Below are 57671 nucleotides of genomic sequence, written 5' to 3' on the forward strand. Positions count from 1 at the left end.
CATGCCCTTGACGAGGGACCCGACACTTCCCCCAGGTGAGAGCCCCTCTTCTCGCGGCGGGAGTAGTGGGGCTGGTTTTTTTGTTGTGCGCGTCCGCCGGTCGCGGCCGCGCACACCAGGGGGCCCGGACCCGCCTGCCCGTCGGCGGACGGCCGGCCAGGACGGGCTGCGCCGGTTCGGCAGTCACGCCGCGACCGGCCGTGGAACGCGAAAGAACAGGACGCATGACGTGACTGCATTGTCTGTGAGCACCTCCTCCGCCGCCTCGCTGCGCGCGGACGCGCTGGTGGTCGGTGTCGCGAAGGGCCCCAAGGGCGTCGTGCTCGCCCCCGGCGCCGAGGCCGTGAACGAGGCGTTCGAGGGCAAGCTGACCGAGGTCCTCAACACCCTGGGCGCGTCCGGCGCCGAGGGCGAGGCCGTCAAGGTGCCCTCCCCCGCCGGCCTGAAGGCCCCGCTCGTGCTCGCGGTCGGTCTCGGCGAGGCCGCCGAGGACGGCTACCGGCTCGAGGCGCTGCGCCGCGCCGCCGGTGTCGCCGCCCGCACCCTGGCCGGTGTCAAGAAGGCCGCGCTGGCGCTGCCGGCCGAGTCCGCGGCCGACATCGAGGCGGTCGCGCTGGGCGGTCTGCTCGGCTCGTACGCCTTCGGCACGTACAAGGCCAACGGCAACGGCAAGGAGCCGGTCGGCGAGCTGGTCGTGCTGGCCGCCCGCAAGGGCAGCAAGGACGCCAAGGCCGCCGTGGAGCGCGCCGCCGCGATCGGCGAGGAGATGAACCGCGCCCGCGACCTGGTCAACACCGCGCCGAACGACCTGACCCCGAAGAGCTTCGCCGCGATCGCCCAGGCGGCCGGCAAGGAGCACGGCCTCAAGGTCGAGGTGCTGGACGAGAAGGCCCTGACCAAGGGCGGCTTCGGCGGCCTGCTGGGCGTCGGCGGCGGCTCGGAGAACCCGCCGCGGCTGGTGAAGGTGGCCTACACCCACCCCAAGGCGAAGGCCACGCTGGCCTTCATCGGCAAGGGCATCACCTACGACTCGGGCGGCATCTCGCTGAAGCCGGCCGGCCACAACGAGACCATGAAGTGCGACATGGCCGGCGCCGCCGCCGTGTTCGCCACCGTGGTGGCCGCCAAGCGCCTGGGCCTGGCCGTCAACATCACCGGCTGGCTGGCGCTGGCCGAGAACATGCCGTCCGGCTCCGCCGTCCGCCCCGGCGACGTGCTGCGCATCTACGGCGGCAAGACCGTCGAGGTGCTGAACACCGACGCCGAGGGCCGGCTGGTGCTGGCCGACGCGATCGTGCGGGCCGGCGAGGAGAACCCGGACGTCATCATCGACGTGGCGACCCTGACCGGCGCCATGGTGCTGGCCCTGGGCCACCGGACCTTCGGCGTGATGTCGGACAACGACGAGCTGCGCGACGAGCTCCACGCCCTCGCGGGCGAGGTCGGCGAGCAGTCCTGGCCGATGCCGCTGCCGGCCGAGCTGCGCAAGACCTTCACCGAGTCGACCATCGCCGACCTGGCCAACATGGGCGACCGGATGGGCGGCGGCCTGGTGGCCGGGCTGTTCCTGAAGGAGTTCGTGGCCGAGGGCATCGACTGGGCGCACCTGGACATCGCCGGTCCGGCGTTCCACGAGGGCGCGCCGTTCGGCTACACCCCGAAGGGCGGCACCGCGAGCGCGGTGCGCACCCTGCTGCGCTTCGCCGAGCGGACGGCGGCCAACGGCAAGGCCTGATCCGGTACTACGGGGCCCGGCGCGTGTGCGCCGGGCCCCGTCGGCATGGGCGCGCGGTTACCTGGGAGTAGGACCGGACGGCTGGGCGCACCTCTGTTCGCCACGGGCGAAACTTTGTTCCACAGTGCGGAAGCGGGCGGGGCGAGCGGCCCGGAAGACGCCCGTCCGGCGGCTGTCAATACCGCATTGAGCTGCGATGATGCCCTTCCGTCGGGGGTATTCCCGCCCCGGTGACCGCTCCACGGGCCACCCCTGGGGTGGACCCGGACATCAGCCACCGCGAACAAGTGCGAAGATGTATTTCCGGCACGACTGGGCGCCCCACAAAGGCTTCCGACCCACCGGACCGCGACCGGCCCGGCGACCCACCCCATTGCATGGAGGACGTGACGTGGCGAACGACGCCAGCACCGTTTTCGACGTAGTCATTCTCGGAGGCGGAAGCGGCGGTTACGCCGCGGCGCTCCGCGCCGCTCAGCTGGGTCTGAGCGTTGCCCTGGTCGAGAAGGGTGAGCTGGGCGGCACCTGCCTGCACCGCGGCTGCATCCCGACCAAGGCGCTGCTGCACGCGGCCGAGATCGCCGACGAGACGAAGGAGGCCGCCGAGTTCGGCGTGCTGGCCACCTTCCAGGGCATCGACATCAACGGCGTCCACAAGTACAAGGACGACGTCGTCGCCGGCCTGTACAAGGGTCTGCAGGGCCTGGTGGCGTCCCGCAAGGTCACCTTCGTCCAGGGCGAGGGCAAGCTCTCCTCGCAGACCTCGGTCGACGTGAACGGCCAGCGCATCGAAGGCCGCCACATCGTCCTCGCCACCGGTTCGGTGCCGCGCTCGATCCCGGGCCTGGAGATCGACGGCAACCGCGTGATCTCCTCCGACCACGCCCTGAAGCTCGACCGCATCCCGAAGTCGGCCGTCATCCTGGGCGGTGGCGTCATCGGCGTCGAGTTCGCCTCGGTCTGGAAGTCCTTCGGCGTCGACGTCACCATCGTCGAGGCGCTGCCGCACCTCGTCCCGCTGGAGGACGAGAACTCCTCCAAGCTGCTGGAGCGCGCGTTCCGCAAGCGCGGCATCAAGTTCGAGCTGAAGGCCCGCTTCTCCGGCGTCGAGTACACCGAGGCCGGTGTCCGCGTCTCCACCGAGAACGGCAAGCAGATCGACGCCGACCTCCTGCTCGTCGCCATCGGCCGCGGCCCGGTCTCGGCCGGCCTCGGCTACGAGGAGAACGGCGTCGCGATGGACCGCGGCTACGTCCTGGTCGACGAGTACATGCGCACCAACGTGCCCACCATCTCGGCCGTCGGCGACCTCGTCCCGACCCTGCAGCTCGCCCACGTCGGCTTCGCCGAGGGCATCCTCGTCGCCGAGCGCCTGGCCGGCCTCAAGCCGATGCCAATCGACTACGACGGCGTCCCGCGGGTGACCTACTCCAACCCCGAGGTCGCCTCGGTCGGCATCTCCGAGGCCAAGGCCGTGGAGCTGTACGGCAAGGAGAAGGTCGTCACCCTCAAGTACAACCTGGCCGGCAACGGCAAGAGCAAGATCCTGAAGACCGCCGGCGAGATCAAGCTCGTCCAGGTCAAGGACGGCGCCGTGGTCGGCGTCCACATGGTCGGCGCCCGCATGGGCGAGCAGGTCGGCGAAGCCCAGCTGATCTACAACTGGGAGGCCCTGCCGGCCGAGGTCGCGCAGCTGATCCACGCGCACCCGACCCAGTCCGAGGCCCTGGGCGAGGCGCACCTGGCGCTGGCCGGCAAGCCGCTGCACGCGCACGACTGATCGCGCCCACCACCCCCTGTTTCCAGTACTTCCCGTACGCAAGACTTGATAGGAGTCGCTGAAACCATGGCGGTCTCAGTAACACTGCCCGCGCTGGGCGAGAGCGTTTCCGAGGGCACCGTCACCCGCTGGCTGAAGGCCGAGGGTGAGCGTGTCGAGGTCGACGAGCCGCTGCTGGAGGTGTCGACCGACAAGGTCGACACCGAGATCCCGGCTCCGGTCTCCGGCATCCTGGCCTCGATCAAGGTCGCCGAGGACGAGACCGTCGAGGTCGGCGCCGAGCTGGCGATCATCCACGACGGCTCCGAGGCCGCCGCTGCCGCCCCGGCCCCCGCCGCCGAGGCCGCGCCGGCTCCGGCTGCCGCCCCGGCTGCCCCGGTCGCCGCTCCGGCTCCGGCCGCCGAGGCCCCGGCCGCTGCTCCGGCTCCGGCTGCCGCCCCGGCTGCTCCGGCCGCTCCGGCCGCTCCGGCGGGCGACGCCACGCCGGTGCTGCTGCCCGCGCTGGGTGAGTCCGTCACCGAGGGCACCGTCACCCGCTGGCTGAAGGCCGAGGGTGAGACGGTCGAGGTCGACGAGCCGCTGCTCGAGGTCTCCACCGACAAGGTCGACACCGAGATCCCGTCGCCGGTCGCCGGTGTCGTCGTCAAGATCCTGGTCGGCGAGGACGAGACCGCCGAGGTCGGCGCCCAGCTCGCGCTGATCGGTGCCCCGGGTGCCGCCGCTGCCGCTCCGGCCCCGGCTGCCGCTCCGGCTCCGGCCGCCGCCCCGGCTCCCGCTCCCGCTCCGGCCCCGGCCCCGGCTGCTCCGGCTCCGGCTCCGGCTGCTGCCCCGGCCCCGGCCCCGGCCGCCGCTGCTCCGGCTCCGGCCGCTGCCCCGGCTCCTGTTGCCGCTCCGGTCCAGGCTGCCCCGGCTGCTGCCCCGGCTGCCGACAACGGTGACGCCTACGTCACCCCGCTGGTACGCAAGCTCGCCGCCGAGCACGGTGTCGAGCTGTCCTCCGTCGCCGGCACCGGCGTCGGCGGCCGCATCCGCAAGCAGGACGTCATCGCCGCCGCCGAGGCCGCCAAGGCCGCTCCGGCTGCGACCCCGGCCGCCGCCGCGCCGGCCGCCGCGCCGAAGGCCGCCGCCGCGCCGTCCGCGCTGCGCGGCCAGACGGTCAAGATGACCCGCATGCGCAAGGTCATCGGCGACAACATGATGAAGGCCCTGCACGAGCAGGCCCAGCTGACCAGCGTGGTCGAGGTGGACGTCACCAAGATCATGTCGCTGCGTGCCAAGGCCAAGGACGGCTTCCTCGCCCGCGAGGGCGTCAAGCTCTCCCCGATGCCGTTCTTCGTCAAGGCCGCCGCCCAGGCGCTGAAGGCCCACGCGGTCATCAACGCCCGGATCAACGACGCTGAGGGCACCATCACCTACTTCGACACCGAAAACATCGGTATCGCGGTGGACTCCGAGAAGGGTCTGATGACCCCGGTCATCAAGGGTGCGGGCGACCTCAACATCGCCGGCATCTCGAAGAAGACCGCCGAGCTGGCCGCCAAGGTCCGCGACAGCAAGATCACCCCGGACGAGCTGTCCGGCGCCACCTTCACCATCAGCAACACCGGTTCGCGCGGTGCGCTGTTCGACACCGTGATCGTGCCGCCGAACCAGGCCGCCATCCTGGGCATCGGCGCCACCGTCAAGCGCCCGGTGGTCATCGAGGCCGACGGCGGCACCGCCATCGGCATCCGCGACATGACCTACCTGTCGCTCTCCTACGACCACCGCCTGGTGGACGGCGCGGACGCCGCCCGCTACCTGGTCGCGGTCAAGGAGATCCTGGAGGCCGGCGAGTTCGAGGTCGAGCTCGGCCTGTAAGGCCTCCCGGTCGTACGGGTCATACGGGTCGTACGGAACCCCCGGAACCCCGCGTCGTCTCCGGACGGCGCGGGGTTCCGCCGTTCCCGGCCCCTCGATCCGGGTCGTGGCATGCACGAAGGCCGCCGAACGGGGATGCTGGAGCCGTGATGGACGAGACCGACTTCTGGCAGATCATCGACGAGACCCGGGAGGCCGCCGAGGGCGATCCCGACGAGCAGGCGGACCGGCTGGTGGAACACCTCGTCGGGCTGACCCCGGACGATGTGATCGACTTCGCCCGGCTGTTCGAGGCCCGGTTCCAGCGCGCCTACCGCTACGACCTGTGGGGCGCGGCCTACCTGCTGCTGGACGGCGCCTCCGAGGACACCTTCGACTACTTCCGGTGCTGGTTGATCGGCCAGGGCCGGGAGGTCTTCGAGGGCGGCCTGGCCGAACCGGACGACCTGGCGGACCTGCTGCCCGAGTTCGACGAGGAGGAGGACGGCGAGGCCGAGGACCTCGGCTACGCGGCCGACGAGGCGTACGAGCAGCTGACCGGCCTGCCGCTGCCCGAGGTGGGCGGCCAGCAGGCCCGGCAACCGTCCGGGGCGCCGCTGGACTTCGACGACCCGGACGTGATGGCGAAACGCTTCCCCAAGCTCTGGGAGCGGTACGGGGATTGAGGGCGCCCGTACGGCCCGAGCGCTGAGCCTCGGGAGCCGAGGCCCGAGCGCCGAGGCCCGAGCGCTGAGGCTCGGGCTCGGTGGCTCGGGCGCAGCGGATCAGGTGCTGCTGCCCGAGCTGCTGTCCTGCTTGATGCCCTTGAGGATCTGGTCCAGCACCGACACGTCCGGTGCGGCCGGGTCGTCGTCCACGCCGCCCTCGAAAACGACGTAGCCGCCGCCCTTGGCCGGGACGGCGGCCAGCAGGACGTAGCCCTGGGTGCCATCCGAGGTGCGGACGTGCCAGCGGGTGGCGTAGCCGAGCACGCCGGCGACGGTGACATAGCCGGAGCCGGAGTCGGTGTGCGAGGTGATCCCGCTGAAGATCCCGCCGGCGTAGGCGGGCATGGCGGCGTCGGCGGCCGCCTTGGGCGAGGCGCCCTGAACGGCGTCCTTCTCGACCGAGAACTGGCCGCGGATGCAGGCGTTGCCGTCGGGGCAGGTGTAGCGGCCGCTGCCGAGGAAGACCGTGGAGTGCACGGGGTTGGGCGTGACGTCCCAGCCGTCGTACACCGGGACGGTGATCGCGTGCTGGGCGTCCGGGACGGTGCTCTTCACGACCGGGACGGGCTTGGGCGGCGCGACGGTGGGCGTGCTCTGGGTCGGGGAGGGGGTCGGCCCGGGGCTGTCGCTCTGGCTGACCGGGACGGTGGGACCGGGCGTCGGGCCGGCCTTCGGGTCGCCGCCCTGGCTGAGCACGATCCCCGCGATGATCCCGCCCACGGCCAGCACGCCGACCGCGATGCCGATGATCACACCGGGCTTGGCCTTCGCGGGGCTCGACGGCGGGTAGTCCGGGCCCGGGTAGCCGTAGCCCGCGCCCTGGTAGACGTCCTGCCCTGGGTGTCCGGGGTAGCCGTAACCAGGGGTGGGGGCGCCGTAGCCCGGCGTCGGGGCGCCGTAACCGGGGTACTGGCCGGCGTCCTGGCCCGGGTAGCCGTAACCGGGGGCCGGTGAGCCGCCCTGCGCCGGATACCCGTAGCCGGGCTGCTGGGCCGGGGGCTGCCAGGGCTGGGTGGGGGCGTCGGCGAGCTGTCCGGCGCCGCCCTGGAGCGGCCGGATCTCGCTGGTCCAGGCGCTGCCGTCCCACCAGCGTTCGTGACCGGGGCTGCCGTCCGCACCGGGGACCGGGTACCACCCGGGAGGCGTCGAGTTGCTCACGGGCGTACGGTACCCGGCGGGGTGCGGCTCCAGACAGGGCGGGTACGTCACGACTCCGCACCACCGGATCCGCTGACGGGGCGGCAGGTCCCGGGCCTCAGTCGGCCAGGCGGCGGGCCATCCAGACGTCGTCCACGTAGTGGCCGTCGATCAGGAACTCCTCGGCCAGCGAGCCCTCCACGACGAAGCCGCAGCTCTCGTACAGCCGGCGGGCCGGGGTGTTCCAGCCGAGCACCCGCAGGCTCATCTTGCGGGCGCCGCCGGCCCGGGCGGCCGCGCAGGCCGCCTCGACCAGGCGCCGGCCGATGCCCCGGCCACGCGCCGTGCCGTCGACGGCGAGGCCCTGGATCTGCCGGACGTGCCGGTTGGCGGCCAGCGGCGTCGGCGGCACCTGGCGGACGTAGCCGACGATCCGGCCGTCCAGCACCGCGAGCAGGTACTGCTCGGGGGTGTGCCGCTCGTCGAAGACGGTCGCCGTGGCGGACGGCTCGGGGGAGACGTCGGAGAGGGTGGACCAGGAGTCGCGGTCGAGGGCCGCGAGTTCGTGATCGTCCTCGGGTCGCGCCGGTCGGATGATCAGATCGTCGTGGGAGCCATGGGACATGCGCGTCATGCTAGTGAGGCGTGTGCGAAGGTGACGGGGGATTGAGGACTGCGAGGATGGGACCATGCGCATCGCTGTCACGGGCTCCACGGGATTGATCGGTTCAGCACTCGTCCGCTCCCTGCTGGCGGACGGCCATGAGGTGGTCCGGCTGGTCCGGCGCCGTTCCCGGACGGGCCCGCAGCCCGACGGCACCACGGCGATCGGCTGGAACCCGCTGCTCGGCCAGGTCGAGCGGGACGGGCTCGCCGGGGTCGAGGCGGTGGTCCACCTGGCCGGCGCCGGGGTCGGCGACCGCCGCTGGACCGAGGCGTACAAGCGGGAGATCCGGGAGAGCCGGGTGTACGGCACCGAGACGCTGGCCGTCGCGCTGGCGGAGCTCAAGGAGCCGCCGCGGGTGTTCGTCAGCTCCTCCGCGGTCGGCTGGTACGGGCAGACCGGCGACCGGGTGATCGACGAGGACTCCCCCGCCGGGGACGACTTCCTGGCCGAGGTGTGCCTGGAGTGGGAGGCGGCGGCGCGGCCGGCCGAGCGGGCCGGGATCCGGGTCGTGCACCCGCGCACCGGCATGGTGCTGTCCGCCGCCGGCGGGGCGGGCGCGCGGCTGTTCCCGCTGTTCAAGCTGGGCCTGGGTGGACGGCTCGGCAGCGGGCGGCAGTACTGGAGCTACATCTCGCTGGCCGACGAGGTGGCCGCGCTGCGGTTCCTGATCGACCGGGAGGACCTCTCCGGCGCCTTCAACCTCACCGCGCCGGAGCCGGCCACCAACGCCGAGCTGACCGCGGCGATCGGGCGCGCGGTGGGACGGCCGACCCCGTTCCCGGTGCCGGAGGCCGTCCTCAGGGTGGTGCTCGGTGAGCTGGCGGTCGAGGTCGTCGGCAGCCACCGGGTGGTGCCGCGGCGGCTGCTGGACGCGGGCTTCCACTTCGCGCACCCGGACCTGGACTCGGCGGTGCGGGCGGCGCTCTGACGCCGGGTTCGATTCCCGGTGCGGTTCCGGTGCGGCTTCCGTCCCTCCGGACGGCGCCCGGCACGCGGCTGCCGACCTCCGCCGGGCGTCTACCGTGCTGGCGCCCTCCGGTGTTCGCCCTGGCCAAGGGCATATGCCGGGCTGGCTCGGGCGGGGGTCGGACGGGGCTCCGGGAGGGGGCGCACGGGAGCACATGGCGGGCGCGTCGCACGCCCCCGGTGACCGTACGCGCCCGCCGACCCCGTCAGGCGCCCGCCACAGCGCACTGTCCGTGACCGCGCCCCCAACCGGTGCCGCACAACCCCGCCCGAGCCCCGCATCCGGTCCGTACTGCTTGTCTGATACTCACACTGACTGGGCATCACCTTCCACGGACCGTATCCCGGCACCCCGCTGCCTGCGTCGGCCGGAGCCCCGGGACCAGGGAGGGAGCACGCCAGTGCCCACGTACGACTTCACCCGCCGCGCGCGTCGGCCGTCCGACCCGGACGTCGTCGTGGTCGGCGCCGGACTCGCGGGTCTGGCCGCCGCCCGCGCACTCACCGACCGCGGCCTCGACGTCCAGATCCTGGAGACCACCGATCGGATCGGCGGCCGGATGGCCACCCGCGAGCTGGACGGATTCCGGCTCGACGACGGCAGCCACCTGCTGAACACCGCGTTCCCCGAGCTCCGCCGGGCGCTCGACCTCGACCGCCTGGACCTGCGCCCGCTGACACCCGGCGTGCTGGTGCACAGCGCCGGTCGCCGCTACCGCACCGGGGATCCGCAGCTCACCGCCGCCCGCCAGGCAGCCACCCGGGCGCCGCTCGGCAGTCCGCTGGACAAGGCCCGGCTCGGCAGCTGGCTCGGCCGGATCGCCACCACCCCCGCCGCCCGGCTGCAAGCCCGCCCGGAGACCACCGCGGCCCGCGCGCTGACCGGCCAGGGCCTCGCCCCGCGCACCGTGGACGGCTTCCTGCGCCCGCTGCTCAGCGCGCTGCTCAGCGACCCGGCGCTGGGCACCAGCAGCCGCATCGCCGACCTGGTGCTGCGCTCCTACGCCCGCGGACGGCTCTGTCTACCCGCCGACGGGATCGCGGCCGTGCCCGCCCAGCTGGCCGCCGCGCTGCCCGCCGGGACCGTGCGGACCGGCGTGCGGGTCACCTCGGTCAGCGCCGACGGCGTGGAGACCGTCGGCCACGGGCGGATCGGCGCCCAGGCCGTCGTCGTCGCCACCGACGCCCGCTCCGCCGCCGAACTGCTGCCCGGGCTGCGGCTGCCGGACTTCCACCCCGTCACCACCTTCTTCCACGCGGCCGACCGCGCCCCGCTGGGCGAGGCCGTCCTGCTGATCGACGCCGACCGGCCCAACGGGCACCCGCCGCTGGTCTCGCACTCGCTGGTGCTGAGCGAGCTGCACTCCTCCTTCGCCCCGGCCGGGCAGACGCTGATCGCCACCACCGTGCTCGGGCGGCGCTCCTTCGACGCGGGCGGCCCGGCCGGGCTGGAACCGGCCGTCCGGGCCCGGCTCGCCGAGCTGTACGGCGTCTCGCCGACCGGTTGGCAGTTCCTCAGCGTGCGGCACGTTCCGGACGCGCTGCCCGCGATGCCCCCACCGCACAACCCGCGTCGGCCGGTACGGCTGCTCGCCGGGCTGTACGTGGCCGGGGACCATCGGGACACCAGCACCGCTCAGGGGGCGCTGGTCTCCGGGCGCCGGGCGGCGGAGGCGGTGCTGCGCGATCTCGGGCTGCCGACGGGGGTGCCGGAGGCCGAGGCGGCGGCCTGAGGGCCGTGCTCCAGGGTCGCGCTCGGGGGCCGCACTCGGGGTCGCGATGGGGACGGACGTCTTCGACGGGGCGCGCGTCGACCATCTGCTCGACGCGCTCTCCCGGAACGGCCGCCTGGCCGTGTTGATGCGTCCGCCCGTGCGGGCGGTCCTGCCGCGCGGGCGGTCCGGCCCTGCCGGGGTCGTCGGCCGGATGCGGAGTGCCGGCCGTGGTGGCCACCCGTTGGCGGCCCGGCGGGCGCGCGGGGGCGCCCGGCGGCGCGGCCGGTGATGCGCGCGGTGACGCCGCCGGTGGCAGCAGCGGGTGTCCGGCGGCCGGGGCTGGACGGGCGGCCGGGTGCGCGTGGGCATGCGTGAACAGGTGCGGACAGGTGCGGGATCGAGGTGGCCGGACCCGTGACCCGCGCCGTGGGGCGGGCGGTCAGATCACCCCCGCCTGGCGGGCCGTCTCCTCGAAGGCGCGGGCCACCGGGCTGCCCCGGTACGGGGTGAGGCGGCGGTGGAAGTCCCGGACGTACTCCAGCGAGCGGGCCGAGCGCATCTCCCCCGCCGCCCGCAGCGCGTCGGTGGCCATCGTGCAGGCCTCGTCGAGGTCGCCCATGCCCAGCCGGGCGGTGGCCAGCACCAGCCGGCAGAAGATCCGGCTGCGCGCGTACGCGGGCGAGCGCAGCCGCAGCGACTTCTCCGCGTGCTGGGCGGAGGTGCGCCACTGCTGGAGGTCGCGGTAGCAGTGGGCGAACTCGTCGGAGAGCTGGGCCTCGTCGAAGTACCGCGCCCAGGACGGCAGTTCGTCGCCCGTGCGGGCTGCTGCGAGGGAGCGCTCGGCCCGTACCAGGGCGGTGGTGCAGGAGCGGACGTCGCCCAGCAGGCCGTGTCCGCGCGCTTCGGCGGCGTGCATCAGCGACTGGACCACCGGCGGGACGGCGGTGCCCACGCCCTGCTGGGCGACCCGGGCGAGCTGGACGGCCTCCCGCCCGTGGCCCAGGTGGACGGCCTGCTGGCTCATCGTCACCAGGACGAAGCCGCCGAGGGCGCGGTCCCCGGCGGCCTGGGAGAGGCGCAGCGCCTGGACGAAGTAGCGCTGGGCGAGGCCGTGCGCGGCGATGTCGAAGGACGTCCAGCCGGCCAGTCGGGTCAGGTCGGCGACCGCCCCGAACAGGGCCCGGCCGATCTGCTCGCCGTAACGGCCGCGCAGCATCGGCTCGGCCTCGCTCTCCAGATAGCGGACCAGTGCCTGGCGGGCGTGGCCACCGCCGTAGGCGTGGTCGAGCGCGCGGAAGAGGTCGCCGACGGCGCGGATGGCGGCGATGTCGCCGCGGCCGACGCGCAGGGCGGGGCGGGCCTCGCGGGTCGGGTCGGTGTACGGCGGCTCGACGGCGGCCGGTGGGCGCCGGCTCTGGGTGGGCACCCGGCCGATGGGGGCGGCGGTGCCGGTGGTTCCGGCGGTGCTGCGGGAGCCGGGGGCACCGGCGGCCTGGCCGCGCGCGGGGCTCGCGCTCGGCGCTCCGGGCGCGCCCGCGGGGCCCTGCGCCGCTGTGGTCGGGGCGCTGCCCGGCGGGCCGGTGGCGGCGTCCGGGCGGGCCAGCGTGGAGCCGTCGCGGGCGACGCGCTCGTCGGTGCGGCCGATCAGCCAGTCCCGGCTGGGGACGACCAGTCCGGCCGGGGTGAAGGCGATCCGGCGCAGTTCGGACTGGGGCCCGTTGTCCTTGCGCCACATGCTCGCCACGATGTCCACCGCCTCCTGCGGGGTCTCGGCGAACTCCAGTCCGGCGTAGACCGGGGCGCAGGCGTCCAGGCCGAGGTCCTGGGCGGTGAGACGGCGGCCGAGGCGGCGGGTGAAGACCTCGGCGATCAGCGCCGGGGTGGCGCCGCGGGGCTGCTGGCCGCGCAGCCACCGGGTGACCGAGGTCTTGTCGTAGCGCAGGTCGAGGCCGTGCTCCAGGCCGAGTTGGTCGACCCGGCGGGCCAGGCCGGCGTGCGAGAAGCCGGCCTCCTCGATCAGCGCGGCGAGTTGGCCGTTCTGCGGGGCCGGGCCGGAGTGGCCGGTGTGGCCGCCGCCGTGACCGCCCGTGGTGGTGGGGGCGGGGGTGGGGGCGGGGGCGGGAGCGGCTTCGGGCCGGGTCGGCGTGGCCTGCACGGGCAGTCGCAGTTCGTCCGCGGCCGGGGCGTCGGTGGTCAGCGTGTCGCCGGTCGGGGCGTTGGTCGCCAGGGCTTCGGGGGCGTCCGGAAGGGTCCGGCCGACCGGACCTCGGTGCTGGCCGAGCGGGTCGAGCGGTCCGTACGCCGGGCTGTCGGTTGCAGGCCGTTGGGGCATGTCAGTCAACACCTCTCGGACGTCGCACCGGGCTCTACCAGCGCTTCGGCTGCCTGGGGCGGCGCCCCCTGTCGGGAATCGGCGTGAATGTAGCGAGCATTCGGGCGCTATGGGTGGATCTGACCGAGCAATCCTCCGAACGGGTGAAGCAACCGCGCCCATTGTGGGGAAGCGAGGTCGGGGCGGGTTTGGCCTTCCGGGCCCGAACCGTCGATCGGTCGTCATGTCGGTTTCCGCCATGGGGAGTGCGGATGCTGTGGTGGTCCGCCACATGGGAGCGGCGCCGCCGGATTCCTAGCGTTCTCGGCCATGGACACCTCTACTGCTCGCCCGCTCGACGGCCGCACGGCCCTGGTGACCGGCGCCGCCTCGGGCATCGGCCGGGCCTGCGCCGAGGCCTTCGCCGCGGCCGGCGCCCGGGTCTACGTCGTCGACCTCGCGGCCGGCCCCGCCCGGGAGCTGGCGGATCGGATCGGCGGGCGTGCGATCGTCACGGACCTCGCCGATCCCGACGCCGTGGACGCCCTTCCGGACGACGCCGACATCGTGGTCAACAACGCCGGCCTGCAATACGTCGCGCCCGTGCACGAGTTCCCGGTCGAACGCTTCACCCTCATCCAACGCGTGATGGTCGAGGCTCCGTTCCGCATCCTGCGCCGCACCCTTCCCCACATGTACGAGCAGGAGTGGGGCCGGATCATCAACATCTCCTCCGTCCACGGGCTGCGCGCCAGCGCCTTCAAGTCCGCGTACGTCACCGCCAAGCACGCCCTGGAAGGCCTCAGCAAGACCGTCGCCCTCGAAGGCGCCCCCTACGGCGTCACCAGCAACTGCCTCAACCCGGGGTACGTCCGCACCCCCCTGGTCGAGAAGCAGATCGCCGCCCAAGCCCTGGCCCACGGCATCCCCGAGGACGAGGTCGTCGACCGCATCATGCTCGACCGCACCGCCGTCAAGCGCCTCATCGAACCCTCCGAGGTCGCCGACCTCGCCCTCCACCTCTGCACCCCGCCCGCCTCCTACATCACCGGCACCAGCCTTCCCATCGACGGCGGCTGGACGGCGCACTGAGTTCTCCGTTCCCGTACCGGCGCGGGACTTCGTCACGGAGCGCCGGCCCGGCCCCGTCCGGCAGTCATGGGGTGGTCGGCCACATCCGCCCCGGGGGCTGTGTGGGTCGGCCACATCGTCCCGGCGGCGCGGGATTCCTACCTTGTGGCGACACCGGGGCGACACCGTCCCCCTCTGGACCTGGAAGTGGTGACCCATGAAAGCCCCTGCGCGTGGTTCGGCGGCGAGCAGTTCACTCCCGAGAGTGGTGGCCGCCAGCCTCATCGGAACGACGATCGAGTGGTACGACTACTTCTTGTACGGGACGGCGGCGGCCCTGGTGTTCGGGAAGCTGTTCTTCCCGAACAGTGATCCGCTGACGGGGACGCTGCTGTCGTTCCTGACCTATGCGATCGGGTTCGCCGCGCGGCCGCTCGGGGCGTTGGTGTTCGGGCACTTCGGCGACCGGGTGGGGCGGAAGAAGCTGCTGGTGGTGAGCCTGTTGCTGATGGGCGGGTCGACCACCGCGATCGGGCTGCTGCCGACGTACGGGTCGGTCGGGGCGGCGGCACCGGTGCTGTTGACGGCGCTGCGGCTGGTGCAGGGCTTCGCGCTCGGCGGGGAGTGGGGCGGGGCGGTGCTGCTGGTGTCGGAGCACGGGGACCAGCGACGGCGGGGCTTCTGGGCGTCCTGGCCGCAGGGCGGGGCACCGGCCGGGAACCTGCTGGCGGCCGGGGTGCTCTCGCTGATGACGGCGGTGCAGTCGGACAGCGCGTTCCTGGCGTGGGGGTGGCGGGTGCCGTTCCTGCTGTCGGCGCTGCTGGTGGGCGTCGGGATGTGGATCCGGCTGGCGGTGGACGAGTCGCCGCTGTTCCGGCAGGCGTTGGCGAACAAGCCGAAGGCCGAACCGGCGCCGCTGGCTGGGGTGTTGAAGCACCACTGGCGGGAGGTGCTGGTGGCCATGGGCGCGCGGATGGCGGAGAACATCTCGTACTACGTCATGACGACCTTCGTGCTCGCGTACGCCGTGAGCCACGCGCACTTCGACCGGCAGAGCGCGCTGAACGCCGTACTGATCGCCTCGGCGATCCAGTTCGCGCTGATCCCGCTGTTCGGGGCGCTGTCGGACCGGGTCGGGCGCAAACCCGTGTACCTGGTGGGCGCGGCCGGGGTCGGGGTCTGGGCGTTCGTGTTCTTCGGAATGGTGGACACCCGGTCGTTCGGGTCGCTGGTGATCGCGGTGACCGTCGGGCTGGTGTTCCACAGCGCGATGTACGCGCCGCAGGCGGCGTTCTTCTCCGAGCTGTTCGCGACCCGGCTGCGGTACTCGGGCGCCTCGATCGGCGCCCAGTTCGCCTCGGTGGCGGCCGGGGCGCCCGCCCCGCTGATCGCCACCGCACTGCTCAAGGACTACGGCAGCGCCACCCCCATCTCCGTGTACGTGGCCGTCGCAGCCGCGATCACCGTGCTGGCGGTGCTGTGCGCGCGGGAGACCAGGGGGCAGGACCTCGCCCTGGTCGAGGAGCAGCCGACGGACGGCGCCGCGGCCGGAAAGCCCGCCGTGGCCCGGGGGTTGAGCCGATAGCATCGCGATTCCTCGCACCCGTCGGAACCGACGCCGATTGGCGGCCCGCACCATGAACCACCCCGACGAGAGCGCCGCACCCGCGCTGCGGCGGCTGCTCGACCTGCTCGCCTCCGGCGCCGCCACCGAGGACTTCGCCGAGGTGCTGGCCGACGCCCGCCGCCGCGGGGCGCCGTCGGCCGTCCTCGCCGAGATCGACGACGCCACCTGGCAGGCCCTGCGGGTGCACCGCACCCTCCGCCAACACCGGCGCCGGGAAGCCGAGTTGACCGCGCTGTTCGACACTGCCGGGGACCTGGCCGCCTCCCGGGAGCTGGACACGGTGCTCCAGGCGATCGTCCGCCGGGCCCGGATGCTGCTCGGCACCGACACCGCGTACCTGACCCTGCCGGACGAGGCCGCGGGCGACACCTACATGAGGGTCACCGACGGCTCGGTCTCCGTGCTGTTCCAGACCCTGCGGCTCAGCCTCGGCGACGGCCTGGGCGGGCTGGTCGCGCAGACCGCCCGCCCGTACGCCACCCCCGACTACCGCACCGACGAGCGCTTCCACCACACCGGCACGATCGACGCGGGCGTGCTGGACGAGGGCCTGGTGGCGATCATCGGCGTGCCGCTGCTGCTCGGCGGGCAGGTCATCGGCGTCCTGTTCGCCGCCGACCGCTCACCGCGCGCCTTCTCCCCCGACGAGGTCGCGCTGCTCTGCACCCTGGCCGCGCACGCCGCGATCGCCCTGGACACCGCCAAGTCGCTGGCCGACACCCGGGCCGCGATCGCCGAGCTGAACGCCGCCAACGAGCTGGTCCGGGCCCACTCCGCCGCCGTCCAGCGCGCCGAGCAGGCGCACGACCGGCTCACCGACCTCGTCCTGCGCGGCGCCGAGGTGCCGGACGTCGCCGCCGCCGTCGCCCACCTGCTGGGCGGGGAGATAGCCGTTCTGGACGCCGAGGGCGAACCGCTGGCCGGGAAGCCGGCGCCCGCCGCCGAGCTGGCCCGGGCGGTGGCCGCCTCCCGGGCCGAGGGCCGGTCGGTGCGGCACGGCGAGCTGTGGGTGTGCGCGGTACTGGCCGGGCAGGACGCGCTCGGCGCCCTGGTGCTGCGCGGCCGGCCCGACCTCGACGACGCCGACCGGCGGCTGTTCGAGCGGGCCGGCGTGGTCACGGCACTGCTCCTGCTGCTGCGCCGCTCGGTGGCGGAGGCCGAGAACCGGGTCCGCGGCGAACTGCTCACCGACCTGCTCACCGCCCCCGAGCGCGACCCGGCCGGGCTCACCGCGCGCGGTCGCCGGCTGGGGGTCGACCTCGCCCGACCGCACCTGGTGCTGGTCGCGGAACCGGCGGACGACGCCGGTGACGGGCCGGGACGGCTGGCACGGCTGGCGGCCGCCGCCCGGCGGTACCTGTTCGGTTCCCGGGGGCTCGGCGCCGAACACGGCGAGGCGGTGGTGCTGCTGGTGCCGCTCGAAGCGGGCACCGCCGACACTCCCGACGAGCCCGAGGAGACCGCCCGGCAGGCCGCCGAGCGGCTGGCCCGGTTGGCCGGCTTCCCCGTCACCGTCGGCGCCGGCCGCCCCGCCGCCGGTCCGCCGGCGCTGGCCGCCTCCTACGCCGAGGGCCTGCGCTGCGTACGCGCCCTGCGGGTGCTCGGCCGCGCCGGGGAGGGCGCCTCGGCCCGCGCGCTCGGTTTCCTGGGGGTGCTGCTCGGCGACGGCCATGACGTGGACGGCTTCGTCGGCCGGACGCTCGGCCCGCTGCTCGCGTACGACGCCCGGCGCGGCACCGAGCTGGTCCGCACCCTGCGCGCCTACTTCGACTGCGGCGGCAGCCTCACCCGGGCCAAGGACGAACTGCACGTCCACGTGAACACCGTGGTGCAGCGGCTGGACCGGGTCGAGGCCCTGCTCGGGCCGGACTGGAACCAGCCGGAACGCTCCCTGGAACTGCAGTTGGCGCTGCGGCTCCAGCTGCTCTCGGGCGGCTGACCGACCCGTCGGAGCGTGGGCGTACAGTGGCGAGGTTGGTCTCGAACGCCTGGCAAGGAGTGCGGTGGGCGCATGAGTGAGAACGTGCGGTTCGTGCGGATGGGCATAGGCGAGCGTGTCGTCCCCTATCAGGAGGCGTGGGAGGAGCAGCAGCGCCTGCACGCGCTGCGGGTCGCGGACGAGATCCCCGACACCGTGCTGCTGCTGGAGCACCCGCCCGTCTACACCATGGGCAAGCGCACCAACCCCGCCGACCTGCCGCTGGACGGCACCCCGGTGGTCGAGGTCAACCGGGGCGGGGAGATCACCTGGCACGGCCCCGGCCAGCTGGTCGGCTACCCGATCGTCAAGCTGCCCGACCCGATCGACGTGATCGCCTACGTCCGCCGGCTGGAGGAGGCGCTGATCCGCGCCGCCGCCGACTTCGCTGTCGAGACCGCGCGGGTCGAGGGCCGCAGCGGGGTCTGGGTGCTCGGCCGGACCATCCCGGACGCCGTGGTGGACCCGGCCGCGGTGGTGGACATCGGCAAGCTGACCCTGCGGATGGGCCTGCCGCTGGGCATCGACCCGCGCCTGGCCGGGCCGGAGTACGCGCCGTCCAACGCCGGTCAGCGCGGCGACGACCGCAAGCTCGCCGCGATCGGGGTGCGGGTCGCCCGCGGGGTGACCATGCACGGCTTCGCGCTCAACTGCGACCCCGACATGACGTACTTCGACAAGATCGTGCCCTGCGGCATCCGGGACGCGGGCGTCGCCTCGCTGGCCGGCGAGCTGGGGAGGGCGTTCCCGGTCGCCGAAGCGCTGCCGGCGGTCGAGCGGCACCTGAAGGACGTCCTCGCCGAGCTGCCGGAGCCGGCGCTCGCCCGCTGAAGGCCCCACACCCTTCGACTGCTGGGAATCTACCGGCCGGTAGCGGCGTTGCCCTGCGATTGCAGGGCGCCAGGCCCAGCGCAGCCCGTACAAGCACAGGCGTACCCTGGGGGTACCCCGTCTAGTTCTAGGAGTCGCACGTGTCCGCTGTCGCGCCCGACGGCAGGAAGCTCCTCCGCCTGGAGGTCCGCAACAGCGAGACCCCCATCGAGCGGAAGCCCGAGTGGATCAAGACCCGCGCGAAGATGGGCCCGGAGTACAACGCCCTCCAGTCGCTGGTGAAGAAGGAGGGGCTGCACACGGTCTGCCAGGAGGCCGGCTGCCCCAACATCTTCGAGTGCTGGGAGGACCGCGAGGCGACCTTCCTCATCGGCGGTGACCAGTGCACCCGCCGCTGCGACTTCTGCCAGATCGACACCGGCAAGCCCGCCGAGTTCGACCGCGACGAGCCGCGCCGGGTCGCCGAGTCCATCGTCACGATGGACCTCAACTACGCCACCATCACCGGCGTCGCCCGCGACGACCTGGAGGACGGCGGCGCGTGGCTGTACGCCGAGACCGTGCGCCAGGTGCACGCGATGACCGCCGAGCGCGCGGGCGGCCGCACCGGCGTCGAGCTGCTCATCCCCGACTTCAACGCCGTGCCCGAACAGCTCGCCGAGGTCTTCTCCTCCCGCCCCGAGGTGCTCGCGCACAACGTCGAGACGGTGCCGCGCATCTTCAAGCGGATCCGCCCCGCCTTCCGGTACGAGCGCTCGCTGGACGTCATCACCCAGGCCCGCGCGGCCGGGCTGGTGACCAAGTCCAACCTGATCCTGGGCATGGGCGAGACCCGCGAGGAGGTCAGCCAGGCGCTGGCCGACCTGGTCGGGGCCGGCTGCGAGCTGATCACCATCACCCAGTACCTGCGCCCCTCGCTGCGCCACCACCCGGTGGAGCGCTGGGTGAAGCCGCAGGAGTTCGTCGAGCTCCAGGAGGAGGCCGAGGAGCTGGGCTTCGCCGGAGTCATGTCCGGCCCGCTGGTGCGTTCGTCGTACCGGGCCGGCCGGCTGTACCGGCAGGCGCTGGAGCGGCGCGAGCAGGCCGCGGTCTGACGTCGCCGGCCGGTTTCGGCCACCGGCCACTCAACCCGGCCATTCACGTTGGGCCATTCGAAGGGCGGAGCTGCGGCTCCGCCCTTCCGGCTTCACCACGCTTTGACTGCCCGGTCACCGCCTGGTAACACGGGGTGGGGACGATGGGCGCCTGACGGGCGTTCGATTCTTCTCAGCCCACGTGAGGAGCTGTTCGGCATGCGGATGCGGATCCGGTCGGTGGGGGTGGCGCTGCGGTTCGCCGAGAGCGTCCTGCTGGCTCCCGGCCAACGGCACGCCCGGCTCAACGCGTGGGCGGCGGTGTGCGAGAACCGCCGGTACGCGGCGGACCGCCGGCACGACGCCCTGGCGGCCGCGACGACGGGTACGACGGGGGCACGCTCCGTACGGCAGTGAGGGCTCCGGCGTCGCTGTGCGCGACGGTGTACGGGCACACGGGTCACGGTTCGGGCGAACGGGTACCCGGGCTTGGATATCCCGTACCCGCGCCACGTACCATGAGCGTTATGGCGAGGGAAACATCCGAGAACCCCGGACGGCTGAAGCAGATCCGTCTGGCGTACACCATGACCAAGAAGGTCGACACCAAGATCGGCCTGATCATCGCCGGCGTCGGCCTGCTGACCTTCGGCGTGTTCCTCGCCATCGGCTTCGCAATCGACCACCCCATCTACCTGGGCATCCTGGGCTTCATCGTGGCCGTGCTGGCCATGGCGATCGTCTTCGGGCGCCGAGCCGAGCGCGCCGCGTTCGGTCAGATGGAGGGGCAGCCGGGCGCCGTGGCGGCGGTGCTGAACAACATCCGGCGCGGCTGGAGCTCCAGCTCCACGCCCGTCGCGGTGACCCGCAACCAGGACGCGGTCTACCGCGCCGTGGGCCGGGCCGGCATCGCGCTGATCGGTGAGGGCAACCCCAACCGGGTGCGCCAGCTGCTGGCCTCCGAGAAGAAGAAGATGGCGCGGGTGGTCGGCGACGTGCCGGTGCACGACATCGTGGTGGGCGACGGCGCGGACGAGGTCCCGCTGAAGAAGCTGCAGATCCACCTGATGCGCCTGCCCCGTGCCATCACCCCCGCGCAGGTCACCGAGACCAACGACCGCCTGCGCGCGCTGGGCGACCTGCTGTCCAAGGCGCCGATCCCCAAGGGCCCGATGCCCAAGGGCGCCCGGATGCCCAAGGGCGGCCAGGTCCGCTGACCCTCCCCCGACCACACGAGAACGGCCCCGCTGATGTCCTCAGCGGGGCCGTTCGGCGTTCAGCCTGGTGTGGTGCGTTGCGGGCAGCGGCCGGATCCGGTACGCGGCGGCCTCCGGTCAGATCCGGACCTCGACCGTGCCGACCGCCTTGTCGTGCAGACCGCGGGTGTCGCGGTCCCAGACCAGCGCCGGCACCACCAGGCAGAGCAGCACGGTGCGCAGCAGGACCTGCGGGACGGTCGCGCGGCGGCCGTCCAGGCGGACCACCCGGAGGCCGAACAGCCGCTTGCCGACGGTCGTGCCGGTGGTGGCGAGCAGGACGGCGACGACCAGGAAGTAGAGCGGCAGCGTCCACAGGTTGGCCTCGGCCTGGTCGCCCTTGGCGATCAGCCCGTAGGAGATCAGCGAGACCAGCCAGCCGTCCACGAACAGGGAGCCGATCCGCCGGCCCGGGCCGGCGATCGAGCCGGAGCCCTCCTGGGGCAGTCCGAGGCGCTCGCCGCGGTAGCCGAAGTCGGCGCCCATCTTCTCGGCGGCCGCCTTCGGGCCGTCGATCCACGATCCCAACGCTTCTCTGGTGTCCACGAATCCACACTAACCGGGCTCACCCCCGGCGCCCCCACCGGCACCCCTCCGGGCGGGGCGTGGTGCCGGGCCCGTCCCCTACCGGGTGAATCGGGATCACCGCGCTTACCAAGTGGTCCAGACCACTTCCCGACGGGCCCCCAGGTCGGCGAGGTGATTTGCCCAGGACCGTACACCTTTGCCACCCGCTCGGCGGACGCGGTTAACATCGAGGAAACGAGCGGGTCACCGGCCGGAAACGACCCATTCCTAGGGTGAGCCCCATTCGCTACGCCGAGGAGGATGGATGTTCAACAGCGCCGCCGAAGTGAAGCAGTTCATCCAGGACAACGACGTGAAGTTCGTCGACGTCCGGTTCTGCGACCTGCCGGGCGTACTGCAGCACTTCTCCGTACCTGCGGCGACCTTCGACCCGTCCGAGACCCTGATGTTCGACGGTTCGTCGATCCGCGGCTTCCAGGCCATCCACGAGTCCGACATGGCCCTCGTGCCGGACCTCGCCACGGCCCGCCTCGACCCCTTCCGGGCCGAGAAGCACCTCAACATCAACTTCTTCATCCAGGACCCGGTCACCGGCGAGGCCTACAGCCGCGACCCCCGCAACGTGGCCAAGAAGGCCGAGGCCTACCTCGCCTCCTCCGGCATCGCCGACACCGCCTTCTTCGGGCCCGAGGCGGAGTTCTACGTCTTCGACTCGGTCCGCTTCGAGACCAGCGCCAACGCGTCCTTCTACCACATCGACTCGGAGGCCGGCGCCTGGAACAGCGGCGCCGCCGAGGGCGACGTGCGCGGCTACAAGGTCAAGTACAAGGGCGGCTACTTCCCCGTCCCGCCGGTGGACCACTTCGCCGACCTGCGCGCCGAGATGTCCCTGGAGCTGGCCAAGGCCGGCCTCGAGGTCGAGCGCCAGCACCACGAGGTCGGCACGGCCGGCCAGGCCGAGATCAACTACAAGTTCAACACCCTGCTGCACGCGGCCGACGACCTGATGCTGTTCAAGTACATCATCAAGAACGTCGCCTGGCGCAACGGCAAGACGGCCACCTTCATGCCCAAGCCGATCTTCGGCGACAACGGCTCCGGGATGCACGTCCACCAGTCGCTGTGGACCGACGGCTCGCCGCTCTTCTACGACGAGCAGGGCTACGCCGGCCTGTCCGACACCGCCCGCTACTACATCGGCGGTCTGCTCCGGCACGCCCCGTCGCTGCTGGCCTTCACCAACCCGTCGGTGAACTCCTACCACCGTCTGGTGCCGGGCTTCGAGGCGCCGGTCAACCTGGTGTACTCGCAGCGCAACCGCTCGGCCGCGATCCGCATCCCGATCACCGGCTCCAACGCCAAGGCCAAGCGCATCGAGTTCCGCGCGCCGGACCCGTCCTCCAACCCGTACCTGGCCTTCTCCGCCATGCTGATGGCCGGCCTCGACGGCATCCGCAACAAGATCGAGCCGCTGGAGCCGGTCGACAAGGACCTCTACGAGCTCGCCCCCGAGGAGCACGCCAACGTCCCGCAGGTGCCCTCCTCCCTCCCCGCCGTCCTGGAGGCCCTCGAGGCCGACCACGAGTACCTCCTCGCCGGCAACGTCTTCACCCCGGACCTGATCGAGACCTGGATCGACTTCAAGCGCAACAACGAGATCGCCCCGATCGCCCTCCGGCCCCACCCGCACGAGTTCGAGCTGTACTACGACCTGTAAAGCTCAACCCGGACAGCGAAGAAGCTCCGAACACACCGGTTCGGAGCTTCTTCGCTGTCCGGCAAGCCTGGGTGCTGAGAGGCCGTCAGCATCTCGGTGGGGTGGGCGCGGCTCACTCGGGGGTGAGGGCCAGGACGGCGAGGTCGTCGGTGAGGAGGCCGGCGTAGTGGTGGACGTCCTCGGCCAGGAAGGAGACCACCCGGTCGGGGGCGGTACTGCCGAGGGCGGCCAGGCGCGGGGCCAGCGGATAGAAGGCGCCGGTGGTGTCGCGGGCCTCGCTGACGCCGTCGGTGTAGAGCAGGACGGTGTGGCCCGGGGGCAGGGCGACGGTGGTCGGCTTGGCGGGTTCGTCGTCGGGCCCCAGGTGGCCGAGGCCGAGCGGGAGTTCCTCGGCGCAGGCGACCGGGGTGATCGTGCCGTCGGCGAGCAGCAGCGGGGTGGTGTGGCCGCGGTCCACGATCTCCACGCAGTCGGCACCCGGCCGGTACTGGAGCAGGACGGCGGTGGCGAACAGCTCGTCGTCGTCGCCGTCCGCCGCGTCGCGCAGCACGGCGCGGTCCAGCTGGTCGGCGAGCTCGACCAGGCCCGGGGTGTCGTGGGCGGCCGCCCGGAAGGCACCGAGCACGTCGGCCACCGTACGGACCGCGCCGAGGCCCTTGCCGCGGACGTCGCCGAGCAGCACCCGGACGCCGAAGCGGGTGTCGCACACCTCGTACAGGTCCCCGCCGACCAGCAGCTCGGCCTGGGCGGGCCGGTAGAGCCCGGCCACCCGCAGGCCACCGACCCGCTCGGGGACCGGCCGGAGCACGGTGCGCTGGAGGGTCTCGGCGACCGTACGGGCCTGCAGCAGGCGGTCGGTCTGCCGGGTGCGCTGCCAGGACAGGGCGGTGCCCATCGCCCCGGAGAGCAGGGTGGCGATGTAGACCCAGACGTGGTGCTGCTCGTTGACGTGGCCGGCGCGCAGGGCCAGCAGGATCTGCAGCGCGAGTGAGCCGCCCGTGGCGACGCCGGTCAGCGCCGGCCCGTAGCTGAAGGCGGCCACCACCGGCAGGGCCGTCAGCAGGAAGCCGGCGGCCACCGCGTCCGGAACGACGGCCTCGGTGATCAGGTCCAGGACGAGCAGCAGGACCGGCAGCCAGGGCACCCAGCGCGGCACCCGGGGCTTCGCGACCACGAGCTGCGGCGGGCGGGGTGCTGACACGACGGGGACCTCCTGGCTGGCCGGTCAGGCCGGTCCGGGATGAATGGCCCGGAATGACCGGTTCGTCCCTCCATGTTCCCCCGCCGGCGACCCGACCACGAACGGCCGAACCTCCCGCCGCCGGGGCCGGGGGATCCGGGAGGCCGCCCGGGAAGCAGCCCGGCAGGCAGACCCCGGAGCGGGCCGGCAGTCGAGGTCAGCGGACCGTCACCGGCAAGGTCTCGAAGCCGCGCAGGACCAGGCGGTCCCGGCGGGTCGGGACCCCGCCCCGGGCGAGCCGGGGGAAGCGGTCGAGCAGCGCGGGCATCGCGACCTCGCCCTCCAGCCGGGCCAGCTGGGAGCCCAGGCAGAAGTGCTGGCCGCCGCCGAAGCTCAGCGGCTGGCTGTCGGTGCGGGTCGGGTCGAAGACCTCGGGCCGGCCGTAACGGGACGGGTCGTGGTTGGCCGCGCCGATCAGCAGCGTCAGCCCGCTGCCCGGCGGGAGGGGCACGCCGTCGACGGCCAGGCCCGGCTCCAGCGCGACCCGGCCGGTGGCCTGGACCGGGGAGTCGAAGCGGAGCACCTCGTCGGTGAAGCCGGTCGCGGTGACGGCGCCGCTGCGCAGCCCGGCGGCCACCTCGGGGTGGCGGAACAGCAGGGCGAGGCCGTTGCCCAGCAGGTTGGTGGTGGTTTCGAACCCGGCCACCAGCAGCAGCACCAGGTTGGCCAGCAGTTCCTCGGCGGAGAGCCGCTCGCCGTCCTCGGCGGCGATCCGGGCCAGGTCGCTGACCAGGTCGTCCTGCGGGCGGGCCAGCCGCTCGGCGGCCAGCTCGGTGAAGTACCCGGACAGCTCGTCGGCGGCCCGGTCCGCGGCGTCCAGCTCGTCGAGGTCCTGGATGATCTCCAGCGCGACCGTCAGGTCGGAGGCGAGGTCGCGGAAGCGGTAGCGGTCCCGCTCGGGGACGCCGAGCAGCTCGCAGATCACCCCGACCGGCAGCCGGAAGGCGAAGGCGTCCATGAAGTCGACCGGCGAGCCGTCCGCGCCCTGCTCGGCCATGCCGTCCAGCAGCCGGTCCACCGCCGCCTCCACGGCCGGTCGCAGCGCGGCGACCCGGCGGGCGGTGAAGACGGAGGCGATCAGCGAGCGGACCCGGGGCTGGTCGGGCGCGTTGCGCTGGAGGATCGAGCGGCCGAACAGGGCCAGCGAGGAGTGCGAGGCGAACTCCGGGGCCAGACCGGCCATCATGTCGGCGGTCGCCACGCCGAAGGCGGGGGTGCGCAGCACCTTGTTAACCGCCGCGTAACCGCTCACCACGTACATCCCGTCCCCCGCCGGGACCACCGGGCCGAGCTCGTGAGCCCGCGCGTACAGCGGGTACGGGTCGGTCCTGACCTCCGGGGTCATCAGCTGCTCGATGATCGCCGCGCCGTCCATCCGGTGCTCCCCTCCGATGACGATGGTTCCTGGTCCGTGAACCACCGACGGGCACGGTGGAGTTCCCGTGCGGCCGGCCGGGCTGCCGCGCCGATAGGGTGGCGGGCATGGAGATCTGGATCAACCCGCGTTGCGGCAAGTGCCGGACGGCATTGAACGAGCTGAACGCCGCCGGGGTGCAGTACACCGTGCGGCGCTACCTGGAGGATCCACCGACGGCGGCCGAGCTGGAGCAGGTGCTGGAGCGCCTCGGCCTCGAGCCGTGGGACATCACCCGCACCGACGAGCAGATCGCGAAGGACCTGGGGATGAAGGGGTGGCCCCGGGAGGCGGGCGAGCGGGGGCGCTGGATCGCAGCGATGGCCGAGCACCCGGTGCTGATCCAGCGGCCGATCATCACCGCGGACGACGGGCACGCCATCGTCGCCCGTACTCCCGAGTCCCTCAAGTCCGTCCTGCCGTAGCGGCCGGCGGGCGCCGTCCGGCCGGTCAGTGGAGCTGGGTCGTCTCCACCGGCCGACCGGGGTGCCAGTTGTGGACCAGCAGGTGGTCGTCCTCCAGCCCGGTGTGCACCACCTGGCGGAGGTCCAGCCGGAACAGGTGGAACGGGGTGGGCGGCGGCTCGGGCAGTTCGGCCGAGAAAGCGGCGATCTCGTCCTCGTCGGTGACCTCCACCGCCCGGCCGGAGAGCTTGGAGTCCCCGCCCGCCATGGTCTCGTCGCCCGGGTGGGCGTGCAGCGCGAAGCGGGCGTCCCGCTGCAGATCGCGCGCCTTGACCGCGTGGTACATCGAACCGAGCCAGGCGTCGGCGCCGATGAACTCGATCTCCGTGCCGCTCACCCGGGGTGAGCCGTCCTTGCGCAGCGTCGCCAGGACGTGGTGCTTGTTCGCCTCGAACCGGGCCCGTACCAGGGCTGCGAGTTCGGGTGCCTCGTGCTCGAAATCCTGCCAGGTAGCCATGGCGCCAGTCTGGCAGCCGGTACTGACAACCGCCGGGTACGGACGGCGGTGCGGGGGCCGCCGGCTACCGGCGGGCGGGAGGGCGCGGCACCGGTCGTCGTCGGTCGTCGTCGCCCGGCGGCACCGGTCGTCGGCGGCGGGCGGTGCCACACTGGCGGGGTGACCACCACGACCACGTACATCGCGTTCCTGCGGGCCGTCAACGTCGGCGGCCGGACGGTGCGGATGGAGCGGCTGCGGGCGCTCTTCGCCGAACTGGGGCTGGGGAACGTCCGCTCCTACATCCAGAGCGGCAACGTCTTCTTCGACACCTCCGACACCGACGAACCGGACCGCGCCGCGCTGACCCGGCGGATCGAGCGGCACCTGGAGCAGGCACTCGGCTACCCGGTGCCGGTGCTGCTGCGGACGGTCGACGAGGTCGCCGCCCTGCTGGCCGCCGAGCCGTTCCGCGGCGTGGAGGTGACGCCGGACGTCCGACTGGTGATCGCCTTCCTCACCGAACCGCTGCCGGCCGACTTCCCCCTCCCCCACCGCTCGCCGAAGGGCGACGTCGAGGTGCTGGGCGCCGACCCCGGGGCCGCGTACGTCGTGATCCACCTCCAGAACGGCAAGTGGGTCACCAAGGACATGTTCGGCAAGGGCTACCGGGGCTCGGCCACCTCCCGCTTCCTGCACACCACGGAGAAGATCCTGGCGGCCGCCCGCAAGGCCTGACGGGCTGCCCGAGCAGATCTCCTGACGGTCAGTCGGCCAGTGCGGGCGGGAACCGCACCCCCGGTCCGGGCGTCTGGAGTGCAGTGACGACGTACGAACCGCGCGCCGGAGCCCGGTGTGATCTGGACAGTCCGAGCCGGCCGATCCGACAATCGGGCCATGACGCAGCCTGAACTGCCCGCCGGCCGGGCCCGGCCCTCCGACGCCGATCGGGAGGCGGCACTCGGGGTGCTGCGCGAGGGCGCGGGCAGTGGCCGGCTGTCGCACGACACCTTCCTCGGCCGGATGGAGATCGTCCTCCAGGCCGGCAGTCAGGGCGAGTTGGACGCGGCGGTCGCCGGCCTGCCCACCGGCGGGCCGGTGGAGCGCTTCGTACTGCGGACGGTCGGCCGGGTGTCCGCCTTCGGCGACCGACTGAACCGGGCCTGGCGCACCGAGCGGCTGCCCGGGCTGAGCCTTCCGCAGGCCGGTGCCGGGCAGTTGACGATCGGGCGGGTCCCCGGCTCGGGGCTGCGGCTGCACGACGCGTCGGTCTCGCGCCGCCACGCGGAGCTGCGGCACGAGAACGGCGGCTGGGTGCTGTACGACCTGGGGTCGACCAACGGCACGCATGTGAACGGACGGAGGATCGCCGGCGGGGTGCCGGTCCGGCCGGGCGACCAGGTGCGGTTCGGCAACCTGGAGTTCCGGCTCGCCGCGGACTGACGCGCACCGGCCGCCCGGCCCGCCGGCCCGCACCGGCGGTCACGACGCCGGCGCCGACGACGCCGGCCGACGACCAGTGCGGCAACTGCCGGGGCGGGCGCCTTCGGGGCAGTTCGCCCCGGAGTTCCTCGACCGCGCACCGTCTGGCGGGTCGGCGTGTCAGTGGCGGATGTGAGGATGCGGGCATGACCGAGGAGACGGCGCTCAGCCCCGAAGTGCTGCTCGAAGCCCGGGAGCGGGCTCGCGAGTTGATCCGGTGCGGCTTCCGGGAGCCGGAGGAGATAGCCGGGTCCCTGGTCGACGTCCTCGGCAACCAGGGGCTGACGCATGGGGAGGCGGAGCGGATCGTCGCCCCGCTGTGGGCCGAGCGGCTGGCCGAGCAGGCCGAGTGGCCGCGGACCACGGACGTGGACCGGCTGCTGGTGGCCTTCGACGCACTGGAGGAGCAGGGCATCGTCGCGGCGGTGGACTTCGCCTGCTGCGCGGGCTGCGGCTACGCGGAGATCGGCGAGGAGGCCGACGAGGGCTCGTACGGCTTCGTGTTCTTCCACCAGCAGGACACCGAGGCGGCGGCAGCCGGGCGGGGGCTGATGCTGCGGTACGGCGGCTTCCGCGCCGCGGAGGAGGAGCCGGAGGAGTCGTCGGAGTGGCGGACGGTCGAGGTCGGTCGGGCCGTGGTGGCCGCGCTGGAGGCGGTCGGGCTTCCGGTGGAGTGGGACGGGTCGCCGCACAGGGCGATCCAGGTCACTCCGTTGGAGTGGCTCAACCGCCTGCCGGGATAGGCGCCGGCGCCGAGCCGTAGGGCTATTCGGAGCCGTCGACCGGGCAGGAGCATAGGCCAACAGCCCATGCCACGCGCGTAGATGGACGGCCCGCTAAAAGGCTGCGGGTCAGTCGCCGATGCCCTCCAGCCCGCCGCCGAGGCCCTCGCCGAAGATGCTCAGGTTCCGCCCGGCCGCCCCGCGGTCGATCGCGGCCCCGTCCAGGTCGCCCGACCGCCCCCACAGCGGCGCCGTGCAGCGCTGGTAGGTCGCCTGCCAGTGCGGCCAGTTGCGGGCCACGTCGTCGTCGCACTCGGCCAGCAGCCGCTCGATCACCGTCGGCTCCACCCCGTCCAGCAGCCAGGCCAGCGCGTCCGGCGCTCCCGGGCCGTCCGCCGAGCGCAGCAGGTCGAGCAGTTCGCCCAGGCCGCCGAGCCGGGAGCCGTCGGCGACGACCCGCTCCATCCGGGGCAGCAACTGCCGCTCCTCGATCCGCAGGTGGGTCTCCAGCCGGGCCGCCAGATCCTCCATCGCGTATGCGACCGGCCAGGCGCTGCCGGTGTCCCGGCTGGCGATCCGGACCAGCGTGGTGACCCGGGTGAAGGAGTGGTCGAGGTTGTGGTGGTCGGCCTCCAGCCAGTTGAGCAGCAGCCGCAGCTCGGGGGCGAAGCGCCGGACGATCGGCCAGATCCGGGTGTCCTGCTGCTCGTGGTGGCAGGTGAGCATCGCGGTCATGAAGGTCCAGTGCCGCAGCATCGCCTCGCCCTTGTGCTCCTCGTCGGGCTGGAGCAGGCGCAGGGCGTTGGGCAGCCGGGCGAGGTCACGGCGCAGTGCGGCGTACACCAGCCGCAGTCCGGCGAACCGGACGGTGGCCGGGTCCTCGTCCGCGGTCCGCCCGTACGCGTCCGTTCCCCGCGAGTCGGCGGCGGATCCCGCCTGCGCGGGCACGGAGGAGGCGGGCGGGGGCAGCAGACGGATCGGCATGGCGCTCTCTTCACGACGTGGCAGGACGGCTGGGGCGGCCCGCGAAGGCCGCCCCAGCCAAGGTGCTCGCAGTCGATCAGAAGCGAATCAATGTCCGATTGACGCGCAGGTCACAGGCCTGCGCACGGGTCGGAGCCCCGCCCGCCCGACGGCGGCGACGATCAGTCCGAGGCGGGGCCCGCGAGGTTCTTGGTGAGCCACTGCAGGGTGTCGGGGATCATCTTCTTGAAGTCCGAGGTGAGGTGCTTGCCGCCGGGCTGCTCGTAGTACTCGAGCGAGACCGGCGGCACGGCCTTGGCGACCCAGCTCTTGACGACGTCCTTCTCGTAGCCGTTGGCGCCGCCCGCGGTGACGTACATCTTCACGTCGGCCTTGCCCTGGGTGACCAGGATGCTGGGGTTGTTGGCCTGCTTCTCGGCGTCGTGGCCCTTCCACAGGCCGGAATCCGGGATGAAGTAGCCGTCGATCGGCACCGCCGCCTTGTAGACCTCCGGGTGCTGCAGGGCGAGCTTGGCGCTGCAGAAGCCGCCGGTGGAGGCCCCCATCACGCCCCAGCTGTCGCGGCCCTTCAGGGTGCGGAAGTTGGCGCGGACCCAGTCCGGGATGTCCTCGGCCATCCAGGTGCCCATCTTGGGCTGGCCCGGGATGTCGGAACAGTCCAGCGCGTTCTTCTCGTCGCTGTTGAAGTTCTGCACCGGCATGATCATGATGAACGGATGGGCCTTGCCCTCCTTGACCAGCCGCGCGTCCTCCTCCTGGATCGGCAGTTGGTTGTCGGTCCAGGTGTTGTAGCCGTTGCTCTGGCCGCCCGCGAACAGGGTGAGCACCGGGAAGCCGGTCCTGGCGTACTTGGGGTCGTTGTACTCGGGCGGCAGCCAGACCCAGACCTGGCCGGTGACTCCGGACTTGGCGCCGGTCACCTTGGTCGTCATGATCGGGCCGGCCGCGGTGTCCCGGGCCTTGTTCATGGTCGCGGCCGGGCCGGTCGGCATCAGCACCTTCCCGTTGCCGGGGGTGGGCTGCTCGGCGGAGGGCGCGGTGGAGGCGCTGCCCGCGGTGGTCGCGCCGCCCGCGGAGCCGGTCGAGACCGGGGTACCGTCCGCGGAGACGTTTCCCTTCCCGCCGTCGGAACTCCCGCAGGCCGCGAGCGAGGCGGCCAGGGCGAGGACGGCGGCGCCGGTCAGGACGGCACGGGAACGGGACGACTGCCTAAGCACGGTGAGGACTCTCCGACCGATGTCACGCCCGGTCCGTCTGACCGGGCGGCGGCCCCCCGGTGGGGCCGGACAGGCCCGGGGGCGCGTCGCTGGTGCGGCCCCGGAGCGGTGGGCGCACCGTCCCTACCGGAGGCGCACCTTCCTGCGATCTTATGACGTGGGCCGGGGCGGACCGGTTGCGAGGTCACCACCGGAAATCCAATGTTTGTTCGTGATCGGGTAAAGGCCTTCACCGCTCCCGCCGGTCGGCGGGGGCTGGTCGGCGGGGGCCCGTCGGCGGGGGTCTCCCGCCGGGGTGGCTGAGCGGGGCCGCTGGGCGGGGCCGATCAGCGGCGGCCACAGCCGCCGACCGGTCGGCCCGTGCGCGTTTTGGGCGCTTCGACCAGTGACGGCGCCCCGCGCATCCGGAACGATCTCCTCTGACGCCCGGAGAGTGACCGCACCCGCCCCCGTCCACCGAGGAGGACCCATGTCCGAAGAGATCGCCGCCACCCCCGCTGCCGGCCCCGGAGCCGGCGGCATGGCCGACACGGCCGGCGCCGCCGTCGTCACCGGGGCCGGCAGCGGGGTCGGCCGGGCCGTCGCGGTCGAGCTGGCCGCGGCCGGCTGGCGGGTGGTGCTGGCCGGGCGCCGGGCCGAGCCGCTGCGGGAGACCGCCGCGCTCTGCGCCGTTCCGGCCGACGTGGTGCCGACGGACGTCACCGACCCGGCGGCGGTGGACGCGCTGTTCGCGACGGCCGTCGAGCGTCACGGCCGGGTCGACCTGCTGTTCAACAACGCCGGCACCTTCGGCCCGGCCGCCCCGGTGGACGAGTTGGCGGTGGAGGACTGGCGGGCGGTGGTCGACCTCAATCTGACCGGCGCCTTCCTCTGCGCCCGGGCCGCCTTCCGGCAGATGCGGGCCCAGACCCCGCAGGGCGGCCGGATCATCAACAACGGTTCGATCTCCGCGCACGTCCCGCGCCCGCACTCGATCGCCTACACCGCGACCAAGCACGCCGTGACCGGGCTGACCAAGTCGCTCTCGCTGGACGGCCGCCCGTACCGGATCGCCTGCGGGCAGATCGACATCGGCAACGCGGCGACCGACATGACGGCCGCGATGAGCGCGGGTGTGCGGCAGGCGGACGGTCGGATCGCGGCCGAGCCGACCATGGACGTGGCCGACGTGGCGCGCACCGTACGGCATATGGCCGCGCTGCCGCTGGAGGCCAATGTGCAGTTCGCCACCGTCATGGCGACGGCGATGCCGTACATCGGGCGGGGCTGAGGACGGGGCCGAGGGGCGGGGCTGAGGACGGGGCCGAGGCCAGGGCTGAGGGCGGGGCTGAGGACGGGCCGGCTACTCGTCGTGCGAGTAGCGGTAGCGCAGGGCGCCGTCCTCCTGCTCCAGCCGGTAGACGCTGGTGGTCGGCCAGTACTCGCCGTCCTCGGCGGCGGGCAGTTGGGCACGGAGCACCATCCGCAGGGCGGGTGGCGGGGCGTCGGCGTTGACGCGCTTGCGGTGGCCGTCCCAGCGGCCGCCGCACAGTTCGAGGTCCAGGACGAGGGGGGTGGCTCTCATCCCGTGATGGTGCCAGCGCGCCCCCCGCACGGGCGGTTTGAAACGGCGCGGCCACTCCGACGAGGGACCCCGGTCAGCCTGGGCTGACGGGGGTCCCAGGAGGTCGTGGAACTACGGACGCCAGCTGTCGTTCAGCGTGACCGTCCCGGAGGAGGGCACCGTCGCCGTCCGGTTGGCCCCGGACTCCCAGGTCACCGCGCCGCTCGCGTCCTTGCGGACGTACTTGTACTGGAACGCGGTGCCGCCCGGCAGGGAGAGCGCGAGCGACCAGACCGGGTAGCCGGCCGAGGAGAGCGGCAGCGCCTTGCCCGGGTCCCAGCCTCCGAGAGCGGGGACGTCACCGACCACATAGAGGTTCTGACCGTACGAGGTCGTCGCGTTGACGTTGAACGAGGCGCCGGAGACGGCCGCCCCGGGCTGGACGTACAGCGCGACCGCGTCGCCCGCGCCGACCGTCGCGGTGAACTGCCCGTTGGCACCGACCTGGTAGGTCGGGCCGGTGCAGCCTCCGCCCGGCTGCGGGTCGCCGTGCTGGACGTCGCAGTACGTGCCGGCCGGCAGACCGGTCTGGAAGGTCTGGGTGATCGCGCCGCTCTCGTGGTTGATCGCGACGTAGCCCCGGTTGCCGCGGCCGAAGGCGATCGCGTTGTTGCCGTTGGACCACCAGTCGGTCACCCCGGTGCCCGCGACGGCGTTGCGGAAGCCGACCATGTTGGCGATCTGCCGCCAGGCGTGGGTGCAGTTCCAGCCGTCCTGGTAGCAGGCGTTCACGGTGCCGCCGTTCGGCGGGCCGTCGTCCTTGTTGGTGAAGCCGTAGCCGGAGTAGACGTTGGGCGAGCCGTAGGTCGAGGCCAGCAGGAAGACGTTGGCGAGCGTGTAAGTGTTGCCGTAGGTGTAGTTGAGGGTGGAGCCGTTGCGCTCGGTGTCCCAGTTGTCGACGAAGCTGCGCGCCTGGTTGCTCGGCAGGTAGCCCCAGGAGGCGCCCCAGTTGCTGAGACCGGCCAGCTTGTCGCTGGTGAACACGCGCTTGAGGTCGGTGCCGACCCGGAACTCGTCGACGTCTCCGGTGCCGGTGTACTCGGAGGGCTGGATCGGCTCCCCGGCGCCGTAGATGACCTCCTGCACCCAGTAGGCGTCGGGGTTGGCCATCTTGGCCTTGATCGCGGCGAGGTCGGTGGCGGCGATGTGCTTGGCGGCGTCGATCCGGTAGCCGTCCACGCCCAGCGAGGCCAGGTCGTCCAGGTACTGCGCGATGGTGCTCTGGACGTAGGCGCTGCCGGTGTCCAGATCGGCCAGATTGACCAGCTCGCAGGTCTGCACGTCGGTGCGGTTCTGGTAGTCGCTGATCGGCTGGCGGCAGCCGTGGAAGTCCTGGTCCTGGTAGGTGCCGGGGTAGTCGTACTTGCTGTAGACGGTGCCGCCGGTGCCGGTTCCGGAGCCGGCCGCCATGTGGTTCACCACCGCGTCGGCGATCACCTTGACCCCCGCCGCGTGGCAGGTGTCGACCATGTTCTTGAAGGAGGTGCGGTCTCCGAGCCGCCCGGCGATCCGGTAGCCGACCGGCTGGTAGGAGGTCCACCACTGCGGGCCCTGGATGTGCTCCTGGGGCGGCGAGACCTCGACGAAGCCGTAGCCCTTCGGGCCGAGGGTGGAGGTGCAGGCCTGGGCGACCGAGTCGAAGCGCCACTCGAAGAGGGTGGCGGTGACGTCCTTGCCGTTGTTCGCGGGCGGGGCGGCCTGGGCGGCGGGGGCGCCGAGCGCGGTGGCGAACGAGAGCGAGAGCGCCGCCGAGGCGGCGAGCGCGCCGGCCGCGCGGGCGCGCCTGGGGGTCCCGCCGGCCGAAGGCTGGGGGAGGGTGGGGGCGGTGGTGACCACGTCGTCTCCTGGGGGTCGGCTGGGGTGGGGCAGCCGGGGTGGGGGCCCGCGGCCGGCTGGGGACCGGTCGCGGTGAAATCTGCAGGAAGTTTCTGTAACTTGCCGGAAACTTGCAGCGCTGAACTTAGGGCGGCCCGAAGGGGCCGTCAAGGGTCCGGACGGAACGTTTCCGCAACGCCTGTACCGCCGAGCCCTGAACGCTTTCGCGACGCCCCTACCGCCGAGTCCTAAGCCCTCTCGCAACGCCCGCCCACCGGCCCCCGGGCAGACGACAAGGGCCCGGCAGCCGTAGCCGCCGGGCCCCTCACCTGTCCTGGTTCACCGGCCCCTCAGGAGCCGGTGCGGCCTCAGCCGGTCTGGATGGAGGTGTCGTCGATCACGAAGCTGGTCTGCAGCGAGGAGTCCTCGACGCCGTTGAACTTGAGGGTGACCGTCTGGCCCGCGTAGGCCGACAGGTCGAAGGTCCGCTGCTGGTAGCCGGCCGCGGCGTCCGCGTTGGAGTAGGTCTTCAGCGCGGTGCCGTTGACCGACACGGTCAGCTTGTCGTACGCCGTGGTCCCCGTCTCGGCGGTGTCGATGTGCAGCCAGAAGCTCAGCGTCGCCTTGCAGCCCGCCGGGATCGCCACCGTCTGGGACAGCGAGTCGGTGTGGGCACTGCCGTACCCGTTCAGCCACGCCTTCCAGCTGCCGCCGTGCGCCGCCTGCGAGGAACTGTTGTCCACCACGCCCGAACTGGCCGTCCACGGCGCCGCCGTGCCCGTCTCGAAGCCCTGGTTGCCCAGCAGCTGCGCCGGGGTGCAGGTACCACCGCCACCACCGGTGACCGTCCAGGTGAAGCTGGTCGAACCGGACTTGCCCGCCGAGTCCTTCACCGTGACCGTCACGTTCGAGGTGCCCGCGGCGGTCGGGGAGCCGGTGATCACGCCGGTGCCGGCGTTGATGACCAGGCCGGCCGGCAGACCGGTGGCCGAGTACGACAGCGGAGCGGTGCCGCCCGAGGCCTTGATCTGCAGGTTGACCGAACCGCCCACCGCGGTGGACTGGTTGCCCGGGCTGGTGACGGTGACGCCACCGGGGTTCGGCAGCGAGCCGACGTTGACGGCGGCCCAGGCGGTGGCGACCGCGTTGTACTCGGCGCTGTTCGCGCCGTACAGGTCGGTGGCCGCGTTCAGGGTCGCGGTGCGGGCGGCGGCGTAGTCGGTGGTGGAGGTCATGTACGCGGTGAGCGCCTTGTACCAGACCTGCTCCGCCTTGTCCCGGCCGATGCCGGTGACGGTGATGTTGTTGACCGTCGGGCTGTTGTAGCTGACGCCGTTGATCACCTTGGCGCCGCTGCCCTCGGCCAGCAGGTAGAAGAAGTGGTTCGCCACACCGGACGAGTAGTGGACGTCCAGGTTACCGACGCCCGAGTACCAGGAGTCGGCGGACTGGCCGTCCTTGGAGGGCTTGTCCATGTAGCGCAGCGGCGTGCCGTTGCCGTTGATGTCGATCAGCTCGCCGATCAGGTAGTCCGGGGTGTCGGCGGCCAGGTTCGCGTAGAACTCGACCATCGAGCCCATGATGTCCGAGGTGGCCTCGTTGAGGCCGCCGGACTCACCCGAGTAGTTCAGGTTGGCGGTGGCCGCGGTGACGCCGTGGCTCATCTCGTGGCCGGCCACGTCGAGTTCGGTGAGCGGGTGGGTGTCGCCGGAGCCGTCGCCGTAGGTCATGCAGAAGCAGGAGTCGTCCCAGAACGCGTTGACGTAGCCGGTGTCGTAGTGGACCCGGCTCATGGCGCCGACGCCGTCGTTCCTGATGCCGCTGCGGCCGAAGGTGTTCTTGTAGAAGTCCCAGGTGGCCGCCGCGCCGTACTGCGCGTCCACGGCCGCCGACTCGCGGTTGCTGGCCTGGCCGTTGCCCCAGGTGTCGGAGGACTTCGAGAACAGCGTGCCGTTGCCGCTGGTGCCGTTCTTCATGTCGGTGGTGTACTGGCCGCCGCGGGAGGCGTCCTTGAGCGAGTAGGTCGAGCCGCTCTGGGTCGTGGTCAGCGGGACGTTGCCGACGAAGACGCCGGTGCCGCTGCCGCGCTGGATGCCGTCGGCCTTGCTCAGGACGGCACCGGTCTTGGCGTCGGTGACGACGTGCAGCTTGCTCGGGGTGCCGTCGGACTCGCGGCCGTTGACGACCGTCTCCCAGGCGAGCTTGGGAGTGCCGTCGGCGGCCCAGACGACCAGGCGCGGGGCGGTGTCGACGGTGCCCTGCTCGGCGGCGAGGGCGGCCTCCTTGGCCTTGGGGGCGGCCAGGGCGGGCGTGGTGTCGACACCCGCGAGGCTGGCCTCGCTGGCCTTGGTCACGCTCTTGGTGGCGCCGGAGGCGTCCTGGTGCACGACCAGGTCGCCGCCGAGTACGGGGAGTCCGGCGTAGGTGCGCTCGTAGCGCAGGTGGCGACCGCCGTTGGCGTCCTGGACGACGTCCTTGGTGACCAGCTGCTCCTTGCCGTCAAGACCGAGCGCCTGGGCGAGGGAGGCGGTCTGCTGGTTCGCCGAGGCGATCAGCGCGGCCCGGGAGGTCTGCTGGGCGGCGACGGCGGCCGGCGCGTCCTGGGCCGGTGCCGCCTGCGCGATCACCGGTATTCCGGTGACCAGCAGCGCCGTGGTGGCGGCGAGGACGACGGCCGCCTTCCGGGTGCGAGCGGAACGTGACATGCGGACTCCTTTTCCGACCGGCGCCGGTTCGCGCACGGTGGAGAGAACCTGGGCCGCGGGGTTGCGGCGCAGTGGGGGCCCCCGGCTGGTGCGACGGGGGTGCGGTTGCGGTGCCCACTGGGGCGTTTCGGGCGCTCGTTGCAAGGTCGGGACGCGCTGCACCTCAGTAGGGACAGCTGCACCGGGAGGTGGGGCCCCCTCGTCTGCAGCCGGAGGAATCGTGGCAGCAAACGCGCCGTTAATGACAGATGCATGCCACTGATTGGCCGATTAATTACCGAAACCGTATGCACGACAGTTCGTCAGTTGTGTTACCGCATGACCAAGTCTTGAACACGGTTTTCATGCCCCCGGAAAGGTTCGATCACTACCGGAGGTGACTGACCAGCACTCAGAGCCGGTGCCGCCACCCCGGGATGGACGGCAGCGCCCGGCGGGCGTTGCACGTCACAGTTCCGGCCGTGCCACCGCCGGATTCCGGCCATTGTCCGGCGGAAACGGAACCGGGCCCCGCACCGGCCTCAACGGCGGTGCGGGGCCCGGGAATCACCGGACAGCTCGGGACCAGTCAGGCCAGTCCCGCCAGTCATCTCATGTCTGGACGAACACCGCCACGGTGCGGCCCGGCACGGTGAACGTCCCGGTCGCGGCGTCGAAGCCGGACTGCTTCACCACCTGGTCCACCCCGGAGGCCTGGACCGGGTGCAGCGCCTGGCTCGTCCCCCGCAGCCCGGCCACCGCCTGGGTCTGCGCGGTGGGAGTCGCGTTGAAGACCACCGTGATGCCCTTCTCCGCGCCCGCCAGTCCGGAGCCGTCCAGGTGCAGGGTGATCACCCCCGGCGTCTCGCCGGACGTGCCGGAAAGCGGATACGACAGCCGCTGCTGGACGTCGGCCAGGGTGGGCAGCGAGAACAGCGGCGAGGACTGCTTGATCCGCAGGAAGTCCTGGAACTGCGCGGTCGTCGCCCGGACGTCGGCCGCACCCACGGTCAGCCGGGGGTCGGCCAGCAGGGCCCGGGCGGTCGGCCACATCTGCTGGTTGTCCTTCGCCATCGGCAGACCGCGGCCCCAGCCGTTGCCCTGGACGGCCCCCGTCGAGGGATCGGGCCAGTGGATGGCGTTGAACCAGTCGCCCGAGTCGTAGGCGTTGGAGTCCAGCGACTTGGAGCGCAACAGGTCGCTGCCGGCCTGCGCGAAGCCCGCGCCCTGGGTGAGCGCGGTCAGCGACAGCCCGAGCGCCTGCATCCGGGCCCGGTCGGCGGGCGCGGTGCCGGTCGGCAGCTTGTACGCGAGCGCGTCGAACAGGTCGGTGTTGTCGTGGGCGTCCACGTACTCCACCGCCTCGCCCGGCTCGGCCGCGTACCCCGTCGGGGCACCGTTGTAGTCGACCTGGGCGCCGGTGACGGTCCTGCCCGAGCTGTCGGTGAACGAGTAGCCGGCCAGGTTGCCGGTCAGCCCGACCTTCAGCTGGTCCATCTGGTGCAGCAGCCGGGCCTTCTGCTCCTGCGGACCGCCGTTCGCGGGCGAGCCGTTGGGGTCGGTGTACAGACCCGAGGCGAAGCCCTGCTGCGGCGCGGAGTCCAGCATGAAGTTGCCGCCGCGGGCGGCGTCCCGGAGCCGGTCGTCGAAGGTGGCGATGCCGGTGCCGGCCATGTTCTGCTGGGTGGCCTGCTCGAACCGGGCGTTGTTGGCGACGACGCCGAAGTTCCAGCCCTCGCCGTAGAGGAAGACGTTCCTGCCGTCCACGCCGTCCGAGGCGGGCGTCATCTTCCGCAGCGCGGCCTGCACGTCCAGCATGGTGGACTTCGGGTCGATCCCCATCAGGTCGAAGCGGAAGCCGTCGACCTGGTACTCGCGGGCCCACAGTGTCACCGAGTCCACCACCAGCCGGTTCATCATGGCGTGCTCCGGCGCGGTGTCGGCGCAGCAGCTGTCCGCGGTGACCTTGCCGTCGGCGTCCAGCCGCTGGTAGTAGCCGGGGACGACCTGGTCCAGCACCGAGTGCTCGGCCTGGCCGGCGGCGGCGGTGTGGTTGTAGACCACGTCCAGCACCACCCGCAGGCCCGCCGCGTGCATCGCCTGGACCATCCGCCGGAACTGCACGGTCCGGGCGGTGCCGGATGGATCGGTGGCGTACGAGCCCTCCGGCACGTTGTAGTGCAGCGGGTCGTAGCCCCAGTTGTAGGCGTCGTCGGCGGCGACGGCCGCCACGCACTCCTGCTGCTTCGGGCTGTCCGGCGGCAGGGACGCGAGGTCGCAGGCCGGCAGCTTCTGGTCCGCCCGGTTCTCGTGGATGGTGGCGATGTCGAAGGTGGGCAGCAGGTGCACGGTGGTGACCCCGGCCTTGGCGAGGTCCCGCAGGTGCCGCATCCCGGCCGAGTTCGACTCGGTGAACGCCAGGTAGGTACCGCGCTCGGCCTCCGGGACGGTGGTGTCCGCCACCGAGAAATCCCGGACGTGCAGTTCCTGGATCTGCTCCTTCCCGGGCGGGACGGCCGCCGGGCGGGGCTGGTCGTCCCAGCCCTGCGGCTTGAGCTCCTTGGCGTCCAGGTCGGCGACCAGGCTGCGCCGGGAGTCGGTGGACAACGCCACCGAGTACGGGTCGGTGACGGTGTTGACCACCAGCCGGCGCACCGACGGCGCCCAGACCTTCACCTGGTACAGGTAGTACTTGCCGTCCAACTCTCGCTTGTCACGGACGACTTCCCACACCCCGGTCTCGTCGTCCCGTTTCAGCGGCAGCGTCCTCGGGGTGCCCCCGGTGGCGCCGTCGAAGACCTGGACGGACACCTCCTGGGCGGTCGGCGCCCAGAGTGAGAGCGCGAGCTTGCCGTCGTAGTAGGCCGGGCCGAAGTCCACCTTGCCGGTGCGGCTCGCGTACAGGTCGTCCAGCACGCCCGGGGTCTGGACGCCCGTGCCGGCCAGCACCGCGCCGCTCGGCAGGTGTTCGGTGAACAGCAGCTGGCTGCGCAGGGCGGCCGCGACGCGGGCGGTGTCCCGGGCGTCCACGGTGAAGGCCCGGTAGCCCGCCAGGTGCGGGTACTTCGCCTTCTGGGCGTCGGTCAGCCCGCCGGCGACGGGTTCGAGCCGGATCCACCGGCCGGGCTTGGTCAGCGCGCCCTTGTCGGCGGCAATGCCGCCCTCGGGGTCGTAGACGAGCTGGGCGCTGGTGCCGCCGGCCAGGGCCTGGTCGGTGGCGCCGTAGTTCGCCGGGACGACGACGGTCTTCGCGTCGATCCACTGGGCCTTGGCGCCGGAGAGGTCCAGCTGCGCGGAGGCGGCGGGGTTCTGCGGCAGCAGGTAGCCCTCCCGGCCGCCGAGGATCCACACCTCCCTGCCGTTGACGGCGAAGTCCAGCGACTGGTCGGCGGGCAGGTCCTTGTCGTTGCCGTTGTGCAGGATGTAGCTGAGGCTGGTCGCGCCGGGGGCGAGCGGCACCTCGAAGACGGCGCCGAAGGCGTCCCGGCGGGCCGGCATCAGCGGTTTGCCCCAGTCGGTGGGGGCGGCGGCGCCGGTCCAGTCGTGCAGGCCCCAGCCGTCGTAGTTCCCGTCGGCGCGGTTGTAGTGGATGACGGCGGTGCCGGCGGGCGGAGTGCTCGGCGGGCCGGGGTCGGTGGTGCGGACGGTCGGGTCGCCCTGCTCCAGCCAGACTTCGCCGGTGGTGCCGACGTCGAGGTGGCGGTCGGCGTCCACGTCCTTGGCGCCGTTGCGCTCGACGATGAAGCCGATGTCCGAGGCCCCCGGCTTCAGCCGCACGTAGGCGAAGGCGCCGTACGCGTCCCGTCCGGTGAAGGGGTGCCCGGCGGGCCACGAGGTGCCCTCGCCGTCGGCGAGGTCGCCCCAGGCGTAGAGGTTCCAGCCGTCGTAGTCGCCGTCCGGCCGGTGGTAGTGGACGACGGCGTACGGGCGGGCGCCGGCGGTGGGCACCGGCTTGGGGGCGGGGGTGCCGGTGGTGAAGCTCGCGGTGGCGGAGCGCAGGTGGCCGCTGGAGTCCTGCACGACGGCCTTGTACCGCACCACCGTGCCGGGCGCGACCGCGCCGAGGTCCTCGGTCACCGCGAAGTGCCGTCGGCCGTCGGGACCGGCCGGGCCGGTGTCGGCGGTGCCCAGGGTCTGCCAGGGCCCGTTGCCGATCTGGGCGGCGAAACCGACCCGGTTGAAGCCGCCGCCGTCCGCCGTGGCGCCGACCGTGACGGCGCCGGTCGAGCCGTCCGCCGGCGGCTGCACCGACAGCTGGGGCGCGGCGGCCACCGGGGCGAGCTTGGCGGCGGCCTTGAGCACCACGGAGGAGAGCGCCGGCACGGTCACCGTGACCTTGCGGTCCGCGCCGCTGGTGATCCGCGGCCCGGCGGAGGGGTAGATCGGGTCGAAGCCCATGCCCGGGGAGAAGGTGTCCAGGGTGACGGTCTTCGCCTCGGTGGCGTTGTTGACCGCCACCAGGTACTCGACCTGCTGGCCCGCGTCGATCCGGGAGAACGCGTACACGCCCGCGCCGTCGGCGGCGTAGCGCTCGATCTGCGCGCCGTCGGCCAGGGCCGGGTTGGCGCGGCGCAGCTCGGCCAGCCCCGCGATGCCCTGGTAGAGCTCGCCGCCCTGCCCGTACCGGTCGGCCGGCCCTGAGGCGCCGCCGAGCACCCGGTCACCGTTGTACGACGGCGTCTTGGAGGCGAACATGTCCTGCCGGGCGTCCTTGTCGCCGCCCGCGCCGGTGAAGCCCTGCTCGTCGCCGTAGTAGACGACGGGCTGGCCGCGGGTGAGGAACTGCAGCTCGTTGCCGAGCCGGTCCTTCCTGAGCAGGGTCGCGTCGTCGGCGCCCGGGTTGTCGGCGAGCAGGAAGGAGCCGAAGCGGCCCATGTCGTGGTTGCCGAGGAAGGTCGGCAGCTCGTACGCGTCGGTGTCGGCGCTGGTGTAGCGGTAGTCCTGGGCGTACAGGTCGGCGAGGTTCCTGGCCGAGCCGCCCTGCGAGACGTAGGAGCGGGCCGCACCCTGGAACGGGAAGTCGAGGGTGGCCTGCAGCTTGCCCCGCGTGACGTACGGCGAGGTCACGGCCGGGTCGCCGGAGTAGACCTCGCCGAACATGAAGAACCTCTTGTTGCCCTGCTTGGCGGCGAAGTCCTTGAGCGCGGGCGCCCACTGCTGCCAGAACGCCAGGTCGACGTGCTTGACGGTGTCGATCCGGAAGCCGTCCACGCCGGTGTCCTCGACCCACTGCTGGTAGACCTGCTCGAAGCCCTTCACCACCCGGGGGTTCTGGGTGTCCAGGTCGTCCAGGCCGCTGAAGTCGCCCTCGGTGGCGGACTCGCCGACGAAGGTCGAGTCGCCCCGGTTGTGGTAGAGCGCCGGGTCGTTGAGCCAGGCCGGGGTCTTGGCACGGGCGTCGGCGGGGGTGCGGAAGACCGGGGTGTAGGGGAAGGAGTCCTTGGTGGTCTTCGGCCACGGCGCACGGGCGTCGGCGAGCGCGGTCTCGTCGACGGGGTTGCCGTCGGCGTCGAGCGTCGGGTACGCGCCGGTGGAGCGGTAGCCGTGCTGCTGCTCGGCGTCGTCGATGACGTCGGCGGTGTGGTTGGTGATGACGTCGAAGAAGACCTTGATGCCGCGCGCGTGCGCCTTGGCTATCAGCTCCTTCAGTTGCTCGTTGGTGCCGAAGTGCGGGTCGACCTGGGTGAAGTCGGTGATCCAGTAGCCGTGGTAGCCGGCCGAGGCTTCGGCCCCGCTGCCCTGCACCGGCTTGTTCTTGAAGATGGGTGCCATCCAGATGGCGGTGGTGCCGAGGTTCTGGATGTAGTCGAGCTTCTGGATCAGTCCGGCCAGGTCGCCGCCGTGGTAGAAGCCCTTGTCGGCGGGGTCGAAGCCGTTCTCCAGCCGACCGCCGGTGATGCCCCCGGTGTCGTTGGAGGCGTCGCCGTCGGCGAAGCGGTCGGGCAGGACGAAGTAGAACTGCTCGCGGGTGAGGTCGTGCCGCCCGGCGGTGGCCGCCAGCGCGGCGTCCGAGGGCGGGGGCGGCGGGGCGGCGGCGAGGGCCGCGGGGGCGCCGCCGAGGGTGGCGGCGGTCAGCGCGGCGGCCAGCAGCACGGCGGTGCGGCCGGGTCTGCGACGGGGACGGCTCCGGCGGGGACTGCTCCGGCGGGGGCGGAGCGGCGTATCGGCCACTGAGGGGCTCCCTTAAGGGGGGAAGGGCGATCGATGTGCCAGGAAGCTAGCGGCCTGCAATATGTTTCAGCAAGATGCAGAAACCGTTTCGTGGCCGGAAAATCCAAGCCAGCAGCGCCCTCGGAGCCACCCCGGTGACGCCGGTTCCGGCCCTCCGCGTGACAATGGGACGTATGTCCGTCCCACCGGTAGCCACCAGACCCGATCGCACCCCCTACCCCGGTGGGAGCCGCCCCCTAGCCCGCAAGGGGGACAGCCGGTGAAGAATCCACTTCCAGGGGATGAGCAGACGGCTACGAGCGGTCTGGCAGACTTCTCGTCCATGGGGGAACCGACCGAGATCCAGCGAGGCGACGCCGGGCGCGCCGACAGGGCACACGGTGGCGGTTCCGAAGCAGCGCAGGCCGCCACGGCCGCACTGCCCGACGGAGCCACCCGTGCCGCCCAGACCCGCACCGCCGCCCTGCGCAGCCGCGTCCGCGACCAGCGCCGCTCACCGGCCCGACCGCGGCTCTGGTTCGAGCTCGCCCTGATCGGGATCAGCTACTGGATCTACTCGGTCGTCCGCAACGCCGTCCCGGAGCAGGAAGCGGTGGCGCAGAAGCACGCCCGCTGGATCTGGGACCTCGAACAGAACCTCGGCATCGCCGTCGAGCGCTCGGTCAACCACGCCATGGACGGCGTCGGATGGCTCATCACGGGGATGAACTACTACTACGCGACGCTGCACTTCATCATCACGATCGGCGTCCTGGTCTGGCTCTACCGCAGCCACCCCGGCCGTTACGTCGCGGCCCGCAGCGTACTGTTCATCACCACCCTGATCGCCCTGGTCGGCTTCTACGCCTTCCCGCTGGCGCCGCCCCGGCTGATGACCGACGGCGGCTTCATCGACACCGTGAAGACCCACGGCACCTGGGGCTCCTTCGCCTCGGGCCCCGCCGCCCACGTCTCCAACATGTACGCCGCGATGCCCTCGATGCACATCGGCTGGTCGACGTGGTGCGGTCTGGCGATCTTCTTCCTGGCCCGCCGGACGTGGGTCAGGGCGCTCGGCCTGGTGTACCCGGCCGCCACCCTGCTGGTCATCGTCTCGACCGCCAACCACTTCTGGATGGACGCCGTCGGCGGCGGGATCTGCCTGGCCCTCGGCTTCCTCGCCACCCGCTGGCTGTACCACGAGTGGGTCTACCGGCTGCCGCGGGTGCCCGCCCGGGAGACGGAGGCGGCGGAGGAGCCGATCACCGTCCCGGAGCAGTGGAGCGAGCCGGCGGTCAGCACCGCACGGCGGTAGACGGTCGCACCGTCACCCGAGGGGCCCCGGCCAGGGGCCCTTTCCGTTTTCGGTTTCCGGTTTCGGCTTTCCGCCTTCGGTGTTCCGTTGCCCGAGAGGTCGAGCGGATCGGCGGATCAGGCGGCCCCGTAGAACAGCCGGTCCACCACCGCCCGGGCCCGCCGGGTGGTGCGCCGGTAGTCGTCCACCAGCTCCCCGCTGTGCCCGGCGCCGTAGCCCAGGTACCGGGCCACCCCGGACAGCTCCCGGGCCTCCCCGGGGAAGCTGTCCCCCGGCCGCCCGCGCACCAGCATCACCGCCGCCCGCACCCGGGAGGCCAGCACCCAGGCGGCGTCCAACACCTCCGCGTCGGTCGGCTCGACCAGCCCCGCCCGGACGGCGCCCGCCAGCGCGGCCCTGGTCCTGGTGGTGCGCAGCGCCGGCAGCTCGTGCCCGTGCTGGAGCTGGAGCAGTTGCACCGTCCACTCCACGTCCGCCAGCCCGCCCCGGCCGATCTTGGTGTGGGTGGTCGGGTCGGCCCCGCGCGGCAGCCGCTCGGCCTCGACCCGCGCCTTGATCCGCCGGATCTCCACCAGGTCCCGCTCCGGCACCCCGCTGCCCGGGTAGCGCAACGGGTCGATCAGCTGCCGGAACCGCGCGCCCAGCTCCTCGTCCCCGGCCACCGGCTCGGCCCGCAGCAGCGCCTGGCTCTCCCAGGCGTGCGACCAGCGGCGGTAGTAGGCGGCGTACGAGGCCAGGGTGCGCACCAGCGGGCCGCTGCGCCCCTCCGGCCGCAGGTCGGCGTCGACCAGCAGCGGCGGCTCGGTGGACGGCGCGGCCAGCAGCGTCCGCAGCTCATTGCAGACCGCCTGAGCGGCCTGGGCCGCCTCCTGTTCCAGCGAGCCGAGCAGCGGCTCGTGGACGAACAGCACGTCGGCGTCCGAGCCGTAGCCCAGCTCGTGGCCGCCGAAGCGGCCCATCGCGATCACCGCGATCCGGGTCGGCAGGGCCCCGTGCTCCGCCTCCCAGCCGGCCACGCAGGCGCGCAGCGCGCCCTGGAGGGTGGCGGCGTTGAGCGCGGTCAGCGCCTCCCCCGCGGCGTCCAGCGCCTCGGCGGGATCATCCGCGAGCCGGCCGAGCACGTCCGCGGCGGCCGTACGGAACAGCTCCCGGCGGCGCACCGAGCGGGCGGCGGCCACGGCGGCGGCGGTGGACCCGGCCCGGCCGACGGCGGCCAGTATCTCCGACTGCAGCGCCGCCCGCCCGCGCGGCACCAGGCCTTGCGGGTCCCCCAGCATGGCCACCGCCTCGGGGGCGCGCAGCAGCAGGTCGGGCGCGAGCCGGCCGGCCGACAGCACCCGGGCCAGCTGCTCGGCGGCGGCGCTCTCGTCCCGCAGCAGCCGCAGGTACCAGGGGGTGCGGCCGAGCGCGTCGGAGACCTGCCGGAAGTTGAGCAGCCCGGCGTCCGGGTCGGCCGAGTCGGCGAACCAGCCGAGCAGCACGGGCAGCAGGGTGCGCTGGATCGCCGCCTTGCGGCTCACCCCGGAGGCGAGGGCGCTGATGTGCCGCAGCGCGGCGGCCGGGTCGGCGTAGCCGAGCGCCTCCAGCCGGGCCCGGGCCGCCTCCGGGGACAACCCGGCGGCGCCGGGCGGCAGTTCGGCGACGGCGTCGAGCAGCGGGCGGTAGAACAGCTTCTCGTGCAGCCGCCGCACCTCCACCGCGTGGCGCTTCCACTCGCGCTGCAGCGCGGCCACCGGGTCGGAGCGGGTGTCGTCGTTGATCAGCGCGGCGAGCGAGCGGGCGAGGCGGCGCAGGTCCTCCTCGGCGGTGGGCATCAGGTGGGTGCGGCGCAGCCGGTGCAGCTGGATGCGGTGCTCCAGCGAGCGCAGGAAGCGGTACGCGGTGTCCAGCGAGGCGGCGTCCGCCCGCCCGACGTACCCGCCCCGGGAGAGCGCGGCCAGCGCCTCCAGGGTGTTGCCGCTGCGCAGCGCCGGGTCGGTGCGGCCGTGCACCAGCTGGAGCAGCTGGACGGAGAACTCGACGTCGCGCAGCCCGCCGGGGCCGAGCTTGAGCTGGCGGTCCAGCTCGGTGGCCGGGATGGAGTCGATCACCCGACGGCGCATCTGCTGCACGTCGGCGACGAAGTTCTCCCGGGCGGCGGCCTGCCAGACCATCGGGGCGAGCGCCTCGACGTACGCGGCGCCGAGTTCGGCGTCCCCGGCGACCGGCCGGGCCTTCAGCAGCGCCTGGAATTCCCAGGTCTTGGCCCAGCGCTGGTAGTAGGCCAGATGGCTGGCCAGCGTGCGCACCAGCGGGCCGTTGCGGCCCTCCGGGCGCAGGTTGGCGTCCACCGGCCAGATGGTGCCCTCGCCGGTGGTGTCCGAGCAGAGCCGGGTGAGCGCGGCGGCCAGCCGGGTGGCGGCCCTGACCGCCTCCTGCTCCTCCACGCCCTCGCGCGGCTCGGCGACGAAGATGACGTCCACGTCCGAGACGTAGTTGAGCTCCCGGCCGCCGCACTTGCCCATGCCGATCACGGCGAGCCGGCAGGCCTCGGCGGCCCGGGGGTCCTGCGCGGCGGCGAGGTCCAGCGCGGTCTGCAGGGTGGCGCCGGCCAGGTCGGCGAGCTCGGCGGCGGTCTGGGCGAGGTCGGTGGTGCCAGTGAGGTCGCGGGCGGCGATGGCCAGCAGGCAGCGGCGGTAGGCGATGCGCAGCGCGTCGGCGGGGGTGCGGGTGTCGTCCCGGACGCCCTCGGCGAGGGCGCGGCGGAAGTCCTCCGGGCCGGGGTGCATGTCACGCAGTTCGAAGGTGACCAGCGCGTGCCAGTCGTGCGGGTGCCGGGCCAGGTGCTCGCCCAGCGCCGTGGAGACGCCGAGCACGCCGAGCAACCGGTCACGCAGCGGCTTGGAGGTGGTGAGGGTGTCGCGCAGGGTGTGCCGCTCGGCCTCGTCGGCGGCCTCCAGCAACCGGGCCAGGCCCAGCAGCGCGAGGTCCGGGTCGGCGGTGGCGCCCAGCGCGTCCAGCAGCACCGGATCGTCGGCCAGGCCCTCCAGACCCGGGCCCTCCAGCAACCGGACCGCCCGCGCGGGGTCGGTGAACCCGCGCCGGACCAGCCTGATCTCGGGCCGGCTGACCCGGCTCCCGGCCCGCTGCTCCTCCACCGCCATCGGCCCCTCCATCCGTCCGTCCCAGCAGGCTACGCGCCCGCGCGCCGCCACGCCGGGCGCGACCGGCGGCCGGGCCGACACCCGCCACGCGGCGGGCCCACTGCCACCCTTCCGGGTGACGGCGGGCCCGAAGCGGTTCGCGCCGGACGCGGCACCGCCGGGCCAGGCCCAGCCTGACTCACCGCAACCGGGCCCGGCCCGGCCGAACTCACCGCAGCAGGGCTCAGAGCACCTGGAGGTTCTTGCGCAGCTCGAACGGGGTGACCTCGGAGCGGTACTCCTCCCACTCCTGGCGCTTGTTGCGCAGGAAGAAGTCGAAGACGTGCTCGCCCAGCGTCTCGGCGACCAGCTCGCTGCGCTGCATCAGGTCGATGGCCTCGCCGAGGTTCTGCGGCATCGGCTGGATGCCGAGGGCCCGGCGCTCGGAGTCGGACAGCGCCCACACGTCGTCGTCGGCGCCCGGCGGGAGTTCGTAGCCCTCCTCGATGCCCTTGAGGCCGGCGGCGAGGGTGACGGCGTAGGCGAGGTAGGGGTTGCAGCCGGTGTCCAGGGAGCGGACCTCGATCCGGGTGGAGCCCTGCTTGCCCGGCTTGTACATCGGCACCCGGATCAGCGCCGAGCGGTTGTTGTGGCCCCAGCAGATGTACGAGGGGGCCTCGCCGCCGGCGCCGGCGGTGCGCTGGGAACCGCCCCAGATGCGCTTGTAGGAGTTCACCCACTGGTTGGTGACGGCGGCGGTCTCGGCGGCGTGCCGCAGCAGGCCCGCGATGAAGGAGCGGCCGACCTTGGAGAGCTGGTACTCGGCACCGGACTCGTGGAAGGCGTTGCGGTCGCCCTCGAACAGCGAGACGTGGGTGTGCATGCCGCTGCCGGGGTGCTCGGAGAACGGCTTGGGCATGAAGCTCGCGTGCACGCCCTGCTCCAGCGCGACCTCCTTCATGACCAGCCGGAAGGTCATGATGTTGTCGGCGGTGGAGAGGGCGTCGGCGTAGCGCAGGTCGATCTCCTGCTGACCGGGGGCGCCCTCGTGGTGCGAGAACTCGACCGAGATGCCCATCGACTCGAGCATGGTGATCGCCTGTCGGCGGAAGTCGTGGCCCACCCCGCGCGGGGTGTGGTCGAAGTAGCCGGACTGGTCGGCGGGGATCGGCACGGTGCCGTCGCCGGGCAGGTTCTTCAGCAGGAAGAACTCGATCTCGGGGTGGGTGTAGAAGGTGAAGCCCAGGTCGGAGGCCTTCTCCAGGGTGCGCTTGAGCACGAACCGCGGGTCGGCGAAGGAGGGCGAGCCGTCCGGCATCAGGATGTCGCAGAACATCCGGGCGGTCCCCGGGGTCTCCGAGCGCCACGGCAGGATCTGGAAGGTGGTCGGGTCCGGCTTGGCGATCATGTCGGACTCGTAGACCCGGGCGAAGCCCTCGATCGCGGAGCCGTCGAAGCCGATGCCCTCCTCGAACGCCTGCTCCAGCTCCGCCGGCGCCACCGCGACCGACTTCAGGAACCCGAGCACATCGGTGAACCACAGCCGGACGAACCGGATGTCACGCTCTTCGAGCGTCCGAAGCACGAACTGCTGCTGCTTGCCCATGGGGACAGTCTCACCTCTGCTCTTTACGCTCGTGTTACGCCCGGGCGACCCCCGAGAGACCCCGCGCGGTGATTGCCCCCATCATGGCCGATCAACGCGCGTCCCGGCAGTGCCGACCCCCGCCCGGGACCCCCCGAGCGGGACATCGCGTCAGTTAGACGATTACACTCGGGGCATGCCCAATCTCCGTCTCGCCCTGTGCCAGATCGACCCCTGGGTCGGTGACATCGCCCGCAACAGCGATGAGGTGGTGCGCTGGACCGGCCGGGCCGTCGAGGCCGGCGCCCAGCTGGTCGCGTTCCCCGAGATGGCCCTGACCGGGTACCCGGTCGAGGACCTCGCGCTGCGCCGGTCCTTCGTCGACGCCTCCCGCGGCGCGCTGGTCGAGCTGGCCGGACGGCTGGCCGCCGACGGACTGGGCGAGGTCCCGGTGGTGGTCGGCTACCTCGGGCGTTCCGAGCACGCCTCGCCGCGGTTCGGCCGCCCGGCCGGGTCACCGCAGAACTGCGCCGCCGTGCTGCACCGGGGCGAGGTGGTCACCCGCTTCGCCAAGCACCACCTGCCCAACTACGGCGTCTTCGACGAGTTCCGCTGGTTCGTCCCCGGCGAGCAGCTGCCGGTGCTGCGGGTGCACGGCGTGGACGTGGCGCTGGCCATCTGCGAGGACATCTGGCAGGACGGCGGCCGGGTCACCGCCGCCCGCGAGGCCGAGGCCGGGCTCCTGCTGGTGGTCAACGGCTCGCCGTACGAGCGGAACAAGGACGACCAGCGCCTGGAGCTGGTCCGGCGGCGCGCGGCCGAGGCGGGCTGCGCCCTGGCGTACGTCAACATGGTCGGCGGCCAGGACGAGCTGGTCTTCGACGGCGACTCGATCGTGGTCGGCGCGGACGGCGAAGTCCTGGCCCGCTCCCCGCAGTTCGAGGAGCACCTGCTGGTGCTGGACCTCGACCTGCCGGCCGCCAGCAGCGACCACACCGACGGCCTGCTGCTGGCCGACGGGCTGCACCTGGTCCGCACCGAGCTGGACGGCGAGCCGGCGCAGGCCCCCGCCCTCGATGCCACCCCCGACGCCGTCCCCGCCCCCGCCGCCGCGCTGACCGCCGGGGTCGCGCCGCGGCTGTCCGACGAGGCCGAGATCTGGGCCGCGCTGGTCTCCGGCACCCGGGCGTACGTGGTGAAGAACGGTTTCACCTCGGTGCTGATCGGCCTCTCCGGCGGCATCGACTCGGCCCTGGTGGCCGCGATCGCGGTGGACGCGGTCGGCGCGGAGAACGTCCACTGCGTCTCGATGCCCAGCCGCTACTCCTCCCAGCACTCCCGGGACGACGCGGCCGAGCTGGCCCGCCGCACCGGCCTGCACTTCCGGACCGTCTCCATCGCCCCGATGTTCGACGCCTACCTGGGCGCCACCGAGCTGACCGGCCTGGCCGAGGAGAACCTGCAGTCCCGGCTGCGCGGCACCCTGCTGATGGCGATCTCCAACCAGGAGGGGCACATCGTGCTCGCGCCCGGCAACAAGAGCGAGCTGGCCGTCGGCTACTCGACCCTGTACGGCGATTCGGTGGGCGCCTTCGGGCCGATCAAGGACGTCTACAAGTCGCTGATCTTCCGCCTGGCCCGCTGGCGCAACGAGGAGGCCGAGCGGCGCGGCGAGGTGCCGCCGATCCCGGAGAACACCATCAGCAAGCCGCCGTCCGCCGAGCTGCGGCCGGACCAGAAGGACACCGACTCGCTGCCCGACTACGACCTGCTGGACAGCGTGCTGGACCGCTACATCGAGGGCGACGAGGGCCGGGACGCGATCGTCGCGGCCGGCTTCGACCCGGCCGTGGTGGACCGGGTGGTCCGGCTGGTCGACACCGCCGAGTACAAGCGGCGCCAGTACCCGCCGGGCCCGAAGATCTCGGTCAAGAACTTCGGCCGGGACCGCCGCCTGCCGATCACCAACCGCTGGCGCCAGGGCTGAGCGGGAGAGCAGCGGGGGCTGGACGAGCCGAGCGGGCCGGCTGACCGGCTCAGCGGGCCGGGCCGGGCTAGGAGCCGTACCGGTAGGTGGCGGCCACCGCGAGGTGGTCGCTGCCGTCCCGGGGCAGGGTGCGGGAGTCCACCGGCTTGAGGCCGCCCTTGCTCATGATCTGGTCGATCCGGGCCATCGGGAAGGCGGCCGGCCAACTGAACCCGAAGCCGTCCCCGGCGGCGCCCTGCGCCGAGCGCATCTGCGAGGTGACGGGCGCCAGACTGCGGTCGTTCATGGTGCCGTTGAGGTCGCCGAGCAGCAGGACCTTGGACACCCGCTCGGCCTGGATCGCGTCCCCGAGCGCCTGGGCGCTGACGTCCCGCTGGTCGACGGTGAAGCCGCCCTCGGCCTTGAGCCGGACCGACGGCAGGTGCGCCACGTACACCGCGACCGGGCCCTGCGGGGTGGCCACCTGGGCCCGGAACGCCCTGGTCCAGCCCATCTTGAGGTCCACTGGAGAGACCCCGCTGATCGGGTACTTCGACCAGAGCCCGACCGTCCCCTCCACCGAGTGGTACGGGTAGGCGTCGGCGAGGCCGCTCTCGTACGCCCGCAGGTGCCCGCCGGCCAGCTCCTCCAGGGCGACGATCTGGGCGCCCGAGGCCACCAGGCCGCGGATGGTGCCCGGCACGTCGGTGTTGTCGGCGGCGACGTTGTGGCTGACCACCGTCCAGTCGCCCTTGCCGCCGCTCTTGTCGGTCAGCTGCCCGCCGAAGAGGTTCGCCCACAGCACGACCGGCAGCAGCAGGGCGATCAGCGCGGTGGCCGAGCGGCGCAGCAGCGCGGGCACCAGCAGCACCGGGACGGCCAGCCCCACCCAGGGCAGGAAGGTCTCCAGCAGGCTGCCGAGGTTGCCGATGTTGTTCGGCACCTCGGCGTGGAAGGCCAGCAGCACGGCGGTGAGCACGGCCAGCAGGGCGATCACCAGGCCGCGCCGCCAGGTGTTGGCGCCGCGGGCGTCGCGGCCCCAGTCCCGCAGGGCGAGGAAGCCGCCGGAACGGCCGGCGGGGGCGGTGTCGGGGCCCCCGGCGTCCGTGGTCCGGTCGGTGCTGTCCGCCTGCGCCATGCTGTGGCTCCCTCGCTCGTGCCGTCGCCGGTCCGGCGGCCGGTCCGTGGGGTACGCGGGGTGCCGGACTGGTGCCGGTTCGATCGGATACCCGGCTCAGCCTATGCCGGGACAGACGCGCGGTTGCGGGAGCGGGTTCCGGCGTGGCCGGGTTTGGTGAGCCAGGCCACGTCGGGACGCGCCGGGCACGATCGAACGCCTCGGCGAACCGGTCGCGGCGGGAGGCAGAGGCGCAGGCGGAGGCAGGGTTGGAGGCCGGGGTGCAGGCCTGCGAGCGACTAGCCGGGCTCCTGGCGCGGCGCGAGGCCGCCGAGCAGCGCGTCGACCATCTTGCGGGCGAGGTCCTCGTCCTCCAGGTCGGAGTCCTCCCACAGGATGCTGCGGTAGACGATCGGGCCCAGCAGCAGGTCCCCCAGCAGCTCCACGTCGAGGTCGGCGCGGATCACGCCCTCGGCGACGGCCCTGCGGATCAGGCCGAGCCCGGCCTCGCGCCGCGGCTTGATCACCCGCTGGTGGTAGGCGGCGTACAGCTCGGGCAGGGTCTGCATCTGGCCGAGGGCGGCCTTGAGCAGCCAGCGGGTGCGCTTGGCGAGGCCGCGCCGCCGGACGTAGTCGATCATCTCGATCAGGTCGTCCCGGGCGCTGCCGCCGGAGGGTTCGGGCGCCGGCGCCTCCAGTCGGCTGACCACGTCGACCAGCAGGGCGACCTTGTTGGGCCAGCGCCGGTAGATGGTGGCCTTGCCGACGCCGGCGGCCGTGGCGACGCCCTCGATGGTGAGCTCCGAGAGCGAGGTACCGGCGGCCATCAGGTCCTCGACGGCGGTGAAGATGGCCTGCTCGGCGGCCTCACTGCGGGGGCGGCCGCGGCGGGCCGCGACGCAGGGCCGCCCGGTGTCGGCGCTCGGAGTGTCCATCCTCATCCCCGCTGTCTCTCCTCGCTGTCCCCGGGCGCGCGGGCGCCGTGGCGTTTCGGTGGGCGGCCCGCGGGCGCGGTGCCCCGCCCTGGACCGAGGCCCTGCCGTCCGGGTGCACCGGGCGGCAGGGCCATTGTCGCTCAGCCGACGTCAGGCGTCGGCGGACGGACGCGGCTCAGGCGTCGGCGGACGCGGTCTCCCGCGCCTGGCCGGGCTGCGCCGGGGCCGGCCCGGCCGGGCCGCCGGGGGCGGCGGCGCGGCGCGGCAGCAGGAACCACGCGACCAGCGCGCCGACCAGCGAGATCCCCACCGAGAGCGAGGCCACCACGTGCATGGCGTGGATGAAGGCGTCGTTCGCCGGGGCGATCAGCGCCTTGCCCGCGCCGTCCGGGATCCGGTCGGCGACGGCCAGAGTGGCCTCCAGCGACTCGCCCGCCTTGTCGCGCAGCCCCTCGGGCAGGTGGTTGAGGGTGTCGCTCATCCCGTCGCGGTAGACGGTGGAGAGCACCGCGCCGAGCACGGCGACCCCGAGCGAGCCGCCGACCTGGCGGAAGGTGTTGTTGACGGCCGAGCCGGCGCCGGCCTTCTCGCGGGGCAGCGAGCCCATGATCGCGACGGTGACCGGGGGCATGACGTGCGCCATGCCCGTACCCATCACCAGGCCGAGCACGATCAGCACCCAGATGGGGGTGGTCGCGGTCAGCACGGTGTAGCCGACGAAGCCGGCCGCGACCAGCACCATGCCGCCCGCGGCGGTGGCGGCGACGCCGAGGCGGTCGACCACCAGCCGGGCCCGCGGCGCGAACACCAGCTGGCCGACGGCCAGCGGCAGCATCAGCAGACCGGCCTGCAGGGCGCTGTAGCCGCGCACGCTCTGGATGTAGAAGACGCCGAAGAAGGACACGCCCATCAGCGCGAAGAAGATCACGCCGACGACCGCCACGGAGGCGCTGAACACCCGGTTGCGGAACCACGTGACGTCCAGCGCGGGGAAGCGCGTGCGGCGCTCGAACCAGACGAACGCGACCAGCGCCACGACGCCGAGCAGGGTCGGACCCCAGGCCTCGACGGAGGTGAAGTCGGCCAGCTCGCCGCCCTTGATGATGCCGTAGATCAGCGCGACCAGGCCGACGATCGACAGCAGCACGCCGACCGGGTCGAGCGCGCCCGGGTCCGGGTCCTTGGACTCGGGGACCAGGATCGCCATCGCGATCACCGCGACGATCACGATCGGGACGTTGATCAGGAAGACGGAGCCCCACCAGAAGTGCTCGATCAGCACCCCGCCGGTGATCGGGCCGACGGCGATGGCCAGACCGACCGCGCCGGCCCAGATGCCGATCGCCTTGGGCTGCTCCTCGCGCTCGAAGACGTTCATGATGATGGCCAGCGTGGCGGGCATCGCGAGCGCGCCGCCGACGCCCATCAGGGCGCGGAAGCCGACGAGTTCACCGGGCGAGCCGGCCATCGCGGACAGCAGCGAGGCGATGCCGAAGACCACCATGCCGGCCAGCAGGGCGAGTTTGCGACCGAAGCGGTCGCCGAGCAGGCCCGAGGTGAAGAGCAGCCCGGCGAAGACCAGGGTGTAGGAGTTGATCGCCCATTCGAGGTCGCTCTGGGTGGCGCCCAGGCCGACCGGAGCGGGGGTCGCGATGGTCTTCATCGCGACGTTGAGGATCGAGTTGTCGAGCACGACGACGAGCAGGGCGAGCACCAGGGTGCCCAGGATCGCCCAGCGGCGGCGGTGGATGGCTTCCGGCACACGGGGTGGCGCGGCTGCGGTGGTCATTGGTCTTCCCGTCCGTGATGTGTGGCACTGGCGGGCATTTGCGAGTCGCGTGCGTCTCGGAACCCCCCGCACCAGAGTAGCGGCGAATACGATACGAGACGAGTCCGTTTCGTAAAATGGAGGCAAAGCCCGGCGGGCGCGGAGACGACCGGCGTGGCGCGGAGTCGACTCATGCGGCGCGGAGTCCCATGCGGCGCCGAGACGTCCGGTGTGGCGCGGATCGCACCCGGCCCCCGGCGGCACCCCTCTTTGCGCTCACGCCGGGTCGTGCAAGCATGGAGGGGATCCGGGGACGCCGCACGGCGCCACGAGACGACAACCCTTCAGGAGTCCGTTCGATGAACGCTTCCTCGCCTTCGCCTGCCCAGAACCAGGCGTCGACCACCACCCTCTACGGCGGGGTCACCAACCGCCGCGTCACCGTCCGCGACCTCGCCGCCGCCAAGCAGCGCGGCGAGAAGTGGGCGATGCTGACCGCCTACGACGCCCTCACCGCCGGGGTGTTCGACGAGGCCGGGATCCCCGTCCTGCTGGTCGGCGACTCCGCCGGCAACTGCCACCTCGGCTACGAGACCACCGTGCCGGTGACCATGGATCAGATGGTGATGCTCTCCGCCGCCGTCGTCCGAGGCACCAAGCGCGCCATGATCGTCGCCGACCTGCCGTTCGGCTCGTACCAGGAGTCGCCCGCCCAGGCCATGCACAACGCGGCCCGGCTGATGAAGGAGGCCGGCGTCGGCGCGGTCAAGCTGGAGGGCGGCGAGCGCAGCGCCCGCTCGATCGAGCTGCTGGTCGAGGCCGGCATCCCGGTGATGGCGCACATCGGCCTCACCCCGCAGTCCGTGCACGCCTTCGGCGGCTACCCCGTCCAGGGCCGCGGCGACGAGGCGGCACACCAACTGCTGCGCGACGCCAAGGCCGTCCAGCAGGCCGGCGCCTTCTCGGTGGTGCTGGAGGCCGTCCCGGCCGAGCTGGCCGCCCAGGTCACCGAGCAGCTGGCCATCCCCACCGTCGGCATCGGCGGCGGCCCCGACACCGACGCCCAGGTCCTGGTCTGGACCGACATGGCCGGTATGACGGCGGGCCGGGTGCCCAAGTTCGTCAAGAAGTACGCCGACCTGCGCGGCGTCCTCGGCGAAGCCGCCCGCGCGTTCGCCCAGGACGTCCAGACCGGCGCCTTCCCGGCAGCGGAGCACAGCTTCCACTGACACACGGCCCGACGGCCCCGCCCCGACCACCCGGAGCGGGGCCGCTGTCGTGCCCGGACCGCGATGACAGCGGCGTGACAGCGGGGTGCCAGGGGGTTCGGCCCGGTGACAGGGGGCTGACAGGGCGGGGGGACAGCCTGGGGGCATGACAGCAATCGCCACTGCCCCGAAGACGCGGGGAACTGCCGGGAACGCCGTCGAGGTGCACGGCATCGTCAAGCACTTCGGCGCCACCAAGGCCCTCGACGGGGTCGACCTCACCGTCCGCGAGGGGACCGTCCTCGCTCTGCTCGGCCCCAACGGGGCGGGTAAGACGACCCTGGTGCGGGTCCTCTCCACCCTGATCAAGCCTGACGCCGGCACCGCGTTCGTGGGCGGCTACGACGTCCTGCGCCAGCCCAAGCAGTTGCGCCGCACCATCGGGCTGACCGGGCAGTACGCCTCGGTGGACGAGTTGCTCTCCGGCTACGAGAACCTCTACCTGATCGGCCGGCTGCTCGACCTGCCCAGCCGTGAGGCGAAGGCCCGGGCCGCCGAACTGCTGGAGCGCTTCTCGCTCACCGAGGCCGCCAAGCGGCCCGCCAAGACCTACTCCGGTGGCATGCGCCGCCGCCTCGACCTGGCCGCCAGCATGATCGGCCGGCCCCGGGTGCTGTACCTGGACGAGCCGACCACCGGCCTGGACCCGCGCACCCGCAACGAGGTGTGGGACGAGGTGCAGCGGATGGTCGCGGAGGGCAGCACCGTCCTGCTGACCACCCAGTACATGGAGGAGGCGGAGCAGCTCGCGGACGAGCTGACCGTCATCGACCGCGGCAGGGTGATCGCCAACGGCGGTGTCGCCGAGCTCAAGGCCAAGGTCGGCGGCCAGATGCTCCAGGTCCGCCCGGCGCACCCGGCCGAACTGCCGGAGATGGCCCGCAGCCTGCACGAGAGCGGCATCGCCACCGCCACCGTCTCCCCCGACGACGGCCTGCTCGCGGTGCCGATCGCCGGCGAGGAGCAGCTGACCGCCGTCATCGCGGTGCTCGGCACCCGGGGCTTCGCGATCGCCGGCATCGACACCAAGGTGCCCAGCCTGGACGAGGTCTTCCTCGCCATCACCGGCAAGCCGACCGCCGACACCGTCACCAACGACACCGCCGCCACCGCCGCCCTCGTGAAGGAGCCCGTCGCATGACCACCGCCACGCTCGCCCCCGCCCGGGCCGCGGACAGCCGGGCCGACGACGGTCGGATCGGCCTGGCCGCCAACCTGCGCCACATCGGCGCGCTGACCCGGCGCAACCTGATGCGGATCAAGGCCGATCCGGAGTCGATGTTCGACGCCGTGCTGATGCCGATCGTCTTCACCGTGCTGTTCGTCTACGTCTTCGGCGGCGCCATCTTCGCCGGGAACCAGGACCAGTACAAGCAGTTCATGATCCCCGGCCTGCTCGGGCAGACCGGCATGACCCTGGCGGTG

General features: G+C 72.8%; 42 protein-coding genes (1 of these 42 running past the window's edge). 24 read left to right on the forward strand and 18 right to left on the reverse strand.

The window, feature by feature from the left end; all coding sequences use genetic code 11:
• Positions 1-229: 229 nt before the first annotated feature.
• The 4 genes from ACZ4WV_RS04565 (at position 230) to ACZ4WV_RS04580 (ending at position 6040) form a co-directional block, all read left to right on the forward strand.
• Complete coding sequence (locus ACZ4WV_RS04565) at positions 230-1735, forward strand: leucyl aminopeptidase (RefSeq protein ID WP_465742702.1); 1506 nt, start codon at positions 230-232, stop codon at positions 1733-1735.
• 391 nt (positions 1736-2126) lie between these two features.
• A complete protein-coding gene (gene lpdA / locus ACZ4WV_RS04570) occupies positions 2127-3515 on the forward strand; it encodes a dihydrolipoyl dehydrogenase (RefSeq protein ID WP_465742704.1) in 1389 nt (462 codons plus the stop codon).
• Between the two features lie 66 nt (positions 3516-3581).
• A complete protein-coding gene (sucB, locus tag ACZ4WV_RS04575) occupies positions 3582-5375 on the forward strand; it encodes a 2-oxoglutarate dehydrogenase, E2 component, dihydrolipoamide succinyltransferase (protein WP_465742706.1) in 1794 nt (597 codons plus the stop codon).
• 149 nt (positions 5376-5524) lie between these two features.
• Complete coding sequence (locus tag ACZ4WV_RS04580; protein WP_465742708.1) at positions 5525-6040, forward strand: DUF4240 domain-containing protein; 516 nt, start codon at positions 5525-5527, stop codon at positions 6038-6040.
• Between the two features lie 99 nt (positions 6041-6139).
• On the opposite strand, the gene ACZ4WV_RS04585 is transcribed toward ACZ4WV_RS04580, so the two are convergent.
• A complete protein-coding gene (locus ACZ4WV_RS04585) occupies positions 6140-7240 on the reverse strand; it encodes a DUF2510 domain-containing protein (protein WP_465742710.1) in 1101 nt (366 codons plus the stop codon).
• A gap of 97 nt (positions 7241-7337) precedes the next feature.
• Positions 7338-7844 (reverse strand): GNAT family N-acetyltransferase, encoded by a 507-nt coding sequence (locus ACZ4WV_RS04590; protein ID WP_465742712.1) that lies wholly within the window; start codon positions 7842-7844, stop codon positions 7338-7340.
• 64 nt (positions 7845-7908) lie between these two features.
• Here ACZ4WV_RS04590 and ACZ4WV_RS04595 point away from each other — a divergent pair, with 64 nt between their 5' ends.
• Both ACZ4WV_RS04595 and ACZ4WV_RS04600 read left to right on the forward strand, forming a co-directional pair.
• A complete protein-coding gene (locus tag ACZ4WV_RS04595) occupies positions 7909-8814 on the forward strand; it encodes a TIGR01777 family oxidoreductase (RefSeq protein ID WP_465742714.1) in 906 nt (301 codons plus the stop codon).
• 439 nt (positions 8815-9253) lie between these two features.
• Positions 9254-10585 (forward strand): FAD-dependent oxidoreductase, encoded by a 1332-nt coding sequence (locus ACZ4WV_RS04600; RefSeq protein WP_465742716.1) that lies wholly within the window; start codon positions 9254-9256, stop codon positions 10583-10585.
• A 421-nt stretch (positions 10586-11006) separates the two neighbouring features.
• Here ACZ4WV_RS04600 and ACZ4WV_RS04605 read toward each other — a convergent pair whose 3' ends face one another.
• Complete coding sequence (locus ACZ4WV_RS04605; RefSeq protein WP_465742718.1) at positions 11007-12899, reverse strand: regulator; 1893 nt, start codon at positions 12897-12899, stop codon at positions 11007-11009.
• A gap of 309 nt (positions 12900-13208) precedes the next feature.
• Here ACZ4WV_RS04605 and ACZ4WV_RS04610 point away from each other — a divergent pair, with 309 nt between their 5' ends.
• The 7 genes from ACZ4WV_RS04610 to ACZ4WV_RS04640 all read left to right on the forward strand — a co-directional run bounded on the left by ACZ4WV_RS04610 (position 13209) and on the right by ACZ4WV_RS04640 (position 20675).
• A complete protein-coding gene (locus tag ACZ4WV_RS04610; protein ID WP_465742720.1) occupies positions 13209-13970 on the forward strand; it encodes a 3-hydroxybutyrate dehydrogenase in 762 nt (253 codons plus the stop codon).
• 196 nt (positions 13971-14166) lie between these two features.
• Entirely contained in the window at positions 14167-15534 is a 1368-nt protein-coding gene (locus tag ACZ4WV_RS04615) for an MFS transporter (RefSeq protein ID WP_465742722.1), read from the forward strand.
• A gap of 52 nt (positions 15535-15586) precedes the next feature.
• Positions 15587-17515: a helix-turn-helix domain-containing protein gene (locus tag ACZ4WV_RS04620; RefSeq protein WP_465742724.1), complete on the forward strand. Its 1929-nt coding sequence runs from the start codon at positions 15587-15589 to the stop codon at positions 17513-17515.
• 72 nt (positions 17516-17587) lie between these two features.
• On the forward strand, positions 17588-18385 hold the full coding sequence (gene lipB / locus ACZ4WV_RS04625) for a lipoyl(octanoyl) transferase LipB (RefSeq protein WP_465742726.1): 798 nt from the start codon (positions 17588-17590) through the stop codon (positions 18383-18385).
• Between the two features lie 140 nt (positions 18386-18525).
• Positions 18526-19479, forward strand: coding sequence for a lipoyl synthase (gene lipA, locus ACZ4WV_RS04630; protein WP_270147375.1), 954 nt, complete (start codon positions 18526-18528; stop codon positions 19477-19479).
• A 198-nt stretch (positions 19480-19677) separates the two neighbouring features.
• Complete coding sequence (locus tag ACZ4WV_RS04635) at positions 19678-19875, forward strand: SCO2195 family GlnR-regulated protein (RefSeq protein WP_465742728.1); 198 nt, start codon at positions 19678-19680, stop codon at positions 19873-19875.
• A gap of 101 nt (positions 19876-19976) precedes the next feature.
• Positions 19977-20675: a DUF4191 domain-containing protein gene (locus ACZ4WV_RS04640; protein ID WP_465742730.1), complete on the forward strand. Its 699-nt coding sequence runs from the start codon at positions 19977-19979 to the stop codon at positions 20673-20675.
• Between the two features lie 117 nt (positions 20676-20792).
• Here the strand turns inward: ACZ4WV_RS04640 and ACZ4WV_RS04645 are convergent, their stop codons facing one another.
• Entirely contained in the window at positions 20793-21260 is a 468-nt protein-coding gene (locus ACZ4WV_RS04645; protein ID WP_465742732.1) for an RDD family protein, read from the reverse strand.
• 286 nt (positions 21261-21546) lie between these two features.
• Between ACZ4WV_RS04645 and glnA (ACZ4WV_RS04650) the strand changes: the two genes are divergently transcribed.
• Complete coding sequence (gene glnA / locus ACZ4WV_RS04650) at positions 21547-22959, forward strand: type I glutamate--ammonia ligase (protein WP_465742734.1); 1413 nt, start codon at positions 21547-21549, stop codon at positions 22957-22959.
• A gap of 112 nt (positions 22960-23071) precedes the next feature.
• Here glnA (ACZ4WV_RS04650) and ACZ4WV_RS04655 read toward each other — a convergent pair whose 3' ends face one another.
• Together ACZ4WV_RS04655 and ACZ4WV_RS04660 are read right to left on the reverse strand one after the other, a co-directional pair.
• Positions 23072-24160: a PP2C family protein-serine/threonine phosphatase gene (locus ACZ4WV_RS04655; protein WP_465742736.1), complete on the reverse strand. Its 1089-nt coding sequence runs from the start codon at positions 24158-24160 to the stop codon at positions 23072-23074.
• 196 nt (positions 24161-24356) lie between these two features.
• Positions 24357-25574, reverse strand: coding sequence for a cytochrome P450 (locus ACZ4WV_RS04660; RefSeq protein WP_465742738.1), 1218 nt, complete (start codon positions 25572-25574; stop codon positions 24357-24359).
• Between the two features lie 107 nt (positions 25575-25681).
• On the opposite strand from ACZ4WV_RS04660, the gene ACZ4WV_RS04665 reads away from it, so the two are divergent.
• Positions 25682-26038: an arsenate reductase family protein gene (locus tag ACZ4WV_RS04665; protein ID WP_465742740.1), complete on the forward strand. Its 357-nt coding sequence runs from the start codon at positions 25682-25684 to the stop codon at positions 26036-26038.
• Between the two features lie 25 nt (positions 26039-26063).
• On the opposite strand, the gene ACZ4WV_RS04670 is transcribed toward ACZ4WV_RS04665, so the two are convergent.
• The gene (locus tag ACZ4WV_RS04670; protein ID WP_465742742.1) at positions 26064-26534 is read right to left on the reverse strand and encodes a pyridoxamine 5'-phosphate oxidase family protein; all 471 of its coding nucleotides are present in this window, start codon (positions 26532-26534) and stop codon (positions 26064-26066) included.
• Between the two features lie 159 nt (positions 26535-26693).
• Between ACZ4WV_RS04670 and ACZ4WV_RS04675 the strand changes: the two genes are divergently transcribed.
• The 3 genes from ACZ4WV_RS04675 to ACZ4WV_RS04685 all read left to right on the forward strand — a co-directional run bounded on the left by ACZ4WV_RS04675 (position 26694) and on the right by ACZ4WV_RS04685 (position 28738).
• Positions 26694-27251 carry a DUF1697 domain-containing protein gene (locus tag ACZ4WV_RS04675; protein WP_465742744.1) on the forward strand — a complete coding sequence of 186 codons (558 nt, stop codon included), beginning with the start codon at positions 26694-26696 and terminating at the stop codon, positions 27249-27251.
• Between the two features lie 159 nt (positions 27252-27410).
• A complete protein-coding gene (locus ACZ4WV_RS04680; RefSeq protein ID WP_465742746.1) occupies positions 27411-27956 on the forward strand; it encodes an FHA domain-containing protein in 546 nt (181 codons plus the stop codon).
• Positions 27957-28141: 185 nt separating this feature from the next.
• Positions 28142-28738, forward strand: coding sequence for a DUF6891 domain-containing protein (locus ACZ4WV_RS04685; protein WP_465742748.1), 597 nt, complete (start codon positions 28142-28144; stop codon positions 28736-28738).
• 108 nt (positions 28739-28846) lie between these two features.
• Here the strand turns inward: ACZ4WV_RS04685 and ACZ4WV_RS04690 are convergent, their stop codons facing one another.
• Together ACZ4WV_RS04690 and ACZ4WV_RS04695 are read right to left on the reverse strand one after the other, a co-directional pair.
• Entirely contained in the window at positions 28847-29701 is an 855-nt protein-coding gene (locus ACZ4WV_RS04690; RefSeq protein WP_465742750.1) for a hemerythrin domain-containing protein, read from the reverse strand.
• Between the two features lie 161 nt (positions 29702-29862).
• A complete protein-coding gene (locus ACZ4WV_RS04695) occupies positions 29863-30918 on the reverse strand; it encodes an alpha/beta hydrolase (protein ID WP_465742752.1) in 1056 nt (351 codons plus the stop codon).
• A gap of 520 nt (positions 30919-31438) precedes the next feature.
• Between ACZ4WV_RS04695 and ACZ4WV_RS04700 the strand changes: the two genes are divergently transcribed.
• Positions 31439-32188: an SDR family oxidoreductase gene (locus ACZ4WV_RS04700; protein WP_465743250.1), complete on the forward strand. Its 750-nt coding sequence runs from the start codon at positions 31439-31441 to the stop codon at positions 32186-32188.
• 72 nt (positions 32189-32260) lie between these two features.
• On the opposite strand, the gene ACZ4WV_RS04705 is transcribed toward ACZ4WV_RS04700, so the two are convergent.
• From ACZ4WV_RS04705 to pulA, 4 genes are all read right to left on the reverse strand, one after another.
• Positions 32261-32482 (reverse strand): hypothetical protein, encoded by a 222-nt coding sequence (locus ACZ4WV_RS04705; RefSeq protein WP_465742754.1) that lies wholly within the window; start codon positions 32480-32482, stop codon positions 32261-32263.
• Positions 32483-32593: 111 nt separating this feature from the next.
• Positions 32594-34357, reverse strand: coding sequence for a carbohydrate-binding module family 20 domain-containing protein (locus ACZ4WV_RS04710; RefSeq protein WP_465742756.1), 1764 nt, complete (start codon positions 34355-34357; stop codon positions 32594-32596).
• A gap of 347 nt (positions 34358-34704) precedes the next feature.
• A complete protein-coding gene (locus tag ACZ4WV_RS04715; protein ID WP_465742757.1) occupies positions 34705-37041 on the reverse strand; it encodes a M4 family metallopeptidase in 2337 nt (778 codons plus the stop codon).
• Between the two features lie 591 nt (positions 37042-37632).
• Positions 37633-43191 (reverse strand): pullulanase-type alpha-1,6-glucosidase, encoded by a 5559-nt coding sequence (pulA, locus tag ACZ4WV_RS04720; RefSeq protein WP_465742759.1) that lies wholly within the window; start codon positions 43189-43191, stop codon positions 37633-37635.
• 322 nt (positions 43192-43513) lie between these two features.
• On the opposite strand from pulA, the gene ACZ4WV_RS04725 reads away from it, so the two are divergent.
• Entirely contained in the window at positions 43514-44485 is a 972-nt protein-coding gene (locus tag ACZ4WV_RS04725) for a phosphatase PAP2 family protein (protein WP_465742761.1), read from the forward strand.
• Between the two features lie 116 nt (positions 44486-44601).
• Here the strand turns inward: ACZ4WV_RS04725 and ACZ4WV_RS04730 are convergent, their stop codons facing one another.
• Positions 44602-47628: a bifunctional [glutamine synthetase] adenylyltransferase/[glutamine synthetase]-adenylyl-L-tyrosine phosphorylase gene (locus ACZ4WV_RS04730; protein WP_465742763.1), complete on the reverse strand. Its 3027-nt coding sequence runs from the start codon at positions 47626-47628 to the stop codon at positions 44602-44604.
• A 223-nt stretch (positions 47629-47851) separates the two neighbouring features.
• On the reverse strand, positions 47852-49213 hold the full coding sequence (gene glnA, locus ACZ4WV_RS04735; RefSeq protein ID WP_465742765.1) for a type I glutamate--ammonia ligase: 1362 nt from the start codon (positions 49211-49213) through the stop codon (positions 47852-47854).
• A gap of 175 nt (positions 49214-49388) precedes the next feature.
• On the opposite strand from glnA (ACZ4WV_RS04735), the gene ACZ4WV_RS04740 reads away from it, so the two are divergent.
• A complete protein-coding gene (locus tag ACZ4WV_RS04740) occupies positions 49389-51179 on the forward strand; it encodes an NAD+ synthase (RefSeq protein ID WP_465742767.1) in 1791 nt (596 codons plus the stop codon).
• A 67-nt stretch (positions 51180-51246) separates the two neighbouring features.
• On the opposite strand, the gene ACZ4WV_RS04745 is transcribed toward ACZ4WV_RS04740, so the two are convergent.
• From ACZ4WV_RS04745 to ACZ4WV_RS04755, 3 genes are all read right to left on the reverse strand, one after another.
• The gene (locus ACZ4WV_RS04745; RefSeq protein WP_465742769.1) at positions 51247-52296 is read right to left on the reverse strand and encodes an endonuclease/exonuclease/phosphatase family protein; all 1050 of its coding nucleotides are present in this window, start codon (positions 52294-52296) and stop codon (positions 51247-51249) included.
• 278 nt (positions 52297-52574) lie between these two features.
• Positions 52575-53216, reverse strand: coding sequence for a TetR/AcrR family transcriptional regulator (locus ACZ4WV_RS04750; RefSeq protein WP_465742771.1), 642 nt, complete (start codon positions 53214-53216; stop codon positions 52575-52577).
• A 169-nt stretch (positions 53217-53385) separates the two neighbouring features.
• On the reverse strand, positions 53386-54999 hold the full coding sequence (locus tag ACZ4WV_RS04755; RefSeq protein WP_465742773.1) for a DHA2 family efflux MFS transporter permease subunit: 1614 nt from the start codon (positions 54997-54999) through the stop codon (positions 53386-53388).
• Between the two features lie 338 nt (positions 55000-55337).
• Here ACZ4WV_RS04755 and panB point away from each other — a divergent pair, with 338 nt between their 5' ends.
• The 3 genes from panB to ACZ4WV_RS04770 all read left to right on the forward strand — a co-directional run.
• Positions 55338-56207, forward strand: coding sequence for a 3-methyl-2-oxobutanoate hydroxymethyltransferase (gene panB, locus ACZ4WV_RS04760; protein WP_465742775.1), 870 nt, complete (start codon positions 55338-55340; stop codon positions 56205-56207).
• A 145-nt stretch (positions 56208-56352) separates the two neighbouring features.
• Complete coding sequence (locus ACZ4WV_RS04765; RefSeq protein WP_465742777.1) at positions 56353-57387, forward strand: ATP-binding cassette domain-containing protein; 1035 nt, start codon at positions 56353-56355, stop codon at positions 57385-57387.
• A protein-coding gene (locus tag ACZ4WV_RS04770; RefSeq protein ID WP_465742779.1) for an ABC transporter permease crosses the window boundary here: on the forward strand, positions 57384-57671 show its beginning. The gene runs 543 nt beyond the window's last position; 288 of the gene's 831 nt are visible here — the first part of the coding sequence; its start codon is at positions 57384-57386; its stop codon lies off the right edge, out of view. Before ACZ4WV_RS04765 ends, ACZ4WV_RS04770 begins: the two co-directional genes overlap by 4 nt.

Source organism: Kitasatospora sp. NPDC029312 (genome assembly GCF_055569215.1).

Bases quoted from the DNA above. Each gene is read 5' to 3' on its own strand.
- ACZ4WV_RS04640 (WP_465742730.1), top strand. From the start codon at position 19,977: ATGAGCGTTATGGCGAGGGAAACATCCGAGAACCCCGGACGGCTGAAG.
- glnA (WP_465742734.1), top strand. From the start codon at position 21,547: ATGTTCAACAGCGCCGCCGAAGTGAAGCAGTTCATCCAGGACAACGAC.
- ACZ4WV_RS04750 (WP_465742771.1), bottom strand. From the start codon at position 53,216: ATGAGGATGGACACTCCGAGCGCCGACACCGGGCGGCCCTGCGTCGCG.
- ACZ4WV_RS04580 (WP_465742708.1), top strand. From the start codon at position 5,525: ATGGACGAGACCGACTTCTGGCAGATCATCGACGAGACCCGGGAGGCC.
- ACZ4WV_RS04745 (WP_465742769.1), bottom strand. From the start codon at position 52,296: ATGGCGCAGGCGGACAGCACCGACCGGACCACGGACGCCGGGGGCCCC.
- ACZ4WV_RS04660 (WP_465742738.1), bottom strand. From the start codon at position 25,574: ATGGACGGCGCGGCGATCATCGAGCAGCTGATGACCCCGGAGGTCAGG.
- ACZ4WV_RS04665 (WP_465742740.1), top strand. From the start codon at position 25,682: ATGGAGATCTGGATCAACCCGCGTTGCGGCAAGTGCCGGACGGCATTG.
- ACZ4WV_RS04615 (WP_465742722.1), top strand. From the start codon at position 14,167: ATGAAAGCCCCTGCGCGTGGTTCGGCGGCGAGCAGTTCACTCCCGAGA.
- ACZ4WV_RS04705 (WP_465742754.1), bottom strand. From the start codon at position 32,482: ATGAGAGCCACCCCCCTCGTCCTGGACCTCGAACTGTGCGGCGGCCGC.
- ACZ4WV_RS04605 (WP_465742718.1), bottom strand. From the start codon at position 12,899: ATGCCCCAACGGCCTGCAACCGACAGCCCGGCGTACGGACCGCTCGAC.
- ACZ4WV_RS04590 (WP_465742712.1), bottom strand. From the start codon at position 7,844: ATGTCCCATGGCTCCCACGACGATCTGATCATCCGACCGGCGCGACCC.
- ACZ4WV_RS04610 (WP_465742720.1), top strand. From the start codon at position 13,209: ATGGACACCTCTACTGCTCGCCCGCTCGACGGCCGCACGGCCCTGGTG.
- ACZ4WV_RS04595 (WP_465742714.1), top strand. From the start codon at position 7,909: ATGCGCATCGCTGTCACGGGCTCCACGGGATTGATCGGTTCAGCACTC.
- ACZ4WV_RS04635 (WP_465742728.1), top strand. From the start codon at position 19,678: ATGCGGATGCGGATCCGGTCGGTGGGGGTGGCGCTGCGGTTCGCCGAG.
- ACZ4WV_RS04685 (WP_465742748.1), top strand. From the start codon at position 28,142: ATGACCGAGGAGACGGCGCTCAGCCCCGAAGTGCTGCTCGAAGCCCGG.
- ACZ4WV_RS04690 (WP_465742750.1), bottom strand. From the start codon at position 29,701: ATGCCGATCCGTCTGCTGCCCCCGCCCGCCTCCTCCGTGCCCGCGCAG.
- lipB (WP_465742726.1), top strand. From the start codon at position 17,588: ATGAGTGAGAACGTGCGGTTCGTGCGGATGGGCATAGGCGAGCGTGTC.
- ACZ4WV_RS04755 (WP_465742773.1), bottom strand. From the start codon at position 54,999: ATGACCACCGCAGCCGCGCCACCCCGTGTGCCGGAAGCCATCCACCGC.
- ACZ4WV_RS04725 (WP_465742761.1), top strand. From the start codon at position 43,514: ATGGGGGAACCGACCGAGATCCAGCGAGGCGACGCCGGGCGCGCCGAC.
- ACZ4WV_RS04620 (WP_465742724.1), top strand. From the start codon at position 15,587: ATGAACCACCCCGACGAGAGCGCCGCACCCGCGCTGCGGCGGCTGCTC.
- ACZ4WV_RS04715 (WP_465742757.1), bottom strand. From the start codon at position 37,041: ATGTCACGTTCCGCTCGCACCCGGAAGGCGGCCGTCGTCCTCGCCGCC.
- ACZ4WV_RS04730 (WP_465742763.1), bottom strand. From the start codon at position 47,628: ATGGCGGTGGAGGAGCAGCGGGCCGGGAGCCGGGTCAGCCGGCCCGAG.
- glnA (WP_465742765.1), bottom strand. From the start codon at position 49,213: ATGGGCAAGCAGCAGCAGTTCGTGCTTCGGACGCTCGAAGAGCGTGAC.
- panB (WP_465742775.1), top strand. From the start codon at position 55,338: ATGAACGCTTCCTCGCCTTCGCCTGCCCAGAACCAGGCGTCGACCACC.
- ACZ4WV_RS04765 (WP_465742777.1), top strand. From the start codon at position 56,353: ATGACAGCAATCGCCACTGCCCCGAAGACGCGGGGAACTGCCGGGAAC.
- ACZ4WV_RS04670 (WP_465742742.1), bottom strand. From the start codon at position 26,534: ATGGCTACCTGGCAGGATTTCGAGCACGAGGCACCCGAACTCGCAGCC.
- ACZ4WV_RS04700 (WP_465743250.1), top strand. From the start codon at position 31,439: ATGGCCGACACGGCCGGCGCCGCCGTCGTCACCGGGGCCGGCAGCGGG.
- sucB (WP_465742706.1), top strand. From the start codon at position 3,582: ATGGCGGTCTCAGTAACACTGCCCGCGCTGGGCGAGAGCGTTTCCGAG.
- ACZ4WV_RS04740 (WP_465742767.1), top strand. From the start codon at position 49,389: ATGCCCAATCTCCGTCTCGCCCTGTGCCAGATCGACCCCTGGGTCGGT.
- ACZ4WV_RS04680 (WP_465742746.1), top strand. From the start codon at position 27,411: ATGACGCAGCCTGAACTGCCCGCCGGCCGGGCCCGGCCCTCCGACGCC.